The organism is Prevotella sp. MA2016 (assembly GCF_000619825.1).
GTDB lineage: Bacteria > Bacteroidota > Bacteroidia > Bacteroidales > Bacteroidaceae > Prevotella.
Window position 1 is genome coordinate 115,343 of the sequence record NZ_JHUW01000012.1, and the last position, 41,915, is coordinate 157,257.

The 41,915-nt window shown below is 45.9% G+C and carries 41 protein-coding genes, 1 tRNA gene and 2 rRNA genes (1 of these 44 cut by a window edge); 20 read left to right on the top strand and 24 right to left on the bottom strand.

What is annotated here, in order from left to right:
* The 5 genes from T360_RS0110050 to rpe all read left to right on the top strand — a co-directional run.
* Positions 1-224, top strand: partial view of a peptide chain release factor 3 gene (locus tag T360_RS0110050; protein WP_028912669.1) — the final stretch only. The gene continues 1,366 nt to the left of window position 1, outside the view; only the last 224 of its 1,590 coding nucleotides appear in the window; its start codon lies beyond the left edge, outside the window; its stop codon occupies positions 222-224.
* Between the two features lie 5 nt (positions 225-229).
* Complete coding sequence (locus T360_RS0110055; RefSeq protein ID WP_028912670.1) at positions 230-814, top strand: L-threonylcarbamoyladenylate synthase; 585 nt, start codon at positions 230-232, stop codon at positions 812-814.
* The gene (locus T360_RS0110060; RefSeq protein WP_028912671.1) at positions 815-2,620 is read left to right on the top strand and encodes a chloride channel protein; all 1,806 of its coding nucleotides are present in this window, start codon (positions 815-817) and stop codon (positions 2,618-2,620) included.
* Between the two features lie 117 nt (positions 2,621-2,737).
* Entirely contained in the window at positions 2,738-3,712 is a 975-nt protein-coding gene (fmt, locus tag T360_RS0110065) for a methionyl-tRNA formyltransferase (RefSeq protein ID WP_028912672.1), read from the top strand.
* Positions 3,713-3,902: 190 nt separating this feature from the next.
* Positions 3,903-4,553: a ribulose-phosphate 3-epimerase gene (gene rpe, locus T360_RS0110070; RefSeq protein WP_155949487.1), complete on the top strand. Its 651-nt coding sequence runs from the start codon at positions 3,903-3,905 to the stop codon at positions 4,551-4,553.
* On the opposite strand, the gene T360_RS0110075 is transcribed toward rpe, so the two are convergent.
* The gene (locus T360_RS0110075) at positions 4,545-5,141 is read right to left on the bottom strand and encodes a sigma-70 family RNA polymerase sigma factor (RefSeq protein WP_028912674.1); all 597 of its coding nucleotides are present in this window, start codon (positions 5,139-5,141) and stop codon (positions 4,545-4,547) included. The genes rpe and T360_RS0110075 overlap by 9 nt on opposite strands.
* 183 nt (positions 5,142-5,324) lie before the next feature.
* Between T360_RS0110075 and T360_RS0110080 the strand changes: the two genes are divergently transcribed.
* On the top strand, positions 5,325-7,262 hold the full coding sequence (locus T360_RS0110080; protein ID WP_028912675.1) for a sugar phosphate nucleotidyltransferase: 1,938 nt from the start codon (positions 5,325-5,327) through the stop codon (positions 7,260-7,262).
* 27 nt (positions 7,263-7,289) lie between these two features.
* Here T360_RS0110080 and rfbA read toward each other — a convergent pair whose 3' ends face one another.
* Entirely contained in the window at positions 7,290-8,162 is an 873-nt protein-coding gene (gene rfbA, locus T360_RS0110085; protein ID WP_028912676.1) for a glucose-1-phosphate thymidylyltransferase RfbA, read from the bottom strand.
* Between the two features lie 114 nt (positions 8,163-8,276).
* Between rfbA and T360_RS0110090 the strand changes: the two genes are divergently transcribed.
* The 4 genes from T360_RS0110090 (at position 8,277) to rny (ending at position 11,163) form a co-directional block, all read left to right on the top strand.
* Positions 8,277-8,897, top strand: coding sequence for a hypothetical protein (locus T360_RS0110090; RefSeq protein ID WP_028912677.1), 621 nt, complete (start codon positions 8,277-8,279; stop codon positions 8,895-8,897).
* Between the two features lie 84 nt (positions 8,898-8,981).
* Positions 8,982-9,278, top strand: a complete 297-nt coding sequence (locus tag T360_RS0110095; protein ID WP_028912678.1) for a hypothetical protein — start codon at positions 8,982-8,984, stop codon at positions 9,276-9,278.
* Between the two features lie 15 nt (positions 9,279-9,293).
* Positions 9,294-9,593 (top strand): cell division protein ZapA, encoded by a 300-nt coding sequence (locus T360_RS0110100; RefSeq protein ID WP_028912679.1) that lies wholly within the window; start codon positions 9,294-9,296, stop codon positions 9,591-9,593.
* Between the two features lie 28 nt (positions 9,594-9,621).
* Positions 9,622-11,163, top strand: coding sequence for a ribonuclease Y (rny, locus tag T360_RS0110105; protein ID WP_036929415.1), 1,542 nt, complete (start codon positions 9,622-9,624; stop codon positions 11,161-11,163).
* A 3-nt stretch (positions 11,164-11,166) separates the two neighbouring features.
* Here the strand turns inward: rny and T360_RS0110110 are convergent, their stop codons facing one another.
* The gene (locus T360_RS0110110; RefSeq protein WP_028912681.1) at positions 11,167-11,889 is read right to left on the bottom strand and encodes a YjjG family noncanonical pyrimidine nucleotidase; all 723 of its coding nucleotides are present in this window, start codon (positions 11,887-11,889) and stop codon (positions 11,167-11,169) included.
* Between the two features lie 131 nt (positions 11,890-12,020).
* On the opposite strand from T360_RS0110110, the gene T360_RS0110115 reads away from it, so the two are divergent.
* The 5 genes from T360_RS0110115 (at position 12,021) to T360_RS16640 (ending at position 18,423) form a co-directional block, all read left to right on the top strand.
* On the top strand, positions 12,021-14,192 hold the full coding sequence (locus T360_RS0110115) for a TonB-dependent receptor (protein ID WP_028912682.1): 2,172 nt from the start codon (positions 12,021-12,023) through the stop codon (positions 14,190-14,192).
* A 77-nt stretch (positions 14,193-14,269) separates the two neighbouring features.
* A complete protein-coding gene (locus T360_RS0110120) occupies positions 14,270-15,589 on the top strand; it encodes a hypothetical protein (RefSeq protein ID WP_028912683.1) in 1,320 nt (439 codons plus the stop codon).
* On the top strand, positions 15,586-16,887 hold the full coding sequence (locus T360_RS0110125) for a histidine-type phosphatase (RefSeq protein ID WP_036929418.1): 1,302 nt from the start codon (positions 15,586-15,588) through the stop codon (positions 16,885-16,887). Before T360_RS0110120 ends, T360_RS0110125 begins: the two co-directional genes overlap by 4 nt.
* Positions 16,888-17,671: 784 nt before the next feature.
* Positions 17,672-18,211 carry a hypothetical protein gene (locus tag T360_RS0110130; RefSeq protein ID WP_028912685.1) on the top strand — a complete coding sequence of 180 codons (540 nt, stop codon included), beginning with the start codon at positions 17,672-17,674 and terminating at the stop codon, positions 18,209-18,211.
* A gap of 110 nt (positions 18,212-18,321) precedes the next feature.
* Complete coding sequence (locus tag T360_RS16640; protein WP_155949489.1) at positions 18,322-18,423, top strand: smalltalk protein; 102 nt, start codon at positions 18,322-18,324, stop codon at positions 18,421-18,423.
* Positions 18,424-18,477: 54 nt separating this feature from the next.
* Here the strand turns inward: T360_RS16640 and T360_RS0110140 are convergent, their stop codons facing one another.
* From T360_RS0110140 to T360_RS0110160, 5 genes are all read right to left on the bottom strand, one after another.
* Entirely contained in the window at positions 18,478-19,176 is a 699-nt protein-coding gene (locus T360_RS0110140) for a hypothetical protein (protein ID WP_051523508.1), read from the bottom strand.
* A gap of 1 nt (position 19,177) precedes the next feature.
* On the bottom strand, positions 19,178-20,779 hold the full coding sequence (locus tag T360_RS0110145; protein ID WP_155949491.1) for a hypothetical protein: 1,602 nt from the start codon (positions 20,777-20,779) through the stop codon (positions 19,178-19,180).
* An 11-nt stretch (positions 20,780-20,790) separates the two neighbouring features.
* Entirely contained in the window at positions 20,791-22,065 is a 1,275-nt protein-coding gene (locus T360_RS16555) for an OmpA family protein (protein ID WP_081772773.1), read from the bottom strand.
* A gap of 88 nt (positions 22,066-22,153) precedes the next feature.
* Positions 22,154-24,004: an AsmA family protein gene (locus T360_RS0110155; protein WP_028912688.1), complete on the bottom strand. Its 1,851-nt coding sequence runs from the start codon at positions 24,002-24,004 to the stop codon at positions 22,154-22,156.
* A 14-nt stretch (positions 24,005-24,018) separates the two neighbouring features.
* A complete protein-coding gene (locus T360_RS0110160; protein ID WP_028912689.1) occupies positions 24,019-25,161 on the bottom strand; it encodes a Rid family hydrolase in 1,143 nt (380 codons plus the stop codon).
* 152 nt (positions 25,162-25,313) lie between these two features.
* Between T360_RS0110160 and T360_RS0110165 the strand changes: the two genes are divergently transcribed.
* On the top strand, positions 25,314-26,276 hold the full coding sequence (locus tag T360_RS0110165) for a LuxR C-terminal-related transcriptional regulator (RefSeq protein ID WP_028912690.1): 963 nt from the start codon (positions 25,314-25,316) through the stop codon (positions 26,274-26,276).
* A gap of 17 nt (positions 26,277-26,293) precedes the next feature.
* Here the strand turns inward: T360_RS0110165 and T360_RS0110170 are convergent, their stop codons facing one another.
* The 3 genes from T360_RS0110170 to T360_RS0110180 are packed head-to-tail and all read right to left on the bottom strand — an operon-like array spanning position 26,294 to position 28,972.
* Complete coding sequence (locus T360_RS0110170; protein ID WP_028912691.1) at positions 26,294-27,796, bottom strand: HAMP domain-containing sensor histidine kinase; 1,503 nt, start codon at positions 27,794-27,796, stop codon at positions 26,294-26,296.
* Between the two features lie 16 nt (positions 27,797-27,812).
* Entirely contained in the window at positions 27,813-28,283 is a 471-nt protein-coding gene (ribH, locus tag T360_RS0110175) for a 6,7-dimethyl-8-ribityllumazine synthase (protein ID WP_028912692.1), read from the bottom strand.
* A gap of 5 nt (positions 28,284-28,288) precedes the next feature.
* Positions 28,289-28,972 carry a tetratricopeptide repeat protein gene (locus tag T360_RS0110180; protein ID WP_028912693.1) on the bottom strand — a complete coding sequence of 228 codons (684 nt, stop codon included), beginning with the start codon at positions 28,970-28,972 and terminating at the stop codon, positions 28,289-28,291.
* 140 nt (positions 28,973-29,112) lie between these two features.
* Here T360_RS0110180 and T360_RS0110185 point away from each other — a divergent pair, with 140 nt between their 5' ends.
* Both T360_RS0110185 and T360_RS0110190 read left to right on the top strand, forming a co-directional pair.
* Entirely contained in the window at positions 29,113-30,213 is a 1,101-nt protein-coding gene (locus tag T360_RS0110185; protein WP_028912694.1) for a DNA replication/repair protein RecF, read from the top strand.
* Positions 30,206-30,496, top strand: coding sequence for a DUF721 domain-containing protein (locus tag T360_RS0110190; RefSeq protein WP_028912695.1), 291 nt, complete (start codon positions 30,206-30,208; stop codon positions 30,494-30,496). Before T360_RS0110185 ends, T360_RS0110190 begins: the two co-directional genes overlap by 8 nt.
* Here T360_RS0110190 and T360_RS0110195 read toward each other — a convergent pair.
* The 10 genes from T360_RS0110195 to T360_RS0110240 all read right to left on the bottom strand — a co-directional run bounded on the left by T360_RS0110195 (position 30,493) and on the right by T360_RS0110240 (position 39,659).
* Positions 30,493-31,023, bottom strand: coding sequence for a 5-formyltetrahydrofolate cyclo-ligase (locus T360_RS0110195; protein ID WP_028912696.1), 531 nt, complete (start codon positions 31,021-31,023; stop codon positions 30,493-30,495). The genes T360_RS0110190 and T360_RS0110195 overlap by 4 nt on opposite strands.
* A complete protein-coding gene (locus tag T360_RS15160) occupies positions 31,016-32,659 on the bottom strand; it encodes a S41 family peptidase (protein WP_051523510.1) in 1,644 nt (547 codons plus the stop codon). The genes T360_RS0110195 and T360_RS15160 overlap by 8 nt, the downstream gene beginning before the upstream one ends.
* On the bottom strand, positions 32,656-33,096 hold the full coding sequence (locus T360_RS0110205; RefSeq protein ID WP_036929420.1) for a dCMP deaminase family protein: 441 nt from the start codon (positions 33,094-33,096) through the stop codon (positions 32,656-32,658). The genes T360_RS15160 and T360_RS0110205 overlap by 4 nt, the downstream gene beginning before the upstream one ends.
* The gene (locus T360_RS0110210; RefSeq protein WP_155949493.1) at positions 33,071-35,152 is read right to left on the bottom strand and encodes a M3 family metallopeptidase; all 2,082 of its coding nucleotides are present in this window, start codon (positions 35,150-35,152) and stop codon (positions 33,071-33,073) included. Before T360_RS0110210 ends, T360_RS0110205 begins: the two co-directional genes overlap by 26 nt.
* Before the next feature lie 173 nt (positions 35,153-35,325).
* The gene (locus T360_RS0110215; RefSeq protein ID WP_028912699.1) at positions 35,326-36,003 is read right to left on the bottom strand and encodes a Crp/Fnr family transcriptional regulator; all 678 of its coding nucleotides are present in this window, start codon (positions 36,001-36,003) and stop codon (positions 35,326-35,328) included.
* Positions 36,004-36,005: 2 nt separating this feature from the next.
* Positions 36,006-37,031 (bottom strand): FAD:protein FMN transferase, encoded by a 1,026-nt coding sequence (locus T360_RS0110220; RefSeq protein ID WP_028912700.1) that lies wholly within the window; start codon positions 37,029-37,031, stop codon positions 36,006-36,008.
* A complete protein-coding gene (locus T360_RS0110225) occupies positions 37,031-37,720 on the bottom strand; it encodes a DUF6048 family protein (RefSeq protein WP_036929423.1) in 690 nt (229 codons plus the stop codon). Before T360_RS0110225 ends, T360_RS0110220 begins: the two co-directional genes overlap by 1 nt.
* Entirely contained in the window at positions 37,671-38,159 is a 489-nt protein-coding gene (locus tag T360_RS0110230; protein ID WP_028912702.1) for a DUF6452 family protein, read from the bottom strand. The genes T360_RS0110225 and T360_RS0110230 overlap by 50 nt, the downstream gene beginning before the upstream one ends.
* Complete coding sequence (locus T360_RS0110235; RefSeq protein ID WP_028912703.1) at positions 38,156-39,112, bottom strand: glycosyltransferase family 2 protein; 957 nt, start codon at positions 39,110-39,112, stop codon at positions 38,156-38,158. Before T360_RS0110235 ends, T360_RS0110230 begins: the two co-directional genes overlap by 4 nt.
* 13 nt (positions 39,113-39,125) lie before the next feature.
* The gene (locus T360_RS0110240) at positions 39,126-39,659 is read right to left on the bottom strand and encodes a DUF4199 domain-containing protein (protein ID WP_028912704.1); all 534 of its coding nucleotides are present in this window, start codon (positions 39,657-39,659) and stop codon (positions 39,126-39,128) included.
* A 273-nt stretch (positions 39,660-39,932) separates the two neighbouring features.
* Here T360_RS0110240 and T360_RS0110245 point away from each other — a divergent pair.
* Both T360_RS0110245 and T360_RS15165 read left to right on the top strand, forming a co-directional pair.
* Positions 39,933-40,006 (top strand) — tRNA-Thr (locus T360_RS0110245).
* A 134-nt stretch (positions 40,007-40,140) separates the two neighbouring features.
* Positions 40,141-40,593 carry a hypothetical protein gene (locus T360_RS15165; protein WP_051523512.1) on the top strand — a complete coding sequence of 151 codons (453 nt, stop codon included), beginning with the start codon at positions 40,141-40,143 and terminating at the stop codon, positions 40,591-40,593.
* Between the two features lie 114 nt (positions 40,594-40,707).
* On the opposite strand, the gene T360_RS0110255 is transcribed toward T360_RS15165, so the two are convergent.
* The 3 genes from T360_RS0110255 to T360_RS0110265 form a co-directional block, all read right to left on the bottom strand.
* Positions 40,708-41,520, bottom strand: a complete 813-nt coding sequence (locus T360_RS0110255; RefSeq protein WP_028912705.1) for an alpha/beta hydrolase — start codon at positions 41,518-41,520, stop codon at positions 40,708-40,710.
* Between the two features lie 65 nt (positions 41,521-41,585).
* Positions 41,586-41,698, bottom strand: a 5S ribosomal RNA gene (gene rrf, locus T360_RS0110260).
* Positions 41,699-41,779: 81 nt separating this feature from the next.
* Positions 41,780-41,915: ribosomal RNA gene (locus T360_RS0110265) — 23S ribosomal RNA — on the bottom strand; the annotation flags it as partial.

Sequence of the window (41,915 nt, forward strand, 5' to 3'; positions counted from 1 at the left end):
AGTACAATGCCAAGTGCCGTTGGGAACCCGTACACCTCTACAAGGCATGCTGGATTGAGAGCGACGATCCGCAGGAGCTGGAGAACTTTAAGAAGCGCAAATACCAGTACATGGCCAAGGACAAGGATGGTCGCGACGTATTCCTGGCCGACAGCAGCTACGTACTGAGCATGGCCCAGCAAGACTTCGAAAACATCAAGTTCCACTTTACAAGTGAGTTTTAAAGCATATGAAACAAGAAGACGATATAAGACAGGCAGTTGAAACGATGCGTAAGGGCGGCGTGATACTCTACCCCACCGACACCGTATGGGGTATTGGTTGCGATGCTACCAACGCCGAGGCCGTAAAACGCGTCTATGAAATCAAGCAGCGCGAAGATTCGAAAGCACTGATCTGCCTGGTTGACAACGACAACCGCATGCAGCGCTACTTCCGCAACATACCTGATGTGGCTTGGCAACTGATTGACAGTCTGAAAGACGTACCCGAAGCCAGACCTACCACACTGATTCTTGATGGCGCCATCAATCTGGCTCCAAACCTGATAGCTGAAGACGGCAGTCTGGGCATCCGTATCACCAACGAGCCCTTCTCAAAAGAGCTGTGCTTCCGTTTCCAGAAAGCCATTGTATCTACATCGGCCAACATCAGTGGTGAGCCTGCCGCACAGAACTATTGCGACATCGACCCACGCATTCTTGAGGCTGTGGATTACGTGTGCTGGAGCCGCCGACAGGAGCATAAGCCCCACACACCCTCGTGCATCATCAAACTGAAAGAAAACGGCGAAGTAACAGTTATACGAAAATAAGTGGAGACAACAGTAACAGACAGAAGACCGGAGTGGCTGAAGCACCTGCACAACTGGCGCGTGGAGCACGTAAGCGAGAGGATGTTTATGATTATCCTCGCATTGCTTGTGGGCTTCTTTGCAGCAGTGGCAGCTTTTGTGCTGCACTGGATTATCAACCAGATTGTTCTGGTGCTCACCAGTTCGTTTGCAGCAGAGCGCGCCAACTGGCTTTATCTGGTATATCCTGTTGTCGGCATTTATCTCACCTCGCTCTTTGTACGCTACGTCGTCAAAGACAACATATCACACGGCATCACGCGCATTCTATATGCCATCTCGTCCAACCGCTCGCGACTGAAATCGCACAACTGCTGGTCGAGCGTCATCGCGTCGGCCATCACCATCGGATTTGGTGGATCAGTAGGAGCCGAGGCACCTATCGTGCTTACCGGTTCGGCCATCGGATCTAACCTGGGACAGCTGTTCCATCTCGACCGAAAGATGCTGATGACTCTTGTAGGCTGTGGTGCGGCTGGCGCCATAGCAGGCATCTTCAAAGCACCTATAGCAGGATTGGTATTCACGCTCGAGGTGCTGATGATAGATATGACCATGTCGGCACTGCTACCTATCCTGGTATCATGCGTCACAGCCACCGTGTTCACCTATATCTTTAGCGGCGACTCATCGCTCTTCACCTTCCATCTCGACAGCGAGTGGAGCGTGCAGCGCATACCAGCCTGCATCAGCTTAGGCATCGCCTGCGGACTGGTTTCGCTTTACTTCATCCGCATGATGGGCGTGTGCGAGGATGTGTTCTCGAAATTCAAGGACAAGCCTTACACAAAACTGGCCATCGGAGGCATCACACTGAGTCTGCTCATCTTCCTGTTTCCTGCGCTTTATGGCGAGGGTTACAGCAGCATCAATCTGCTGTTGAACGGACAGAATGCCGACGACTGGAACCGCATACTCAACAACTCGATGTTCTCAGGTCAGGGTTCACTGCTACTGGTTTACATCGCGCTCGTGCTGTTCACCAAAGTAGTAGCCACATCAGCCACCAACGGTGGAGGCGGTTGCGGCGGTACATTTGCACCCTCACTGTTTATCGGTTGCTTCACGGGATTCCTCTTCTCACGCCTTTGGAACATCAACGAGATAGGTGTTTATGTTCCTGAGAAGAACTTTGCACTGCTGGGTATGGCTGGTGTGATGTCGGGAGTGATGCACGCACCGCTCACAGGTATATTCCTGATTGCCGAACTCACTGGCGGATACTCAATGTTTATGCCACTGATGATAGTAAGCGTGTGCGCATATATCACCATCAGCATTTTTGAGCCACACAGCATCTATGGTTCGCGACTGGCCAAGCAGGGCAAACTGCTCACCCACCATACCGACCACGCCGTGCTCACGCTGATGAATCTCGACTCGGTGATAGAGCGCGATTACTTAGGTGTAGAACCTGATATGGAGCTGAATGAGATTGTACACAAGATCAGTCGCAGCCACACTACTGTTCTGCCTGTGCTCGATGCGGGCGGAAAACTGCTCGGCGAGATCGACATCATGAAAATCAGAAACGTAGTATTCAGAATAGAACTCTATCACCACTTCAAAGCCTCACAGCTCATGACCGAGCCCAAGGCTATATTGAATGATGGCATGCAGATGCGACAGGTGATGCGCGATTTCGACCGTACCGGTGCCAACTGGCTACCTGTGCTCGACGCCGACAACCGTCTGAAAGGATACATCTCGCGCCAGCGCATCTACACCATGTACCGCAAAATGGTTGCAGATATGAGTGAAGATTAATATTAGGCACGGATTACACGGCTCTCTTTTAGAGAAACGCTGCTTTCTTTATGCGGAGACAGCCGTGTCTTTTTATAAAAAAGCCGCGTAATCCGTGCCAAGAAAAAAAAATAGAAGATGGAAAAGAAGGATTTAAGGATTGTATTTATGGGAACGCCGGAGTTTGCAGTGGAAACACTAAAGGCACTGGTGGAGAACGATTATAATGTAGTGGCAGTGGTAACACAGCCAGATAAGCCCGTGGGCCGCCATCAGACAGAGATGCAGCCGTCAGAGGTTAAGAAGTATGCCCTGGAGCACAATCTGCCCGTGCTGCAACCTGTGAAGATGAAGGACCCCGAGTTTGTAGAGCAGTTGCGCAGCTATCAGGCCAACCTGCAAGTGGTAGTGGCATTCCGCATGCTCCCCGAGGTGGTTTGGGATATGCCTGAGTATGGCACATTCAATGTTCATGCAGCTCTGCTTCCGCAGTATCGCGGCGCTGCGCCTATCAACTGGGCTGTGATTCACGGCGAAACACAAACAGGCGTCACCACATTCTTCCTCGACCACGATATCGACACCGGTCGCATCATCATGCAGAAACCCTTCGACATCCCCGACACTGCCGACGTGGAGTACGTTTACGACGGATTGATGCATCTGGGTGCCGAAATCTGTCTGGAGACATTAGAAAAGATCATCGCTGCCGACGGACACCCCGAAAGCATCCCTCAGGAGCAGATGATACCCGTAGCTAGCGAACTGCACGCTGCACCAAAAATATTCAAAGAAACCTGCCAGATCAACTGGAATCAGTCGGCAAAACAGGTTTATGATTTTGTCCGAGGCCTCTCGCCCTACCCCGGCGCATGGACCACACTGGTATCACCCGAGGGTAAAGAGACGGTGCTGAAGATTTTCAAAACCAGCAAGACTGGCAACACCAGCGGTCAGTTTGGTCATACCGCCGTGATAGACCGCAAACCCTGCATCAAAGCTGCCGACGAACTGCTGATGATAGAAGAGCTGCAACTGGCAGGAAAAAAGCGCATGAACGGTAAAGATTTCTTGAACGGAATAAAAAATTTCGAGAATTATATAATAAAGTAAGATATAACAACGTTTCTATATATAGGTAAAACAATTAAAACAGACTGCCTATGAAGATTTTTACTCCAGACGACACGACGTTCAGTGAGAAGACGTACAAGCCACGCAAGCAAACGCTTGACATCATCCGGCTTGTTGCCTATTCCTATAATAGAAACAAAAAAACGTCAAACCTGAACTAACTTAAGGAATTATGGCATTAGTATCACCATCATTACTTGCCGCGGACTTTCTGCATCTTGACCGCGACATCAACATGATTAATCGCAGTGAGGCCGACTGGCTTCATCTCGACGTGATGGACGGATCATTCGTACCCAACATCTCGTTTGGTTTCCCCGTACTCGAAGCAGTAGCAAAAGCATGCACCAAACCGCTTGATGTGCATTATATGATAGAGCATCCTGAGCGCTACATTGCACAGACAGCCAAGCTGGGTGCAATGATGATGAATGTACACTATGAAGCCTGCTTACACTTACACCGCACCATTCAGGAGATTCATCAGGCCGGTATGAAAGCTGGCGTAACACTCAACCCCGCCACACCTGTCAACGTGCTCGAAGATATCATCGCCGATGTGGATATGGTATTGCTGATGAGTGTGAACCCTGGCTTTGGCGGACAGAAATTCATAGAGAACACCATCGACAAAGTGAAGCGCCTGCGACAGCTGATAACAGAAAAGAACAGTCAGGCACTGATTGAGGTGGATGGCGGCGTACAGGGCGAGACTGCCCCACGACTAGTGGCAGCCGGAGTGGACGTACTTGTGAGTGGCAGCTACGTTTTCGGAGCCACCGACCCCGAAGGCGTCATCAAATCACTCCGTTCACTCTAGACAAAGATTCATACCATATTGGCGCGACAGACGGCGCATGTTGATAAGGGCGTATCTCATACGTCCTAGGGATGTATTGATGCTTACGTGGGTCTCCTCAGCAATCTCCTTGAAAGAGAGCTCCTGAAAGTATCGCATATACACCACCTGACGCTGAGGAGCTGGCAGGGATTCCATCAAAACGCACACCTGGCGCAATGTGTTAAGATTCGACAGCTCCACTTCGCGATTGCTACCTATCATAAAATCGCCTTTGATGTTACTCAAATCATTGCCCTTCGGACCATCAACGATAAATGCGGCACTCTGAGCGCGATAGTGATCCACAATCACGTTGTGAGCTATACACATAATCCAACACAGCATCTTACCAGATTCACGATACTCATGAGCATGAATCTTTGATACCACTCTCAGGAATGTCTCCTGAAAAAGATCGTTGGCCACATCATCATCCTTCACTATACTTATAATGTAAGCGAAGACTTTGTTCTGATTACGTGAGAGAAACTCGTCGAATGCACGGTTATTACCATCAAGATAAGCCTGAACCAACTCTGAGTCGTTCATACTTTTAATTGTACTCATAATCTCAAAAATTTAAAGTTGAGTAGAGTTTGTTTCGATAGGCAATAATCTTTAATTGTTAATATTTGAGGGCAAAAATAGATATTTTTTACCAAATCACCAAAAAAAATGGTCAAAAACTTAACATTGTGCCATTTTTTTACTAATTTTGCAGTATTGAAATAACCTAAAAAAGGAAAAAATATGAAACTATTCGTACCGGGCCGCCTGTGTTTGTTTGGTGAACATACCGACTGGGCAGGACACTATCGAACCATGAATGCCGACATCAAACCTGGAGCAGCTATCGTGACAGGTATTGAGCAGGGAATCTACGCTGAAGTAGAGAAGTCGAGTATTTTCGAGCTTTACAGCACAGCCGATGAGATAAAAAGTGTGTGGCAGGATTTCAGCTGCCGCATGAACGAGACTGAACTAAAGCGGATTGCAAAAAGCGGATCATTCTTCTGTTACTGTGCAGGTGTAGCCTCATATATGCTCGAATGGTATAAGGTGGGCGGCGTGCGCATCCGTATCACAGACATGACGCTCCCAATGAAAAGCGGCCTGTCATCGTCAGCTGCTATCTGTGTGCTGGTAGCTCGCGCTTTTAATCAGCTATACAATTTGAACCTCAATACGCTAGGCGAGATGAACATTGCCTACCTGGGCGAGTTGCGCACCAGCAGCCGTTGCGGGCGTCTGGACCAGGCTTGCGCATTCGGTGTAAAGCCAAATCTGATGACCTTCGACGGCGATGAGATTGAGGTGCGCTCACTCAACGTAAAAAAACCGCTTCACTGGGTGTTTGCTGATTTGTGCGCCGAGAAGGATACAATCAAAATCCTGTCCGACCTTAACAAAGCATACCCATTCCCCAACAGCGATGCTGAACGGGCAGAACACCAAGCACTGGGCGAACAGAACTTGGATATCGTTGAGCGCGCCATCAAATACATGGCAGCTGGCGATGCTGAGAGTCTAGGAAAACTGATGACTGAGGCAGAAACGCTCTTTGATGAGAAAATAGCGCCTATGTCGGAAGCATTACACTCACCCAAACTGCATGCCACCCTGCACGACCCCAACATTCAGTCATGGATTTGGGGAGGAAAAGGTGTTGGATCACACGGCGACGGCTCTGTACAGTTCCTGGCACGCGATGAAGCATCGCAGCAAAAAGTGGCCGACTATCTGAATGAGAAAGGTATGAAGGCCTACACGCTCACACTGAAGCCTGTTCACACCGTGCGTCGCGCCATTATTCCTGTGGCTGGTTTTGGCACCCGACTCTACCCCAGCACGCGCATCATCAAGAAAGACTTCTTCCCCATACCCTGCCCTGACGGCATGGTGCGCCCAGTCATCCTCATTCTGCTCGAAGAACTCATACAGAGCGGTATCGAAGAAATATGCCTGGTACTGGGTTCAGAGGATGAACGACAGCAATATATCGACTTCTTCGAGACACCACTATCCGAAGAACATCTGCGCAAACTGAACCCCGAAGCGCAGGAGTATGAGAATCATATATTGGATATAGGTAAGAAACTGCACTACGTATATCAGCGCGAGAAACGTGGCTTTGGCCATGCTGTTTACCAGGCTGCACAGTTTGCCGGCAACGAACCTGTGTTACTTTTGCTTGGCGACACACTATATCGCAGTCAGTCTAACAAGCCTTGCGCTCTACAAATGATTGAGGACTATGAGCGCTATAACAAATTGATGGTAAGTATCCACCCTATTCCTCTATCCGAGGTTAGCCGCTATGGCATCCTTCATGGTGTATGGGAGGACAACGACCACACCATCCTCAACGTGACAACAATAACAGAAAAGCCCAAGGCAAGCTATGCCGAGGAGTTTCTTGCTGTACGCAATAAAAGAGGTGAAAAAGAATATTACAGCGTATTCGGACAATATATTATCACCCCAGAGGTGTTCTCACAACTACATGAGGACATCATGCAAAAAGAAATTGATGGCGACCACATTTCAGAAATCGAACTCACGTCGGCCCTCGAAGCTGTTCGCAAACGCAGCGGAATGGTTGGTGTAAGATTAAAAGGTCGCATGTTCGACATGGGAAATCCTGCCGCCCTTACACAAGCCATCGCAGAATTTTCAGCACCTCAATAAAAAAATCCCGCTTCGTGCGGGATTTCTTTATTTCACCAAGTTCAAAAGATATTTACCATAATCATTCTTAGCCATGGGTTTGGCCAACTCAGCCAGCTTTTCTTTTGTAATCCAGCCGCGCTTGTAAGCTATCTCCTCCAAACAAGCCACCTTCAAACCTTGGCGCTTCTCGATAACCTCGATAAAAGTAGAAGCCTCAGAAAGCGAGTCGTGCGTACCCGTATCGAGCCAAGCAAAGCCGCGCTGCAGCGTCTGCACTTTCAGTTTCTTCTGGGCCAGATATTCCTGGTTAACGGTGGTAATCTCTAATTCGCCACGAGCAGATGGTTTGATATGCTTCGCAATGTCAACCACACTGTTAGGATAGAAATACAAACCTACAACCGCATAATTCGACTTAGGATTTGCAGGTTTCTCTTCTATGCTCAAACAGTTACCATTCGCATCAAACTCTGCCACACCATAACGCTCCGGATCATTTACATAATAACCGAATACTGTAGCAAGCCCATGCTTTTCGGCATTCTCTACACTCTCTTTCAGCAGTCCTGTAAAGCCTGAACCATAGAAAATATTATCACCCAGCACCAAACAAGCACTGTCATCACCAATAAACTTCTCACCTATTATAAACGCCTGCGCTAATCCGTCGGGTGAAGGCTGCTCGGCATACTCAAAACGTACACCATAATCCGACCCGTCGCCTAACAAGCGTTTGAAACCTGGCAAGTCGTAAGGCGTTGAAATAATCAATATCTCACGGATACCTGCCAGCATCAGTGCCGAAATAGGATAATAAATCATTGGTTTATCAAAAATCGGGATCAGCTGTTTACTGATTCCTTTGGTTATTGGATAAAGGCGAGTACCTGAACCACCTGCTAAAACAATTCCTTTCATACGTTGTTAAATTTTATTTTTGGTGCAAAGATAATAAATAATAAGCACGAATTACACGAAATTAAAAAAAAAACACTAACTTTGCAACCGATTTTAATTAAAAGTAAGATATTTATGGGATTTTGGAATAAATTATTTGGCAATAAGGACGAACAGAAGGTTGGCGGCATGGAAGATTTCATGACGCTGATCCGCGTGTACTTTCAGGCTGCCATGGCAGCTGACTTGGGTATCGCAAACCTGGCCGCACTACCCGACCTCCGTGTGTTTAAAACCACACTCAAGGTTCCAACAGTCAACAACAAATTAGGTGTTGGCGAACGCAGTCGTTGCAAAAACATGCTTAAATCCATGTACGGCATGGACGATGAATTCTTCAAAGAAATCGACTCAAGCCTGCGCAAGCGCTGCAAGAAAATGCAGGATGCTCAGACCTATCTGCTTCAGTTTCAGGGATTCACTCAGGACATCATGATGCTTACTGGCAACCTGATGAAGTTTAAGCTCCGCCTGCCTGGATTCATGAAGAAAGCACTCTACACCATGACCGAAAAAACGGTTAACGATATCTTTAATAAAAACGACTTTACCGACCCTGCCGTACTGAAAAGTGTAGTAGCTGTGCGCGAGTATAACCGCCGATTAGGTTTCTCACAAAAGTGGGTTACCGACTTCGTATTCAAGGTTGTTATGCTGGCAAAGAAAGAGCCAAAGCCTGCACAAGACGAGAAGTAAAAGTTTAAAATTTCTTAAAAGATAATTGTAAGGCTATTCTTTAAAATAGAAATTATATAACTTTGTACACCAAATAGTTAAATCATGAGTTCAAACGATCAGAGATTATTGGCGTTCGAGACGCGTGTAAGGCAGATGATTCTCCACTTCAAGCAATTGAAAAAGGAGAATGAAGGCCTTCTTGCGCAGATTGAAAACGATAAACAGGAGATAGCCGACCTGCAAGCCAAACTGACTCAGGCGAACAATGATTACAATTCACTGAAGATGGCAAAAATGATGCAAATCACCGACGGCGACCTGGAAAGCGCAAAGAACCGCGTCAACAGGATGATACGTAACGTGAATAAATGCATCGCCATTCTGAGCGACGAACAATAAATCAAGGTGCCCACAATGACAGAAGTGAATAACGAGAAACTACATATCAGGTTGCACGTCTATGACGAAGAAATCGAAGTAACCATTAAGCGTTCCGACGAAGAATTCTATCGCAAGGCAGCCAAACTCATCACAGACCGTTATAATGCCTATTCTCAGGCATATAAGGGTAAGAAAGGCGAGCACACAATTGCGCTGATGACGCTGATTGATATCGCCCTTATGTATGAGCGTGAACTTGGCAACAACGACACTGATCCCTATAATAGTGTTCTCACTAAGTTGACTTCTGAAATTGAAGAAGCCCTTAAGTGAGAATATTATTTTTTAACATAGATTATATATGGATATTATTATTGTACTACTGATCGCCGCAGGCGCCCTCGCTTTAGGAGGAGTCTGTGGATATCTTGTATTCCGCTACGTTCTTAAGGGGAAATACAATGAAATGATTGACACAGCCACAAAGCAGGCTGACGTCATCAAAGAGAAAAAGCTTCTTGAGGTAAAGGAAAAGTTTATCAACAAGAAGAGCGAGCTGGAGAAGGAGGTGCAGCAGCGCAACCAGCACATCCAGCAAAGTGAGAACAAGCTGAAGCAGCGCGAGATTTCACTCAACCAGCGCCAGGAAGAACTGGGTCGCCGCAAGAACGAACTCGACAACCAGCAGCAGCGTATCGACAACGAGAAGAAACTGCTGGCTGTTAAGGCCGACGAACTGGAAAAGATGCAGCTCAAAGAGCGTGAAAAGCTCGAAGAGGTATCTGGTTTGAGTGCCGAAGACGCTAAGAACCGTCTGATAGAGTCGATGAAGGACGAGGCCAAGACTGCCGCAGCTAGCTACATCAACGAGATTATGGACGAGGCTAAGCTCAATGCCAATGCTCAGGCAAAGAAGATTGTGATACAGACCATTCAGCGCGTAGCCACTGAAACAGCCATTGAGAACTCTGTAAGTGTGTTCCACATCGAGAACGATGAGGTAAAGGGTCGCATCATTGGTCGTGAAGGTCGAAATATTCGTGCTCTTGAGGCAGCTGCAGGTGTTGAAATTGTGGTTGACGACACTCCTGAGGCCATCGTTATCTCTGGTTTTGATCCTGTTCGCCGCGAGGTTTGCCGTCTGGCACTCCACCAGTTGGTTAGCGACGGACGTATCCACCCTGCACGCATCGAGGAGGTTGTAGCCAAGGTTAAGAAGCAGCTCGACAACGAGATTATCGAGACTGGTAAGCGCACTGCTATCGACTTGGGCGTACATGGTTTGCACCCAGAGCTTATCCGCATCATTGGTAAGATGAAATACCGTTCTTCATACGGACAGAATTTGCTGCAGCACGCACGCGAAACTGCCAACCTTTGCGCAGTAATGGCTAGCGAACTTGGCTTGAATCCTAAGAAGGCTAAACGCGCAGGACTGCTGCACGATATCGGTAAAGTGCCCGATGAGGAGAGCGAGTTGCCACACGCTATCTACGGTGCCAAGATTGCTGAGAAGTTCAAGGAGAAGCCCGATATCTGCAATGCTATCGGTGCTCACCACGACGAAATGGAGATGCAGACACTGCTGGCTCCTATCGTACAGGTCTGCGATGCCATCTCAGGTGCACGTCCTGGCGCACGCCGCGAGATTGTAGAGGCTTATATCAAGCGCTTGAATGACCTCGAGGCTATCGCTATGAGCTATCCCGGTGTTACCAAGACCTACGCCATCCAGGCTGGTCGCGAGCTCCGCGTGATTGTAGGTGCCGACAAGATGAACGACGCCGAGAGCGAAGCCCTCAGCGCCGATATTGCAACAAAGATTCAGAACGAGATGACCTATCCAGGTCAGGTAAAGATTACCGTTATCCGCGAAACACGTTCTGTGGCTTACGCCAAGTAATCTTTAAATTATCTGTTTGATATCAAGTAAGTCAGATACTATGTAAGTGGGGGCCTCAGGGTCTCCACTTTTTATATCGTATCCCCAGCGGTTAAACAGCAGCGCATCAATACCTGCCGACATGGCGCCTTTAATGTCTGTTTGCAGGTTATCACCTATCATCAGCGTTGTTTCAGGATCTGCACCTGTCTTTTTAAAGGCATAGTCAAAATAGGCTTGCGCAGGTTTGTTTGCACCCGCATCCTCGCTCAGCACAATCGTATCAAAATAATCGCGCAAGCCGCAGGCAGCCAGTTTTTTATACTGAACCTCATGAAAACCATTGCTAGTCATATGCATACGATACCCTTTCTCGCGCAAGTACTGCATCAGTTCATGAGCTCCCTTCACCGTGCCCGGCTTACTGCTGCATAACTCTAAAAACTTATCGCTCATCTTCAGACAATACTCCTCGGTAGCAGCATCTCCCATCCCTACACTCAGTGGACGGCGGAATCGCTCCACAATCAGGAAGTCGCGTGTAATCTCACCTTTCGAGTAGCGGCTCCAAAGGGCGATATTTGCTTCCCAATAAGCATCGTAAAACACTTGTGGATTATCAAAATAACGCTCCAATCGGTAATACTCAAACGTTTCACGAATTGACAAATCACAATTGCCATGCGTGTCGTAAAGCGTATCATCGAAATCAATAAACAAATCTCTATACAATTTATTTTTTTCCATACGCGTGCAAAAATACTAAAAAAAAACAAAAAAGAACGGCGGTTTAAGTTTTTATTACTAATTTTGCAACTGTTTCGATTGTTATAGCACGCTACATATTTTATATTTAAACAAATTAAAACAATTATAAGATGAATTCAAAATATATCATTCTGTTATTGTTGTGTATATGCACCTCAATGGCAGCTCAGGATCACATCTCAACACACAATCACCATCAGGAAGACTCTACAGATATCTTCTTCCGTCATCTAGAACTGAATGAATTAACTGTCACTGGTGTAACCGGCGACACGAAACTGAAGCACGCAACTGCTCCCGTAAGTCTGATAACACCACAAATTCTTAAAGCCACAGCCGCTACAAATATTATTGATGCCATAGCACATCAACCAGGCATCAGTCAGCTCAATACCGGTGGCAGCATCTCTAAACCCATCATCCGTGGATTAGGCTACAACCGTGTAGTAGTAATGAGCGAAGGAGTTCGCCAGGAGGGTCAGCAATGGGGCGACGAACACGGCATCGAGGTTGATGGAAGTAGCGTAAACTCTGTTGAGATTCTCAAAGGTCCCGCCTCACTCATGTACGGTTCGGATGCTATGGCCGGTGTAATCATCCTGCACCCCCAAGCAATGATGCCCGAAGGAACCATCCGTGCCAATATAAGCAGTGAATATCAAACTAACAACGGTCTGTTTGGCTACAATCTTTCAGCAGCAGGAAATCAGCACGGCTTTGTATGGGATGCCCGCTACAGTCAAAAAATGGCACATGCATATAAAAATAAGTATGACGGCTATGTGCCTGGTTCTCAGTTTGCTGAGCGCGCAGGACGCTTAATGCTCGGTCTGAACAAAAGTTGGGGCCAATCACGACTCACTTGGACTGCCTACCACCTGACGCCAAGCATTGTTGAAGGTGAGCGCGACCCAGAAACAGGCGATCTGGAATGCACTACCGACAACGTTAAAACCTACAGCAAAGCCTTACCTTTCCAGCAGGTTAAGCATTATAAGTTGGTATGGAACAACTCGTTCAACCTAGCTAACGGCTATCTGAAAACCATCATCGGCTATCAGCAGAACCGCCGACAAGAGTTCGAAGAAGAGATGGATGAATATGAACTCTACTTCAAACTTCATACGCTCACTTACGATATCCGCTACCTCACCCACGAATTCAACGGATGGAAAGTATCTACAGGCGTTGGTGGCATGTTTCAACGTTCAGTCAATAAGGGCGAAGAGTTTCTCATTCCCGATTATCGCCTATTCGACTTTGGTATATATGCAACAGCCTCCAAGAGTATAAACGAACACTGGACCCTGAATGGCGGTGTGCGTTATGACCATCGCAGACTGCATGGAGATGCACTGCTAGAAGAAGACGAGTGGCGATTTAACGACTTCACACGCCACTTTAATGGCTTTACAGGAAGCATCGGAGCTGTTTGCAACATCAATGAGCATTTCAACCTGCGTATGAACCTTGCTCGTGGTTTCCGCACCCCCAACATGAGCGAACTGGCCAGCAATGGTGTACACGAAGGATCCATTCGCTACGAACTGGGCTCACAGCAGCTCAAGGCCGAATACAGTTTGCAAGCCGACTTAGGTCTTGACTTCACCTCGCAATACGTATCAGCACAGCTATCCCTATTTGCCAACCATATCAACAATTATATCTATACCCACCGAATCCCACAGGAGATAGAAGAGGGTTACCTGACATACGCCTTTACACAAGGCGATGCTCGTTTGGCTGGTTTCGAGGCTGGTGTTGATATCCACCCAATTCACTCTGTCCATTTCTCCAACACGTTCTCAATGGTTAATGCTCGCTTACTGCATCAGGCAGCCAGCACCAAGTATATTCCTTTCACCCCTGCGCCACGATGGTCGTCAGAGTTGAAGTGGGAGTTGCAACATCACTCTCATAGCACCGTGATGCATCATCACAGCAACCACACCCCTCATCGTTCGCTGCTCAATAATCTCTATATCGCTGCAAATCTCGACTGTTTTCTACGCCAGTCGCATATTTATAGTGCCGACGACACCGAGACTGCCACACCTGCTTATGCCCTTATTGGACTATCGGCAGGCACAGATATTCAGCTAAATCGCAAAAAAGTAGCCGAGCTCTATATCACAGCCGACAATTTGCTCAACAATGCCTATCAGAGTCACTTGAACCGCTTAAAATATGCCGACATTAATAATGTAACTGGCCGCCACGGTGTGTACAACATGGGGCGTAACATCACAATTAAAATAGTTATCCCTGTGGAAATTATGTAGAAAAACAGTAAGTAATTTTGTTATTCTATAAAAAAAGTGTAACTTTGCAACCGATGGAATCATCATTATCAACAGCAATGAAGAAAATTATTATCCTCTTAGCTACGGTGGCAATGATATCCTCGGTTGCAAAGGCACAATCTGTCAACGAGGAGTTGCAGGAAGATGTTAACCGTGCAGCTGGCATGTTTTATGCCCGCCATGCAGGAAAAATGCCTAAAGACACCCCTGCACCAGGTGGAAAGAAGCCATTCTATATTAATCATTATGGATGCCCTGGTTCGTACTACCTTGATAAAGGTGACTACTACACAGATACCTATCTCACGCTTGCCAAGGCTAACAAGCAAGGAAAACTCACCAAACTTGGGCAGGACGTATTGCGCAGAGTGGGCCAATTGAAGCGAGATGCTCACCAGCGTAATGGCGAGCTGACCCCTACAGGTGCCAAACAGAGCCGCGAGTTAATAGAGCAGATGGTAAAGCGATTCCCAGAAGTATTTACCACAAATGGATATTTTAGCGTACGTAGCATTGTAGAAAATCGCTGCATCATGACCATGCAAGAGGGATTATTGCAGCTATCGTCCATGAAGCAACCTATCATCATGCGCAGTAAGGCATCGCTTCAGGAAATGAAGTTCATGGCACCATCGGATGCCGAACTCACAGCTCAGCGCGTCGATTCGCTCACACAAATTAATTATGACCGTTTCTGCATGCTCAACTCGAGTGATGCTCGTCTCATGTCATCACTATTCAACGACCAAAGCTACGTGCTCAACAATATTGACGCAACCAAACTTACACGCCAGTTATTCATTCTTGCCGGCAATGTGCAGAACACTAATCTGGTGGGGCGTATGACACTTTGGGATATTTTCACCCCCGAAGAGATACACATGCAGTGGCGCAAGCAGAATGCTTGGCATTATATCTGCTATGGTGGTTGTACACTTAATGGCGGTTATCAACCTTACTTGCAGCGCGCCGTACTACGTAATATGATACACATGGGCGACAGTGTGATATCACGCAAAACACCGATGATGCACCTTCGCTACACCAATGCAGATGTGGTAATGAGCCTGGCATGCTTAATGGATCTCAATGGGCACGGTCTTCATACAGACAACCTCGATTCGCTCGAGGCTTACGGATGGGTAAACTACCGCATCGCACCACTTGGCGGCAGCATCGAGATGATACACTATCGTAATCAGCCTGGCGATCCCGATGTGTTAGTCAAGGTACTACTCAATGGACAGGAAACACGCTTACCTATCCAAACCGACTGTGCTCCATACTACCATTGGACCGACGTAAAGCGCTACTATCTGCGCAAGTTGTATCGCTACGAAAATCGAAGGTTTAACTTTAAAGCTCAGAAGAAATGACACGGCATATTACACGCATCGCAACAGTAGTGATTGCTGTCTGTTGTTCACTATTCACGGTATCTGCACAAACCGTTAGGGATATTATCAAACAACACCCTACCTATGCTTCGTGCAACTATGACACCTATCCCGACTCAGTTAGTAGCGTGCTCACTCCTGCTCCGAAGGATAAGAAGCCTTTTTACATATCACACTATGGTCGGCATGGTTCACGCTACATCAGTAACCGTATTGGCTACGACACCCCTTACATCATGATGCAACGCGCTGACAGTCTTGACGAACTAACAACGGAAGGGCAAAGAGTGCTCCATGAAATGAACCAAATTATGCGCGACACAGAAAATCGCTGGGGCGAACTTACAGGCTATGGTAAGCGACAGATGCAAAATATCGGAAAACGCATGGTTGAGCGTTTCCCCGAGGTTCTTCATGCAGGAGCTCGCGTCACAGCCATCAGCACCACCGTGCCTCGTTGCATCGAATCGATGGGTTGTCAAGCAGCACAAATGTTACAGGCATGCCCACAACTTAAAATCAGCATGCAGGCATCTGGTCGCACTCAGTTCTACATGAACCATCAGGACAAACAATTACGAAAAGGCTATATGACACCCGAGGCTCAGAAAGCTTATGACGACTACACCAAGCCCCTCATGAGCAATAGCCGACTGATGGAGCTTATTTTCAAGAACCCCGACATCGTTAAGGAATTTGTGGATGAAGAGTACTTCAACTACTATCTCATGAAGATGGCCCTGTTTCAGGACAACATCAGCTATAACCGCAATCAGCACCTTATCAAGATATTCAACACAGACGAATTCTATCGCATGTGGCAAGCAGATAACGCGCTATGGTATATACAGCATGGTGCCTGCAAGCTTAATGGAGGCCGTCAGCCCTACAGTCAGCGCCATTTGCTCAGGCAACTTATTGCCGATGCCGATAGCTGTATCAAGCTCTCCGAGCCAGGCGCACAGCTTCGCTTCGGACACGAAACAGTACTGCTACCATTAGTATGTCTTATTGGTGTAAATGGTTACGATTTTGCTACCGACAACCTCAATGAGCTTGAGGCGCATGGATGGTGGTGCAGTAGTGTATTCCCAATGGGATCTAATCTACAGTTTATCTTCTACCGCAACAATCCGAAAGACAAAGATGTGCTCATAAAAGTGCTACTCAATGAGGCCGAGGCTACCCTGCCTATTCCCACCGACTGTGCCCCCTACTACCACTGGTCCGACTTCCGCCAGTACTGCCTCAACAAACTCGCCGCCTATAAGCAATAACTGCTTATATCATTTATACTACGCTTGTAAAAACGCCACTTTTCTACGCAGGATACTTGCTCCTGGTGAACTCCCCGAGCACAAAATGCTCGGAGAGGTTTGCTTTACTGTTTAACTGTACTATCTGTTCAATACTTCCATTTTTTAATTTTCTCATTTTTACATTTTCCTAAATGTACCTGCGTACCTGCGTTCGGCTAAGGTACCAAACGAGCATTCAACCTATGGGATGGTTAAGTTAAAAATCATTCAACTTCTTTAGGGAAGTGCATGGACGAACGCAGGTACGCAGGTACATTTGCTTGTTCGAACGTGCAGGGATGTAGAATGCAATATATTCTATATTATATATTTAAATTTATATATATTATAATATATATAAATTATATAAAAGAGATATAGTATTGGTGGGCGTCACTTGATTTTACAAAATGTACCTGCGTACCTGCGTTCGTCCCTACCCTGCAAAATAGGGTGTTTTGAGCGATACGTCAGAATCTGGTGGATAGTTCACGAGAATTTTGTGGGTATTGGCGAACTTTCTCATAGATGGTAAGGTAGTATTATAAAGATAGTATATATAGGGACATATTCTCAATAGATTATTTCTTTACATTTTAACATTCCAGAAAAACTCAAGGAATAACTTTAAAAAGGTTTGGAGCGCATCGTTTTTATTTGTACCTTTGCATCGTCAAAAAGAAACAAAGTACACACGTGGATTGAGACACACGAGAGTAATTAACATTAGTATTAACCATTAAAATTAAAAACGTATTAGAGTATGGCAAAGATTTTTTATGAGTTGCGACAGAATAAGAACAACAAGTCGCAGGTATTTGGCAAGTGGTTCGCCCACAGCAAGAGTATTGAAACCCTGAACACCCGCAAGCTGGCAAAGCACATCAGCGAGCACGGTAGCGTTTATACGCAGGATGTAGTATTTGGTGTGCTGGAGAAGTTCCGTAGCTGCCTGGTTGAGATGCTTCTGGAGAGCAAGCGAGTGAAGATCGACGGTCTGGGTACCTTCTTCACCACCCTGGAGAATGAGCCCGGCGGTGCTCCCAAGAAGGAGGAGTTTAATGTGGGTAAGAACCTGAAGGCTCTCCACATCCGATTCATGCCTGAGCAGGAGCAGGAGATGAACATCTCAAGTCGTGAGTTCCTGAAGAAAGCCGAGTTTGTGAATGCCGAGAGCCTGCTGAGCGGCGATGGTGAAAAGACAACCAACGGCGGTGGTAGCAGCCAGGGCGGCAATACCGGTGGCAATACCGGTGGAAACACTGGCGGCGGTGGCTACGACGACGGGCCTAACGGAGACTAAGGGTTGGGGCTAAGGCCCCACCCTATCCATTAACCATTGTAATCGGCTTTGCCGCTTCGCATGTCGAAGAACATTGACCATTGAGTAATAACCATTAAAAATTAACCATTATGACAAAGAAAGAAACATTAAAGTTTATCGTACAGATGATTGCCAGTATCGCAACAGCGATTGTAACGGCCCTAGGCGCGACAAGTTGCATGGCAGGTTGAACAACAACCATTAACCATTAAAAGAGATAGAGCCCACAGCATGGTCTGTGAGCTCTATATTTGATTGTAATACGCTACGGCGATATCGGCATAGCAGTAAAGGCGGGTGCTGCGGGTTTTGATAACATCGGTGTGGTAATGGCGGTGGTGCTGCATTTTGCGTATCTGACTATAGGAGGCGGTAAAGGAGCGGTTATAGGCGGTGGCTAAGAATCGCACCTGATCCTTGTGCGACAAACGGGACAACTGGGGATGGCGCTGCTGTTGTAACAAGATAAAAATGGCCAGATAACGGCACTGGCCTTGCATGGTGGAGAGTCGGCGAATGCGCGAGCGACGGGCTTGGTTGTTGGGCTGCAGGTTGAACACAAAGCCGTATTGCTTGGATAACGAAGAACGGTTCCACGCCTGCTCTACCTGCTCGGCAAACGAGGGTTTCATCTGGAACCGACCAATAGAGAAGTCGGCACCCTGACTGCCTTTGGTAACATAAAGACCATTAACGGCGGCTCGCTCTATCTCGTCCTGCCACATGGAATAGCGGATAAGCTCTGGAAACACGATAGCCTCGGCCAAACGTGCATCCACACCAAAGGGCGCAAACTCCTGCTGCCACTCGGCGTGGTGATCGGCCACATAACGTGCTGCCGAGGTCCAATCGCTACCAAACACTTTTTGATAACGTGTGGAAAAAACAGTGGTGCTGCCCATAAAGAGCAGCAACCACAGTATGAGATAGCGCAAACCTACCATTTTACAGTTTGTAAGTACACTTTACGATCTTACCCTCATCGAAGATAATCCACTCTAAACGATCGGGGTTAGCAGTGAAGGCCGCTGGAGCGTAGGTGGTCATACCATTCAGGATAATCTCGCCCGTTTTAGAGTACTCTACAACGCGCTTGCCACTACGACTCTTATAAACACCATAAGGTGGGTTAGTGCCTGAATTAGCGCCCTTCTTCAGTCGGGCATCGGCCTTTTTATTAATGGCCTTCAGCTCATCCTCGTTAATCTTGCGGAACTTGCCATTCTCGACTACTGCATACTCGCCAGCCTCAGCGTTCTGGGCCAACAAAGGCCAGTTGCCACCAGGTGATTTAAAATCGTTTACGCCACCAATGTAGCCACGGCACTCCCAGGCACCAAATGTCCAGCCTTTTGGCAGTTCGTAGACGGTTTCCTGACAAACGGGCGATGCCTGCAGCTCGGGCAGATCCTTATAGGCCTGGTCTAAGATGTTGCCCACGGCAATCACGCTATTCAGGTCGGCACGACCGATGGCACATTCTGGCAGATCGCCACTGGCAACCACCTCACGCGACAAGCGGGTATATTCGGCAGCAAACTTCTTGTGCTCGGAAATCAGGCGCAGCAGCGAGGCGCGATACTCCTTGGCAGCCTCTAAACGATAGTTGTACAGCAAATGATCGGCCTCATCATAAAGGGCATCAATCTTGGCTGCATCATCTATACCACATATCTGCTCGTAAAGCTTCTGCAACTTACTATCGTACTTTTTGCCAATGGCACTGTAATCGTGATTGGCCTCGCGCGTAATCACCTTAGCAAAGTTTTGAGCCAGCTGTCCCACCTTAGCCTCATAGCCTGTAAGGGCACCTGTAGTTTGCTGCATCTGCTTGCTAAAGTTGCCAGCATTCATGGCCATCTTCTGCATCTTCTGTACAAAATCGGGGTGAGCCTTGATGTAAGCCTCTTGCTCTTTCTCGCTCATCTTCTCAAAGCGTTCCATCTCGCTCATGTTAACATTGCCACCCATGATTTTAGCCATCACTTTTTGCTGGATGGGCTCCTTCTTCGAGTCGGGCGCGTTCTCATCGTTCAGGATAGCCATCTCCTCTTTGGTAAGGCCAAACATATCCTGCACTTTGCGCTCCCACTTTTGGCGCAGGGCTTCCATATCGGCATCGGAGCATCCGTTGGCACCCTCCTGCAACTGCTCGGCACGGGCCACAACGCGGGCTATCTTAAGTGCATAGGCATCGCGCTCCTCCATGGTGCTGCGGGCCATCTTCTCGGCCGATGGCAACTGTGGCAGCTCGGCCATCAAAGCCGAAGCCGACGAGGCCGATGAGGGGGTAAAGGTTCCATCCCACGTAACTGTAGGGGTTTTACGCTTAGGCACGATATCGTCGCCAGCGGCCACAGCCAACTTAGATGGGTCGGCAGGCTCATCGCTCTCGTCCTGCACAGCCTCGCTTATCTCGGCAGTTGCTTTTTTACCGATAACGGCTTGCTGTGCCTTTTGTTTTAGTTTGCCCAGAAATCCCTGAGCATTGGCGCCTGCTGTGCCCATCATGAGCAAGGCAGCCAGCATTACTAAGTGTTTTTTCATATCGGTACTTGTTATTTCTTAATAAACTCCACACGGCGGTTCTGGGCGCGGCCGGCATCGGTCTTGTTGTCAGCTACGGGTTCGTGACTGCCTTTGCCTACGGCACGGAGGTTGAACTCGTCGCAACCTAACTGAGCGAGGGCTTTAACAACGGCCTCGGCACGCTGCTGCGAAAGGGGATCGTTGATTTTATCGGAGCCCTGATTATCGGTATGGCCCTGCACTTCGAAACGCACACTGGGGTTCTTCTTCATATAGTCGGCCACCTTCTGAATCTCTTCCATCGACTCGGGCTTCAGCGTAGCCTTACCCGTTTCGAACAGGATGTTATTGGTAACAAACTTACCCGTTTCGGCAATGGCTTTCTCAACGGCAGAGAGATCGGTAGCCTGACGCTGATAGAGCTCAACAGCACCTTTGGCAAGCACCACATTAGCTACACCTCGATAGGGATTCTCGTCCTGGATAATGAACTCGAAACGAGCGGGGGCAGCTACATTAGGCAGATTGATGATGCGATTACCGTTGAGGTAGAATTTAAAGGCGCGCTTGTTGAACGAAATGGCAAAGTGGTTCCACTGACCTACCTTGGTAAATTTTGCTAAATGATCCCAATCTAAACTGCCACCAACATTCTGATCGACACCACCACCTTTCTTAAAGGTATAGTTGCCGTAACAATCGGGGTTACCTGGGCGATATCGCATATAGATATGACCGGTCTGGTTGCCACTTGCATCAGAGAACAAGAACTCGAACGGAAAATCGGGGATTTCGCCAGCCTTACAGAAGAACTCATCCCACTCGAGGGTGAACACATCGGGCAGGTACGACTTCATATTCTCCATCAGCGGCGAGAATCTGGAGTCGGGGGCATTACTGTGCGCATACTTTTTGCCACTAATAGAGGCTGTTTCTAAGCTACCTTCGCTCACATCCCACTTTGAGGGGAACTCGCCCATCTGCTCGTTAGCAAAGTCGTCGCTAAACAGAATCACACTACCACGAACAAAGTCGCTCTTCTGATTCTGAGCAACAGCATCGGGGGTATCGTCAACCTCTTCGGCTGCATCCTCGGCTTGCTTTTTAGCTTTCGATGTTTTCTCAGATTTTTTACCGTCGAGCACTGCATCCATCTCCTTATCAACGGTGCGCTCAACCTTGTTCTCAATCTTGTCTTTTGCTTTTTCGATGGCTTTGTCCTTCAACTTTTTAAGAAAGCCCTGCGCATCGGCCGTTGCACTAAAAGCAACCATAGCCAACAATAGTAATAATAGTTTTTTCATAAGCTTTTAGTTTTAGTATAAATAAAATGCTAACGATTAGATTGGGGCAAATATACGAAAGATATTTGAAAGTTGCAAGTTATTGGCGCTAAAAAAACAAAAACGACTTTTTGTTTGGTTTCTCGGCTTTCTTGGCTTCGCGCTTGGCCTGGCGCTCGGCTTTGCGGGCTTCTTTGCGCTCACGTTTGGCCTGCTTGGCCTCGTCGGTCATCTTATGGAACTTCATACGACCACGACTTACCTTGAGCTTGTGCATCTGGTTGGTATCGGTAAAAGAGAACGAACAGGAGATGTCGCGCCAGTTGCCACGCTGGATGACATCGCCGGTAGCCTCAGCGCCATTGCTATTTACAGTAACGGCCACATTGCGCACATGAACGCCTTTATAACTGCAATCATCGATGGTGGCATTAACAGCACCTATAGGCAACTTGCCACCCAACTTGCGACGCATAACCAAGGTGCGAGGCTTGCTGAAATCTATCTTAAAATCGGCATTGGCCGACAGAGGACCGATATCCTTCATACCCATAACATGACCAAAATGTAACTTACGGGTGCTGGCATGGCCTATCACATACTTATTACGCTCATCCAACCAGAATAGGAATTTCAGACTACCTACTGCGGTACCAAGAGTACCCCAAAAGCGCTCTTCCTTGCGGATAACACGAAAACTGCCTACATAACTGATGTCGCCTAAATTATGAAGCTGCGCCATCATGAGGCGCTTAACAGGAAACTGACTGATAATACGCTCAGGGATGCCATTCTTGGCTGTCATCTTATTGACGCGGAATAGCACTGTGAGACGCTCCTTGCTCTTCAAGTTGGTGATATCGCCGGTGGCAGAGATAGCCAGGTTCTTATCTGCCGTGCCCACCTTGACATGACGGAAGCTGAGCTTATCCTGATTACCACTCATGGTACAGCTAAGACGCAAAGGTAGTGAAAACTTGCTAAGCACAGGTGCAAAGGCACGCGAGATATCTTGCAGATAGACGGTACCAGTGATGGGGCCAGAGTGAAAACTGAAGGGGATACTATCGCGCTTGCTAGGCAACTGCATGGCTGCATTGGCAATGTGCAACTGAGTATGCTTTTGCTGTACCTCTACATCACTAAGCAGCAACCGACGATCTACGAAACGAGCCTGTGCCTGCATGTTACGGATGTGAATACCGGTAATGGAATCCACGGCATGTAGCTGGGTGAGAGCAAGGCGAAGGGTGTCTTGATCGGTGGCATCAATGGTGGCTTTAAAATCGCAGGCAACATCAAGATGCCCCACATCGAAGAAGCCACGCTTGGGCTTGCCAGTGTTTTTGCGAGGCTTATGGTTATCGGTAGCCAACTGCATCCTAGTCTGCACTTGAAACTTGCCATTCCGGCCCTTAATAAAAGATTGATTTAGATGCAAAGACATCTGATTATAGGTCGCCTGTATATCGCTAAGGCGCACACTGTGGATATCAAACTGAATACGTTTTCGAGGCGCCACGGTGGTATCCGTCTTAGCCTTAGGCTGCTTTTTAAAAGCATCAAGGAGGAACTGAAAGTTAGCCACCGAATCTTTTGCCGGTTTGAGCAGCAGAGCACGAGCACCCGACAGCTCAACATCCTTAATGGTAATCTTATTGCTTAACAACTCGCTGATATCAACATCCGCTCCTGCCTGACGAACAGTGAGCAGTGGACGCTGCTGCTGATCAGACACATGCAAACCATACAGGCGCAGCTGCTGAGCCATAAAACGGATATCCACGCTATCGATACTAACCTGCGTTTGCAGACGATCACGAAGCATCTGAGTGGCTTGCCGCAGCACACGTTGCTGAAACGCCTTACTATTCACGAGCACCACACCTGTGCCCACCAAAATAAGCACCAGCAGCAGGAATGCCACTAGCAGTTTGACAACCAAACGCAAGGATTTCATAGGCTTAAACCAGTTTAGAACTGAGGCATATTGGGTAGGCAGACCGACTTAACGGCCATGCACTCCATCTCGATGAGCCACCCAGGGCGGCACACCGGCGCATGAACGATAATGCAGGGTTTACCAGGGAATCGTTCGGCATAGAGACTGCGCACCAGCTGATAATCGGCCACGTCGCGCAGATAAATAATCATGTGGGCAACATCGTCGAAATTGCAATCTGCCTCCACCAGCAGTGCCTCGACATTATCCCACATACGATGGGTTTGCTTAACGATATCATTGGGATACATCACCTCTCCCTTATTATTGATTGAAGCGGTGCCCGAGATGAACACATGACGGCGATCGGCATAGCTAACCATAGTGCCACGCTCAAACGATACACCATAATCGCTAGTGCGATTGAGATGGGTAGGCGCATAGAGATAATGCACCTGATCGGGGCGTACACCTGCGATAGCATAATTGTCCATCTGTGCGAGCACGTTAGGATCCTGCTGTCGGCCACCAATACCGGTAGAGGCAATGAAATGGGTGTTGACAGTTAACCCCTGAGTAAAAAACACCTGATTGCGGGCACGCACCACGCCACCGTAGTTCAAATCGATATCATTCACAAACAACCATGTGCGAATGCAGTTATCAGCCAGTGTACACTGTTCCTGAGCAAGCTGCATGATATACTCGTTGAAGAGCAGGCGCATCTGATACTCAGAATTAGCAGCTAGGTTATGTGCCGAAGCATTAAACAGATGACGGAACTGACCATGGCTGACCTCGTAGAGCTCACTCTGGGTAATGGAGGTCTGAACGCCTGTCATTAGCCAAACCCACAACGCCACCTTGGTACCATCCAAAGGCGCCTGCTGGATGATGCTCTTGGCACAATCAGTTACATCGCTCACCACAATCGCATCTGCCTGGTTAGCTGCATCGCTTAAAAAATAACGTTTAAATACTGCTTGCGCCCCAGGCAACTGAGTCAGCAAGCTGTTATAGGCATTCAATACAGCATCGAGCTGCTGGGCAAACGGAAGACAAGTCTGCTGCACACGAATTACCGCATGATACTCGCATACCTCAGTTCCGTTATCGAAACAGAACACGTCGGCACCAGCCTGTTCGAAATCTATATGAGATAGTTTCTGGTTCATATTAGTTACTTGCTTTTGGCCACAAAGATACAAAGAATAATCGAGAAACTAGCAGCAAGCTGCAAAAAAATACCTAATAATAAGTATTGTATATCTCAAAAAATAGTATTAAATTTGCACCCGTAATCATTAATAGGCATACAAACAAGGAAATGAAAAATCAGAAGATGTATGAAGCGGACGACAAAATGATATCATTAATCCGCGATAATTACGATTTGTTGCAGGCACTTGGAAGTTTTGGCATAAACCTTGGATTTGGCGACAAGACGGTGCGCGAAACTTGCGAGGATAATGGTGTTGACACTTACACTTTTCTGGCCATAGTAAACTATGCAATGAACGGATACGGAGATTTTGATGCCGACGAACAGCTCAGTGTTCCCACATTGCTACACTACCTTGAAGCGAGCCACGCCTATTTTTTGGAATTTCAGCTTCCTTACATTCGACGCGAGTTAAGTGAAAGTCTGAACGAGAACGATTCACTAGCGCGACTTATTTTGAAGTTCTACGACGAGTATGCTCATGAGATTCGTCGGCACATGCAATATGAACAGAAGACACTCTTCCCTTACGTAAAGTCACTAATTGACGGTCAGCCTGCCAATGATTACAATGTAGAAACCTTTTCAAAACATCATAGTGCTACCGACAAAAAGTTGCGCGAACTTAAATTGCTCATCATCAAATATCTGCCACAGGATGGACTGCACAACAATCAGCTGACCGCCACACTGCATGATATTTATGAAAATGAGGTTTGGCTGCGCCAGCATGCTTTGGTAGAGGACCATATCTTTGTGCCAGCTATCCGCCGTCTGGAACAGATAACCAAACAGCAGGATGTGACTCGCAATATCTCTGGCATGGTGTTTGGAAGTGCTACAGCTCAGAATCCAGACGCGCTGAGTGACCGTGAGAAAGATGTTATCATCGCTCTGGTACAAGGCATGTCGAACAAGGAGATTGCCGACCACCTTTGCATCTCTATCAATACAGTTATCACTCATCGCCGCAATATTGCGCGCAAGCTACAAATACATTCACCAGCCGGATTGACCATTTATGCAATAGTCAATGGGCTGGTGGACATTTCAACTGTAAAGTTATAAAAGGTGTAGTTGTTTGCTTAAGAATGTAGCAACAACACGAAACGTGTACCCTTGGTAAACTCTGGATCAATATCAAGGTCTCCCTTCATCTTAATGGCCATCTGCTTACAGATGGGCAATCCGAGACCATCACCCTCGGTAAAGTCTTTCACCTCAGTAAATGGTTTGAACACATCGTCGCGCTTGTCCTCAGGGATAGGCTCGCCGGTGTTAGATACCAAGAACTGGTGAACATGTGCACCACGCTTCTTGTACTCCAACCATATAGTACCATCCTTGGGGGTATAGATAGCAGCATTTACCAACAGATGCTGCAGAATATGCGATACATACTCCTTATTCATATTAACGCTCAAGCTAGGCACATTGGTTTTAACAACCACGCCAGGATTAACCTGACTCTTAATACTGCTAACCAGTTCTTCACAGAATGGAGTGAGCTGTACATCGGCCATCTCAACCTCCTGATCGATGGTATTCTCAAGATCAGAGAGAGTTGCGATATGCTCAGAGAAATCGAGCAGAGCCTTAACCTCAGGAATCTTAGCATCGAGTTTGTGGAGTGTAGGATTGAGTTGAGCAGAGATATTACTGATAAACTTTGCCTTGAGAGCATTGTTCTCGTTAGCCAGATTTATCAGTTTTTTCTGTTTACGTGTAAGCAGGATATAGCGCATCAGCACTATGCCACCCAACACCAGAGCTGCTGCAAGAGCTGCTGCCAGAATACACAGACCTACTATGATAGCCTGGCGCGCTGTAAGCGAGCTAGCCTGATCCTCAATCTTAGCCTCATTATCCGAAATCTGCTTTTTCAGAGCACCAATCTCATCGGCATGCTTCAAGTTGTTGACAGAATCCTTCCAAGCCAGATAGTTGCTGTACGACTGAGCCACCATATTGGGATTGCCACTACGACGGGCATTAGAGATAAGCGTCTTGTAAACCTCGTCAACCTTGTCGTACTGCTTAGAGGCAGTAAGCTTACTAGCCATCTCCTTGAAAACTTCATTACCCTGAGCATTCTGCCCAAAAGAGTAATGATATACCGCTTTGTTATAAAGAAGATCGTTCTTCAATTCCTCGTCGGCAGCATAGGCTACTTGATTCTCCATTATACCAATCTGATCCTTGGCACTATCGCTCTTACGGAGCTTAATGTACATAGTCAAACGCTCCTTGGTAATGATATAATGAAGAGCAGCTTTCTCCTTAGCATTCTTGCCGCGGACATCTATTTCCTGGTCGGCACGACGCAGTAAATCAAAAGCCTCTTTCCAATAGTTATCTCTATAATAAAAATAAGTACCGCGCGTAGCGCACTCCATACTGGCCTTAAGTTGACCATTATGAGCATAATCCTCGAAAGCACGAATGTAATGAAAACGGGCACTTGCCACATTTCCTTTTTCATAATCACTCTCAGCACGCTGATGCAACTCACTTTTTTTAGCTTCTTGAGCACTTACAGTGCCGAAGCTTAAGCCCAAGCTTAAGAGAAGAATAAATACCTTTTTCATAATAGATTGTAATAGATTAGAACTTTGCCATCTTAATGGCAACTACGGCGCACTCGTCACCTTTATTGCCCAATCGACCGCCAGCGCGATCGAGTGCCTGCTGCATATCGTTTGTCGTAAGCAATCCGAACACAACAGGAATGTTGCTTGTAGCATTAAGACGGGCAACTCCTTCAGTAACTCCTTGACAGATATAATCAAAATGAGGAGTCTCGCCACGGATAACGCTACCCAGAATAATTACAGCATCGTAACCATCATTGAGAGTCATTTGATGAGCACCATAAATGAGCTCAAAGCTACCAGGCACCGTTTTCACATGGATATTTTCAGGTAAAGCGCCATGCTTTTCGAGTGTGCTAACACATCCGTCGAGCAGGGCGCCTGTTATTTCTGGATTCCACTCGGCCACGACAACTCCGAAAATCATGTTCGAAGCGTCGGGCACTGTGGTAATATCGTATTCCGATAAGTTTTTTGTAGCCATGGATATTATTTTGCTGAAACACGCTCAATATAGCCATCGATAGTCTGATAGGCCATAGAGTTGAAGTACTTCTCCTTAACCTTCTGATATAGTTTCAGAGCCTCATCGTTCTTACCCTGGCTCTCCAGAATCTCACCAGCCTGAATCAGGAAAGTGGGTGACAGAGAGTTATTGTCGGCCTTCTCAGCAGCCTTTTTCAGGTGTGATACAGCCTTGTCAAGCTGGTTCAGGTGTGCGTAAGCATTACCCAAAGCACCCTCGGCTGCAGGAGAAATCATCTGATCATCAGCACCGTCGAAAGCCTCAAGATACTTAGCTGCATCTTCCCACTTATTCAACTTTGCGCTACACAAACCGGCATAGAGATTAGCCAGGTTGCCAGCCGCAGTGCTACTGTACTCGTCGGCAAGTTTTACAAATCCTTTGAAGTTTACACTGTCACCGTTCAAAGCCTTCTGATAGTCACCGGCCATAAAGAGTTCCTGACCCTTTGCAATAGCTGTGCTGGCCTTTACTTCATTAGGACCGCTGACATAAGTCTTGTACAGAACTACTCCAACTACGATAATTACAAAAGCTACAATTGCAGCAATAATGGTCTTCTGATATTTAACGAAGAAGGCCTCACTCTGATTCAGGCTCTGCTCAGCTGTCTGGGCGGCCTGCTGTTGATTTGTTGTATTTGCCATTATATTTATTATTTTAATTTTCTAAAAATCGGGTGCAAAGATACTAAAAAAGCCACACATTTTATATCATTTTGCAGAAAATATTTATTAATCTGTGTTAATCCTTAGCATCAATGGCCAAAAAACGCTACCTTTGCACTATGATATTAGAAAAGTTATCGGTAATCAATTACAAAAACATAGCAGAAGCAACACTAGAATTCTCACCCAAAATAAACTGCCTGATAGGACAGAATGGCGTGGGGAAAACCAATGTGTTGGACGCTATATATTATCTATCGTTCTGCCACTCTGCTAACAATCCAATCGACTCTCAGGTTATACGCCATGGCGCTGAGTTTTTTGTGCTGGAGGGTGCCTACGAAGGTGATCTGCATATCTACTGTGGTATGAAACGAGGTACGAAAAAACACTTTAAGCGTAACAAAAAAGAGTATCGCCGACTGTCGGAACATATCGGACTGATACCTGTTGTGGTAGTATCACCATCCGACACGCTGCTGATAGAAGGTGGCAGCGAGGAGCGCCGCAAACTAATGGATATGGTGATAGCTCAATACGACCACGGATACATGGAAGCTATGAACCGCTATAACAAGGCCTTGCAGCAACGCAATACAATGCTGAAACAGGAAGAGGAGCCAAACATAGATGTCATCAGCCTATTCGAAGAGCAAATGGCCTCTGAAGGCGAGCGAATCTATCGGAGCCGAAAAGCGTTTGTAGAGGAATTGACGCCTATCTTCCAGCGCATTCATGAAACGATATCTGGTAATCGAGAGAAAGTTGGACTGAATTATATTTCACACTGTCAGCGCGGCCCACTACTGGACGTGATACAGCGCGACCGGTTCAAGGATCGTGCCATCGGCTACTCGCTGCATGGCGTGCATCGCGATGACCTGGAGATAACTATAGGCGATCATCTGATGAAACGCGAAGGTAGCCAAGGACAAAACAAGACATTTGTGATTGCCTTAAAATTGGCACAGTTTGATTTCTTGAAGCGTACCAATGCTAAGACTACACCGCTGCTTTTACTTGACGACATTTTTGACAAGCTCGACGCTCAGCGTGTAGAGCAGATTGTTAAATTAGTGGCAGGCAATGAATATGGACAGATTTTCATTACTGACACGAATCGTGACCATTTGGATTTGATACTAAGCAAATCAACTCTGGACTACAAGATATTTCATGTTGACAATGGAGAAATAACAGAACTACGAAAAGATGTTTAAACGCGACGTTCAAAATATAAAAGACCTGATTCTTAAGAATCTGCGAACACAGGGACTTGAAACACCGTTATTGCAAAAACGACTGATAGATTCCTGGAAGGATGTGGTTGGTGAGATGATTGCCAACTATACCGACAATTTGTATATCAGGAATCAAACACTATACGTACATCTCACAAATCCTGCTATACGTGCTGACTTATCAATGATGCGCCGAGAATTAGTAAAGAAACTGAATGCCCACGTAGGTAGTCAAGTAATAGCAGACGTGCAATTCCATTAAACAACTATGTCAACAGAAATATCACACGAATCTGTTGGTACTAATTCTACTTTCTGAAAATCAAAACAAACACCAACTAAAAGTGAACGGGGAGCCATCATCGTACTCAAGAATCGGTCATAATACCCCTTTCCCCTACCCAACCGATGCCCATCTGCATCGAAAGCCATTCCGGGAACCAGTACTACATCGAATGACGTATTATGTGGCATAACAGGTCCTTGAGGCTCCATAATTCCAAAGCTACCGGGCGATAAACTATCACGACCGGTATAGCGACACAAAACCATTTCTGTATCACTTACCACTTTAGGCAGATAAACAATCTTTCCTTCTTGCACCATCTCATCTATCAAATGATGCGTATCTACTTCATCGTTGAGCGAATAATAGGCAACGATGGTGCGACTGTTACGAAGCAAAGACTTGATTCGAGCCACAATAGGCAGCGACAGTTCACTCAGTTGCTGCTGAGTGAACTGCCGTTTACGTTGACGCATTAATGCTCTAAGTTCGTTTTTAAGCATGCTTTGCCTTCGGTTTTAGAGCTGGTTTTTGCGGGAAAGCACCTTCTGCATGAAACAAACGTAACGTTTCGTCTATCACTGGATCGTTTTGATTCAGATACTCGGTCCATGCTTGTTCATTGTGAATATTATAGATGATACGACTAACCACAAAGCGCTCAAGCAATTTATGCGATTTCTGTATCATAAGATTGCGACGCTTCAGGCCATTCTTATCAGCAAAGTTCACAAATTGTTCTACAATATTCTGACGCTTGAGATAAGTCTCCATCTCCTTTACATTCTTCATATCAGCAAGTTTACTACGATTATCATCGGTATATGTAAACGCAAACTGTAAGATAAGTCCCGACATAGCGGCCTCTTTATAATAAGAGGTAATACCTAAGGTATCCTCAGGAATGAAGATATCAGGCGTAATACCACCACCTCCATAAACTATACGACCATTATTAGTATGATATTCTGGACCTGTGTTTTTGATGCTATCCTTCGAGAAGAATTCACCATGCTGATAACGTGTCAACCAGTCGTCGTCATAATGATTACCATTGTTGTATGGCTTCTGGATACAGCGTCCAGAAGGCGTGTAATACCGGGCAATAGTGAGGCGAATCATAGAATGGTCGCTAAACTCCATTGGTTTCTGAACCAAACCTTTACCAAACGAACGGCGCCCAATAATTGTTCCACGATCATTATCCTGAATAGCTCCTGCCAAAATCTCTGATGCCGAAGCTGAACTTTCGTCAACCAATACTACCAATGGCAAGCGCTGATAAGAGCCACGTCCATCAGCACGATAGTCCTGACGGGGGAAAGCGCGTCCTTGTGTATAGACAATAAGCTGACCACGCGACAAAAACTCGTTGGCAATCTGAACAGCCGACTCAAGATAGCCACCAGTATTACCACGTAAGTCTATAACCAAATTAGTGAAACTCTGCTGTGAGAGTTTAGCCAATGCAATAAGCAGTTCAGGATAGGTATTCTCGCCAAAATTCCTAATCTTAATATAGCCACACTCCTCATCAAGCATATAGCAAGCTGTGACACTCTTTGTTGGAATCTCGCCACGGGTGATGGTAATATGACGTATTTTCTTTTCACCATAACGAATGACACCCAGTTTCACCTTTGTGTCTTTGGGACCTTTCAGACGATGCATGGCCTCTTCGTTAGTAACCTTCTTGCCTACGAAAGCAGAATCATCAACCTCAACAATCTTATCGCCAGCCAGCATGCCAGCACGCTCGGCAGGACCATTACCAATCACATTCTGTACACGGATAGTATCCTGACGAATGGTAAACTCAATGCCTATACCAAAAAAAGAACCTCGCAGGTCGTCGTTGGCTATCTCTCCATCGCGTGCACTGATATAAACGGAATGCGGATCAAGTTCTGCCAATATCTGAGGCATAGCCTTCTCAACCAAATCGTTGATATTCACAGTATCAACATATTGATCACTGATAATATGTAGCAGATTATTGAGTTTGTTTCCGCTCGAATTTATGATATTCAGACGGTTTCCTGAGAAGTGGTTAGCATAAAACGTGCCTATCACAATGCCAACAACCACACAGACAGCCATTAACAATGGCATGAACCGATTTGTTCTATTCTTACTCATTTTTCTATGTCTTCTAAACCAATATAGATCACCTCAATACCAGCACGCTCCAAGAGGTCAATACCATCAGTAAGACGGTATTTCTCACCATAAACCACGCGTTTGATACCAGCCTGAATAATCTGCTTGGCACACTCTATACAAGGCGAAGCCGTGATATAAATAGTAGCACCATCGCTATTGTTACTGCTACGGGCCAACTTGGTGATAGCATTAGCCTCGGCATGCAACACGTAAGGTTTAGTCACGTTGTCATCGTCTTCGCATACATTTTCAAAGCCGCTGGGGGTGCCATTATAACCATCGCTGATGATCATCTTGTCCTTTACTACCAACGCGCCCACCTGGCGACGCTTGCAGTAGGAATTCTCGGCCCAAATACGTGCCATACGCAGATAGCGTACGTCCAGTTTACTTTGTTTGTCGTTTGATTCCATTTCTTTTAAGTAATGCGTCAATGGTGGGTTCTCCACCCTTGAACCGTTTATATAATGTCATTGGATTTTCGGTACCACCTTTCGACAGGATATTTTCACGGAAACTGCTGGCCGTCTGCTTATCAAAAATGCCATGTTTCTTGAATACACTGAAGGCATCGGCATCAAGCACTTCGGCCCATTTGTAACTGTAATAGCCTGCAGCATAGCCACCCGCCATAATATGTGAGAACTGCACCGTCATACAGGTATCAGGCAACTGGGGCAGCACCATCGCTTTCTCCCATGCCTGCTTCTCGAACGGAATAATATCTGCAGTAAACTCATCTTTCTGAGTATAATAAGCCATATCCAGCAAACCAAAGCTTACCTGACGCATGCAAGCATAAGCCACATTGAAGTTGCGGCTCTTTACAATGCGGTCGATGAGTTCATCAGGCAAGGGCTCGCCAGTCTGATAGTGGAAGGCAAAAGTGCGAAGGAACTCTTTCTCGATAGCGAAATTCTCCATGAACTGCGAAGGCAACTCTACAAAGTCCCACCATACATTAGTACCACTTAAGCTTTCGAAACGCGTGTTGGCAAACATACCATGCAGCGAGTGTCCAAACTCGTGCAAGAAGGTCTCCACTTCGCCAAGTGTGAGCAAGGCGGGTTTTTCTTCGGTTGGTTTGGTTAGATTCATCACCACACTTACATGGGGACGAACATTCTCACCCTCTCGTGTAATCCATTGTCCTTGGTACTCGGTCATCCAAGCCCCACCCTGTTTGCCTTTACGGGGATGAAAATCGGCATAAAAGACAGCCAAGAAAGAGCCATCTTCATCAAACACCTCATAAGCCTTTACATCGGGATGGTAAACAGGAATATCCTTATTTTCCTTAAAGGTAATACCATACATGCGATTGGCCAGACCAAACACACCATCAATCACCTTCGACAACTCAAAATATGGACGCAGCATCTCTGCATCAAGATTATACTTCTGGAGCTGCAGCTTATGAGAATAGAAAGAAAAATCCCATGGTTCTAACTTAAAATCATTACCCTCCTGTTTGCGTGCCATCTTCTCGATTGCCTTCACCTCCTTAATGGCTGTAGGCTTGTAAGCAGCAATCAGGTCGTTAAGCAATTTGTACACATTGCGCACATTACCTGCCATACGATGCTTGAGCACATAATCAGCATAGGTTTTATGACCTAACAACTGTGCCAGTTCGCGACGCAAGTTTATGAGGCGCTTACAGATTTCGAGATTATTCTCAGTATTATCGTGGATACATTCGGTATTCTTGGCCATATACAGCTGGCGGCGCAGGTCGCGCTGTGTGCTATATGTCATAAAAGGCGAATACGAAGGAAAATCGAGCGTAAACACCCAACCTTCCTTTTCCTGCTCCTTTGCTGCCAGAGCAGCAGCCTCACGAGCAGTCTCGGGCAGGCCGTCGAGCTGAGCCTCGTCGGTAATATGCAACGTAAAGGCCTTGTTTTCTTTCAACAGGTTCTGAGAGAACTGAAGTCCAAGCATCGATGCCTCTTCGGTAAGTTGGCGCAAACGCTCCTTGCCTGCAGCATCGAGCAACGCACCACTACGTACAAAACCATCATAGCACTTATCAAGCAACATCTTTTCTTCTGCAGTCAGCTTACGATGATGCTGGTGCACGTATTTAATGCGTTCAAACAGACGTTCGTTTAGGCGGATATCATTAGCATGCTTGGTGAGGATAGGACTCATTTTCTGGGCCAGCGCATCCATCTCGTCGTTGGTCTCAGCAGAAAGCAAATTAAAAAATACGGTAGATACGCGACCCAACAGATCATAGTAACCCTCCTTATCCTTTTCGTCATCAACACTCACAATGGTGTTATCGAATGTAGGCTTGGCAGGATTATTGATAATACGTTCTATCTGCTCATCGTCGCGACGAATACCTTCCAACATAGCCTCTTCGTAATCCTCCATGCGGATACGATCAAAAGGGGCTGTGTCGTGAGGTGTGTTATAAGGTTCAAAGAACGGGTTCGTTCTAGCTTTCTTTTCAATCATCATTATACTAACTCTTTTCGGATTGCAAGGACGGTGCAAACCGAGCGCAATCAAGTTAACTTGAATTGCAGAGGTGCAACCTGTTCTCGCGGTTTTGACTGCAAAGTTACGACAAAAATCCGATACTTTACAAAACAATACATTAAAAAAGCTGAAAACGACAAGAATAGGCGTTTCTACTTGGTGTAAAGCAGGCGTTCGAGCTGTGGAATCTCTATTTTTCCACGACTCAACACTATCAGTCCGCGGTACTGCATATCATTCAGAATTCGCGACACATTGAGCCTACTATCGTTCACCTCTTCGGCCAAACGTGTCATCAGAATATTAAACACTTTATGTCCAGCAGGATAAAGACAATGCTGAGTAAAGAATCGCACCAGTCGGTCTTCAAGTGATTGAGGCGCCCGAGACCACACTTGGCGCATTTGTTTCTGTGTTTGAGTGGCAAAGTGGTTAACCATATTGAGGCGGAACACTAGAAAATCTTCCGTCAGTCGCACCACCTCTTCCTTGTCAAGCGTCAGGAAGTTAACATCTGTCTGAGCTACGAAATCACGCGTATAGCGTTGATAATAGCCAAATATCGATTCAAGTTGAAGTATGTAAGGAGCCGAAATCTGCTCCTCAACCAGATAGCCATAGTCATCAGCAAATGAGCGCACCTTCAAACTGCCATTAATCAGAAAGTAAAGCTGATTACAGGTATCGCCTGATTTCACAACGGTTTTGCCTGCACTCTGTTTTTGAAAGCCGAAACGTGTGTGACCTGCCACAATCTCCAAATCGTCGCGACTCATTCCCTGAAACAGAGGAAACTGCAATAATTTATCAAAGATTTGGAGCAAAGCCATAATTATTCCTGTAACTTGTTTTTAAGGGAAGGTGAATACCATACGGCATTCTTCCCATCCTTGTCACTATAAATGAGATAGGCCATCAGTTCAGGATGGCGATCCAACAGTTGCTGAGCTTTCTCTACCCCCATCACCATAAACGAGGTGGCATAAGCATCTGCCACAGCACAACTATTAGCAAACACAGTGGCCGAGAGTAAGCTATGCTGCACGGGATAGCCCGTCTTGGGATCAATGGTATGCGCATATTTTTTGCCACCTTTATAATAAAAGTTACGATAGTTGCCACTGGTAGCCATTGCCTTGTCGGTAATAGCAACAATACTTTGAACGCCTTGACTAGTACCTTGCATATCATCAATGGGCTTTGAAATACCTACACGCCAAGGCTTACCTTCCGGATTCACACCACTGGTCACAATCTCGCCACCTATCTCAATCATAAAATTATTCACACCCATACCGCGCAGCAATCGGGCCACTACATCTGTACCATAACCTTTGGCTATGGCAGAGCAGTCGAGCATAATACGATCGTCAGTCTTATAGATAGCGCCCTTTTCAAGCCTAACCTTCCGATAACCAATGACCTGCATCAGACTATCCACCTGCAACTTTGAAGGCTCGAAACCATTTTTAAACCCAAATCCCCAGGCATTCACCAAGGGGGCTACAGTGATATCAAAAGCGCCCTCGGTCTCGTCTGAGATCTTCATAGCTAACTGATAAACATCCAAAAACATATCGTTCAGTTTCACTGATTTATTCTGATTCACGGCAGTGATAACCGAGTTTGGATTGAATGGCGATAACGAGACATCCACCTTTGCCAACTCGGCATTGATACTATAGGTCAGGTCAGAATCACACTGATATACGGCATGATAAAAGGTTCCAAACACTTTATCAGCACTTTTCTGATAAGGCATATACCGCTGCTGGCGAATAATCAGCACCGTACCAACAATGAGCAGCACCAAAAAAGGCAACTGCCACAAGAGTTTTTTGTTATGAAGTTGTTGCATCAGATATCAATAATCACATTGAATGTTCCTCCCAACCGGGTGTCTCCAAAAATGCCAAAACCAGGTACATACCAGGTATTACCAAAATTGCCATCCTCTTTGTGCGACACACGCCTCTTGTAACGCAAACTCCACCCCAAATGCAGAGGACCGTAGATCTTGGCATCAACACCCACCACAGCCTCTATCCAGTGATAGTTACAAGAAGCATCTTTCACACCGTACCCTGTATCCCAAAGCCACACAGGATCAGGAGTATCAGGACGTGAGATATCTACCTTATAAGAAGTAAAGGCGTAGCGCAGACCTCCATACAAACGATTGTCGCCATGCTTATCCTTTAACAGATTCTTATCAATACCTATTCTGAAATAAGGTGCCGACGTACTATAATGCACTTTCGTCACATCATCATCATGATTTGCACGTCCCACACCGGCCTCGATAATTGGAAACCACTCATCGTGCAGATTCACACGCAAAGCTCCCTCATACTGACCATTGTCAGTAAACGCCATCAATCCTGCACCTACTAAATCAAACGAGACAGCAAAACCACGAAACATGGGCACAGAGTCTTTCTGAAATGAGAAAAACTTCTGAGCCTGAACTGGCACCGATGCTGAGAGTACCAGAATACTAATCGTTGCTCTTAGGATAGAGGAAGAAATGAACCGTCTGAGAGTCATATGTAACTGATGGGTTGTTAATCACTATTGAGTCGAGGTAATGACGGGTATAATTAACATCCGTCACAGTATGAAAATAGGTTGTGTTACAGTCCACAGATTCAAAATGAGGATAATCCTCCTTCTTAACCCATACCGTATCTTTCACCAACGAATCGGTATTTGCTATATTAAACTGTAACACCAGCACATCTTCAGGATGAGAATAGCTGATAGGCAGATTGAAACTGCTGACATTGATACCTTTATTATATATTATAGTATCTTTGCCATCAGCCCGAGTAGAAGATACTGTCAGTGTATCAACAAGTTTCAGTTCCGAGCCATCACTATTGCGAATCTGATACATGGTTGCAACCGTACTGTCAACGGGACAATCGACAGACGAGCAAGCCACTATCAGCAAGGTCAGCAACAAATATACACTACGTTTAATCATATCTTCTCCTCTATCTGGTAATCATTACGTCCGTTAGACGAACGACTAATCAAATCACCAAGGAAACCAGTAAGGAATAGTTGTGTTCCCAGTAGCATCATAGTCAGAGCGATGTAGAAGAAGGGCGAATCGGTCACCAAACGCTGTGGAATATGATGAGCCAGGCACCATAGCTTATCGGCACCAATCCACGCAGCAGACACAAAACCTATAAAAAACATCACTGTTCCCAGAAATCCGAAAACGTGCATAGGCTTCTTTCCGAAGGTACTCAAGAACCAAAGAGTAAGTAGGTCCAGATAACCATTCACAAAACGGTTGAGCCCCATAAACTTCGATGAGCCATATTTACGAGCCTGGTGCTGAACCACCTTCTCACCAATCTTATCAAAGCCAGCATTCTTAGCCAGATAAGGAATATAACGGTGCATTTCGCCATACACCTCGATATTTTTCACAACAGCCTTGCGATAAGCCTTCAAGCCACAATTAAAGTCATGCAGGTTCTTGATTCCACTAATTTTGCGTGCAGTAGCATTAAACAGTTTAGTGGGGATTGTCTTTGAAATAGGATCATAACGCTTCTGTTTATAGCCACTCACAAGGTCATAGCCATCTTCCTTAATCATACGATACAATTCAGGAATTTCATCAGGCGAGTCCTGAAGGTCAGCATCCATCGTGATCACCACATCTCCCTGAGCCTGCTCAAATCCACAATACAGAGCAGGACTCTTACCATAGTTTCGACGGAACTTGATACCTTTAACCACATCAGGCTGTTTCTGGTGCAATTCAGAGATAATCTCCCACGAACGGTCAGTAGAACCATCGTTGATAAAAATCACCTCATAGCTAAAATTGTTAGCGTTCATTACACGCTCTATCCATGCATAAAGTTCAGGGATAGACTCATCCTCATTATAAAGAGGTATAACTACAGATATATCCATAATTTCAATTCTTCTATTCTATCTTACGTTTCTGCATAATCAATGCTATGGGCAAACCGAGAATAAAGCCCAACGAAATATTGATTGTGAGAATATTTAATGCATAATCAATAGGACGAGTCATCGCCATTTCAGCTAAGCCATCATTCACCACCTTAGCCATGCCATACTGCTCTAGCATAACACGTCCCTCCTCTGAGCCTATCATCTTAGCAAATGAGTTAACTAGATAACCATTGTCCATATAAGCAAAATACAGATACTGAGCTACAGCCAACAGAATGGCTCCATAGAAGAACACAAAGATGATATAAGCATAACTACGCCCAAAGGAGATGACACCTTCTAGCCCATAATCACGAAATTTGCGTAATCTGCTTGCCACAAAAAATGGTGTCATCACAGCCATCAGCATAGCTGCCATAGCCAATGTTTGATTAGTCAGTCCTACGATATAACTAGCAAAACTAGCGATCCACAGCATGGCCAGAAAAAAGCCATCCTGACGTGCGTAAGCTTTTAATTGTATATATTCTGGTGCAGTCATTATTTTACATTTACCTTTATCAGTGTGCAAAAATACGCATTTTCCCGCACATAATAAGGGCTTTCTACAAAAAAATAGTTAAAAACTCTATTTTTCTTAATGTTGAATTCTTATTTCTTAATTAAAATGATTACCTTTGCACCCGCTTTAAAGCAGAAGTTCTTTGAAAACATGGGTAAGTCCTGTACGGCCAGCTCCCTTTGAATCCCCCAGGGTGGGAACGCAGCAAGGGTATTAGGTTGTAGCGGCGCGATGCAGATCGCTTACCCACCCGCCTCTTTAGCTCAGTTGGCCAGAGCACGTGATTTGTAATCTCGGGGTCGTTGGTTCGAATCCGACAAGAGGCTCACAATAAACAGGAGGATAGAACATTCTATCCTCCTGTTTTTGTATTCAGCAAAAAAGAAACTAGAAAAGTCTTATCTTAATTTGGATAATTCACTTTTATTATTTATCTTTGCATAAAAAAGCATCGGACACAATGGAAACAGAAGGAACAAGAGACCTATTATTAACCATACTGACAAAGATTGGTTGCCAATACGAATTACCAAAAGAAGATGAAGACGAACGTATCTTCTTCGCCTATCAAGGTGAGCATTTTATTGCAAATGCCACTAACGCACTGCGATTCATCCAACTATGGGACACCCATTGGGATCATATTGAGTTATATGATATCGATGATTTTGCTCGTCTGAAAAAAGTTATCAATATGGCCAATCTCAATAACAGCGTTATGACTGTTTACACCATTGATGAAGAAGCCAAGACCGTTGATGTACACTGCAAATCTACCATCTTATTCATACCAGAAATTCCCGACATCGAAGATTTCCTCAAACTTGAGCTCAACGAGTTCTTCCGTGCCCACCAATTCGTTAAACTCGAAATGGCTAAACTGCGTGACAAAGAAATAGCTCTCAACAATTAAGTTGATTACATACAATAAGTAACTTAAATAATTTTTTTTCTAAATTACAAATCTGTCACAATCAAATTGCAAGATTAGCATCCTTAATTAAAATTAAGATCACAACAGTAACAATCAGGGATTAACAGGCTGCCCCAGCATCTGCTTGATATGCGTATCAAGAATATGAAAAGCAGGATCAACCATACCAACATGTCCATGACCGTCAATCTCATACAGATAGGTCTGATTGTGGCCCACCAGCTTCATCATGCGAGCCAGATATTGGTTTTCGTCATATCTGCCATAGAGTTCCAACTCACGATCACCACAAATCAGCACCAAAGGCGCACAATCTTTACGCACCCAATAAAGTGGTGCATACTGATCGATTGTTGGTTGTAACGGCTGAATACCTTGCATCTTACGAACATTATAATGAGTGATGGCCTGACCACTAAAAGGAATATACTGCCAAACACTGTCAGCATCTATCTGATAGCCTTTTAACCATGCTTTATTCAAACATAGCATCATAGTCAGGTAACCACCAGCAGAATGCCCCGTAACGACGATTTTACGCGGGTCGCCACCATATTCCTTAGCATGTCGGAAAGCCCACGCCACAGCCTCTGCAGCATCATCAATAGTCTTATCAACAGTTACCTTGGGCAACAAACGATAGTTAGCTCCAATAACAACATATCCTTTTTCCTTCAATCGCTGTGGCAATTCCTTCTGACCTGCTTCCAATCCGCCACCATGGAACCACACAATTACAGGACAATCCTTTTTATCTTCTGGATAATACACATCCAGCTTCAAACGCTCTTTGGCATAGGCATCAGACTTAGTAGTATAACTGATGTTTGAAACGGTTTTGTAACTCTGCGCACTAATGGCTACAACCATCGTGAGCATCACTGATAATACTTTTAATCTCTTCATAGTTCGTTAGTTTTTGAAAATAAAAAGCCCTAGAGATGTGTATCTCCAGGGCTTTCGCTTTAAAAAGACGGCGGCTTCCTACTCTCCCGCATTGCATTGCAGTACCATCGGCGCAGGTGGGCTTAACTTCTCTGTTCGGAATGGGAAGAGGTGGGACCCCACTGCAATAACCACCTAATATAGGTTATTGACATTGTCGACACAAGAAAACTGGGTAGAAGTTCGTTCCAGAAACAACTACATCTGATAATATCAGCATGAAGCGAAAGAGTTCGGGCAATTAGTAGTGCTCGGCTTTGACGTCACCGTCTTTACACCTGCACCCTATCAACGTCATCGTCTATGACGACCCTCAATGGAGTCCTCATCTTGCGGCTGGCTTCGCACTTAGATGC

Coding starts and splice junctions, on each gene's coding strand:
- T360_RS0110190 (WP_028912695.1), top strand. CDS start 30,206: ATGTTTAAACGCGACGTTCAAAATATAAAAGACCTGATTCTTAAGAAT.
- T360_RS0110115 (WP_028912682.1), top strand. CDS start 12,021: ATGAATTCAAAATATATCATTCTGTTATTGTTGTGTATATGCACCTCA.
- T360_RS0110145 (WP_155949491.1), bottom strand. CDS start 20,779: ATGAAAAAACACTTAGTAATGCTGGCTGCCTTGCTCATGATGGGCACA.
- T360_RS0110235 (WP_028912703.1), bottom strand. CDS start 39,112: ATGGATATATCTGTAGTTATACCTCTTTATAATGAGGATGAGTCTATC.
- T360_RS0110180 (WP_028912693.1), bottom strand. CDS start 28,972: ATGGCAAATACAACAAATCAACAGCAGGCCGCCCAGACAGCTGAGCAG.
- T360_RS0110205 (WP_036929420.1), bottom strand. CDS start 33,096: ATGGAATCAAACGACAAACAAAGTAAACTGGACGTACGCTATCTGCGT.
- T360_RS16555 (WP_081772773.1), bottom strand. CDS start 22,065: ATGAAAAAACTATTATTACTATTGTTGGCTATGGTTGCTTTTAGTGCA.
- T360_RS15165 (WP_051523512.1), top strand. CDS start 40,141: ATGGAAACAGAAGGAACAAGAGACCTATTATTAACCATACTGACAAAG.
- T360_RS0110255 (WP_028912705.1), bottom strand. CDS start 41,520: ATGAAGAGATTAAAAGTATTATCAGTGATGCTCACGATGGTTGTAGCC.
- T360_RS0110080 (WP_028912675.1), top strand. CDS start 5,325: ATGAAACTATTCGTACCGGGCCGCCTGTGTTTGTTTGGTGAACATACC.
- T360_RS0110090 (WP_028912677.1), top strand. CDS start 8,277: ATGGGATTTTGGAATAAATTATTTGGCAATAAGGACGAACAGAAGGTT.
- T360_RS0110210 (WP_155949493.1), bottom strand. CDS start 35,152: ATGATGATTGAAAAGAAAGCTAGAACGAACCCGTTCTTTGAACCTTAT.
- T360_RS0110120 (WP_028912683.1), top strand. CDS start 14,270: ATGAAGAAAATTATTATCCTCTTAGCTACGGTGGCAATGATATCCTCG.
- T360_RS0110170 (WP_028912691.1), bottom strand. CDS start 27,796: ATGAAAAAGGTATTTATTCTTCTCTTAAGCTTGGGCTTAAGCTTCGGC.
- T360_RS0110185 (WP_028912694.1), top strand. CDS start 29,113: ATGATATTAGAAAAGTTATCGGTAATCAATTACAAAAACATAGCAGAA.
- T360_RS0110095 (WP_028912678.1), top strand. CDS start 8,982: ATGAGTTCAAACGATCAGAGATTATTGGCGTTCGAGACGCGTGTAAGG.
- T360_RS0110195 (WP_028912696.1), bottom strand. CDS start 31,023: ATGCTTAAAAACGAACTTAGAGCATTAATGCGTCAACGTAAACGGCAG.
- T360_RS0110140 (WP_051523508.1), bottom strand. CDS start 19,176: ATGGTAGGTTTGCGCTATCTCATACTGTGGTTGCTGCTCTTTATGGGC.
- fmt (WP_028912672.1), top strand. CDS start 2,738: ATGGAAAAGAAGGATTTAAGGATTGTATTTATGGGAACGCCGGAGTTT.
- ribH (WP_028912692.1), bottom strand. CDS start 28,283: ATGGCTACAAAAAACTTATCGGAATACGATATTACCACAGTGCCCGAC.
- T360_RS0110110 (WP_028912681.1), bottom strand. CDS start 11,889: ATGGAAAAAAATAAATTGTATAGAGATTTGTTTATTGATTTCGATGAT.
- T360_RS0110230 (WP_028912702.1), bottom strand. CDS start 38,159: ATGATTAAACGTAGTGTATATTTGTTGCTGACCTTGCTGATAGTGGCT.
- T360_RS0110125 (WP_036929418.1), top strand. CDS start 15,586: ATGACACGGCATATTACACGCATCGCAACAGTAGTGATTGCTGTCTGT.
- T360_RS0110240 (WP_028912704.1), bottom strand. CDS start 39,659: ATGACTGCACCAGAATATATACAATTAAAAGCTTACGCACGTCAGGAT.
- T360_RS0110130 (WP_028912685.1), top strand. CDS start 17,672: ATGGCAAAGATTTTTTATGAGTTGCGACAGAATAAGAACAACAAGTCG.
- T360_RS16640 (WP_155949489.1), top strand. CDS start 18,322: ATGACAAAGAAAGAAACATTAAAGTTTATCGTACAGATGATTGCCAGT.
- rfbA (WP_028912676.1), bottom strand. CDS start 8,162: ATGAAAGGAATTGTTTTAGCAGGTGGTTCAGGTACTCGCCTTTATCCA.
- T360_RS0110055 (WP_028912670.1), top strand. CDS start 230: ATGAAACAAGAAGACGATATAAGACAGGCAGTTGAAACGATGCGTAAG.
- T360_RS0110220 (WP_028912700.1), bottom strand. CDS start 37,031: ATGCAACAACTTCATAACAAAAAACTCTTGTGGCAGTTGCCTTTTTTG.
- T360_RS0110155 (WP_028912688.1), bottom strand. CDS start 24,004: ATGAAATCCTTGCGTTTGGTTGTCAAACTGCTAGTGGCATTCCTGCTG.
- T360_RS0110100 (WP_028912679.1), top strand. CDS start 9,294: ATGACAGAAGTGAATAACGAGAAACTACATATCAGGTTGCACGTCTAT.
- T360_RS0110075 (WP_028912674.1), bottom strand. CDS start 5,141: ATGAGTACAATTAAAAGTATGAACGACTCAGAGTTGGTTCAGGCTTAT.
- T360_RS0110225 (WP_036929423.1), bottom strand. CDS start 37,720: ATGACTCTCAGACGGTTCATTTCTTCCTCTATCCTAAGAGCAACGATT.
- T360_RS0110165 (WP_028912690.1), top strand. CDS start 25,314: ATGAAAAATCAGAAGATGTATGAAGCGGACGACAAAATGATATCATTA.
- rny (WP_036929415.1), top strand. CDS start 9,622: ATGGATATTATTATTGTACTACTGATCGCCGCAGGCGCCCTCGCTTTA.
- T360_RS0110160 (WP_028912689.1), bottom strand. CDS start 25,161: ATGAACCAGAAACTATCTCATATAGATTTCGAACAGGCTGGTGCCGAC.
- T360_RS0110215 (WP_028912699.1), bottom strand. CDS start 36,003: ATGGCTTTGCTCCAAATCTTTGATAAATTATTGCAGTTTCCTCTGTTT.
- T360_RS15160 (WP_051523510.1), bottom strand. CDS start 32,659: ATGAGTAAGAATAGAACAAATCGGTTCATGCCATTGTTAATGGCTGTC.